Origin of the sequence: Corallococcus sp. RDP092CA (genome assembly GCF_041903675.1) — a bacterium.
Classification (GTDB): Bacteria; Myxococcota; Myxococcia; order Myxococcales; family Myxococcaceae; genus Corallococcus.
On sequence record NZ_JAYESI010000044.1, the window covers coordinates 1 to 57,671 of the forward strand.

The 57,671-nt window shown below is 70.6% G+C and carries 42 protein-coding genes and 1 pseudogene (1 of these 43 running past the window's edge); 30 read left to right on the forward strand and 13 right to left on the reverse strand.

Annotation, left to right across the window (positions count from 1 at the left end):
• Positions 1-107 (forward strand): annotated as a pseudogene (locus U8525_RS31425) (IS5/IS1182 family transposase); the annotation flags it as partial.
• A gap of 14 nt (positions 108-121) precedes the next feature.
• Here U8525_RS31425 and U8525_RS31430 read toward each other — a convergent pair.
• Positions 122-403, reverse strand: a complete 282-nt coding sequence (locus U8525_RS31430; protein WP_374270404.1) for a hypothetical protein — start codon at positions 401-403, stop codon at positions 122-124.
• 236 nt (positions 404-639) lie between these two features.
• On the opposite strand from U8525_RS31430, the gene U8525_RS31435 reads away from it, so the two are divergent.
• Complete coding sequence (locus U8525_RS31435) at positions 640-3,654, forward strand: error-prone DNA polymerase (protein ID WP_374270405.1); 3,015 nt, start codon at positions 640-642, stop codon at positions 3,652-3,654.
• Positions 3,655-3,816: 162 nt separating this feature from the next.
• Positions 3,817-4,575: a hypothetical protein gene (locus U8525_RS31440; RefSeq protein WP_374270406.1), complete on the forward strand. Its 759-nt coding sequence runs from the start codon at positions 3,817-3,819 to the stop codon at positions 4,573-4,575.
• Between the two features lie 51 nt (positions 4,576-4,626).
• Here the strand turns inward: U8525_RS31440 and U8525_RS31445 are convergent, their stop codons facing one another.
• Together U8525_RS31445 and U8525_RS31450 are read right to left on the reverse strand one after the other, a co-directional pair.
• Positions 4,627-5,370, reverse strand: coding sequence for a phytanoyl-CoA dioxygenase family protein (locus U8525_RS31445; RefSeq protein ID WP_374270407.1), 744 nt, complete (start codon positions 5,368-5,370; stop codon positions 4,627-4,629).
• Positions 5,371-5,420: 50 nt separating this feature from the next.
• Positions 5,421-7,082: an acyl-CoA dehydrogenase family protein gene (locus tag U8525_RS31450; RefSeq protein ID WP_374270408.1), complete on the reverse strand. Its 1,662-nt coding sequence runs from the start codon at positions 7,080-7,082 to the stop codon at positions 5,421-5,423.
• 67 nt (positions 7,083-7,149) lie between these two features.
• Between U8525_RS31450 and U8525_RS31455 the strand changes: the two genes are divergently transcribed.
• Positions 7,150-9,057, forward strand: a complete 1,908-nt coding sequence (locus U8525_RS31455) for an ATPase (RefSeq protein WP_374270409.1) — start codon at positions 7,150-7,152, stop codon at positions 9,055-9,057.
• On the opposite strand, the gene U8525_RS31460 is transcribed toward U8525_RS31455, so the two are convergent.
• Complete coding sequence (locus U8525_RS31460; RefSeq protein WP_374270410.1) at positions 8,997-9,845, reverse strand: WbqC family protein; 849 nt, start codon at positions 9,843-9,845, stop codon at positions 8,997-8,999. The genes U8525_RS31455 and U8525_RS31460 overlap by 61 nt on opposite strands.
• Positions 9,846-9,865: 20 nt before the next feature.
• Complete coding sequence (locus tag U8525_RS31465; RefSeq protein ID WP_374270411.1) at positions 9,866-10,663, reverse strand: phytanoyl-CoA dioxygenase family protein; 798 nt, start codon at positions 10,661-10,663, stop codon at positions 9,866-9,868.
• Positions 10,664-10,774: 111 nt separating this feature from the next.
• Here U8525_RS31465 and U8525_RS31470 point away from each other — a divergent pair, with 111 nt between their 5' ends.
• From U8525_RS31470 to U8525_RS31555, 18 genes are all read left to right on the forward strand, one after another.
• Positions 10,775-11,716, forward strand: coding sequence for an alpha/beta fold hydrolase (locus tag U8525_RS31470; RefSeq protein WP_374270412.1), 942 nt, complete (start codon positions 10,775-10,777; stop codon positions 11,714-11,716).
• 174 nt (positions 11,717-11,890) lie between these two features.
• Positions 11,891-13,648, forward strand: coding sequence for a lamin tail domain-containing protein (locus U8525_RS31475; protein ID WP_374270413.1), 1,758 nt, complete (start codon positions 11,891-11,893; stop codon positions 13,646-13,648).
• An 86-nt stretch (positions 13,649-13,734) separates the two neighbouring features.
• A complete protein-coding gene (locus U8525_RS31480) occupies positions 13,735-14,520 on the forward strand; it encodes an exodeoxyribonuclease III (protein WP_374270414.1) in 786 nt (261 codons plus the stop codon).
• A gap of 28 nt (positions 14,521-14,548) precedes the next feature.
• On the forward strand, positions 14,549-15,328 hold the full coding sequence (locus U8525_RS31485; RefSeq protein ID WP_374270415.1) for a lysophospholipid acyltransferase family protein: 780 nt from the start codon (positions 14,549-14,551) through the stop codon (positions 15,326-15,328).
• A 142-nt stretch (positions 15,329-15,470) separates the two neighbouring features.
• A complete protein-coding gene (locus U8525_RS31490) occupies positions 15,471-17,039 on the forward strand; it encodes an RAD55 family ATPase (protein ID WP_374270416.1) in 1,569 nt (522 codons plus the stop codon).
• Between the two features lie 2 nt (positions 17,040-17,041).
• Positions 17,042-17,407: a response regulator gene (locus U8525_RS31495; RefSeq protein ID WP_374270417.1), complete on the forward strand. Its 366-nt coding sequence runs from the start codon at positions 17,042-17,044 to the stop codon at positions 17,405-17,407.
• A 406-nt stretch (positions 17,408-17,813) separates the two neighbouring features.
• A complete protein-coding gene (locus U8525_RS31500; protein WP_374270418.1) occupies positions 17,814-18,623 on the forward strand; it encodes a hypothetical protein in 810 nt (269 codons plus the stop codon).
• A 46-nt stretch (positions 18,624-18,669) separates the two neighbouring features.
• Positions 18,670-19,896: an ROK family protein gene (locus tag U8525_RS31505; RefSeq protein WP_374270419.1), complete on the forward strand. Its 1,227-nt coding sequence runs from the start codon at positions 18,670-18,672 to the stop codon at positions 19,894-19,896.
• On the forward strand, positions 19,893-20,756 hold the full coding sequence (locus tag U8525_RS31510) for a family 16 glycosylhydrolase (protein WP_374270420.1): 864 nt from the start codon (positions 19,893-19,895) through the stop codon (positions 20,754-20,756). Before U8525_RS31505 ends, U8525_RS31510 begins: the two co-directional genes overlap by 4 nt.
• On the forward strand, positions 20,753-22,396 hold the full coding sequence (locus U8525_RS31515; RefSeq protein WP_374270421.1) for an ABC transporter substrate-binding protein: 1,644 nt from the start codon (positions 20,753-20,755) through the stop codon (positions 22,394-22,396). Before U8525_RS31510 ends, U8525_RS31515 begins: the two co-directional genes overlap by 4 nt.
• 2 nt (positions 22,397-22,398) lie before the next feature.
• Positions 22,399-23,382, forward strand: coding sequence for an ABC transporter permease (locus U8525_RS31520; RefSeq protein WP_374270422.1), 984 nt, complete (start codon positions 22,399-22,401; stop codon positions 23,380-23,382).
• Positions 23,375-25,147: a dipeptide/oligopeptide/nickel ABC transporter permease/ATP-binding protein gene (locus U8525_RS31525; RefSeq protein WP_374270423.1), complete on the forward strand. Its 1,773-nt coding sequence runs from the start codon at positions 23,375-23,377 to the stop codon at positions 25,145-25,147. Before U8525_RS31520 ends, U8525_RS31525 begins: the two co-directional genes overlap by 8 nt.
• A complete protein-coding gene (locus U8525_RS31530; protein WP_374270424.1) occupies positions 25,144-26,139 on the forward strand; it encodes an ABC transporter ATP-binding protein in 996 nt (331 codons plus the stop codon). The genes U8525_RS31525 and U8525_RS31530 overlap by 4 nt, the downstream gene beginning before the upstream one ends.
• Positions 26,120-27,490: a GH1 family beta-glucosidase gene (locus U8525_RS31535; RefSeq protein ID WP_374270425.1), complete on the forward strand. Its 1,371-nt coding sequence runs from the start codon at positions 26,120-26,122 to the stop codon at positions 27,488-27,490. Before U8525_RS31530 ends, U8525_RS31535 begins: the two co-directional genes overlap by 20 nt.
• A complete protein-coding gene (locus U8525_RS31540) occupies positions 27,487-30,804 on the forward strand; it encodes a glycoside hydrolase family 2 TIM barrel-domain containing protein (protein WP_374270426.1) in 3,318 nt (1,105 codons plus the stop codon). Before U8525_RS31535 ends, U8525_RS31540 begins: the two co-directional genes overlap by 4 nt.
• 13 nt (positions 30,805-30,817) lie before the next feature.
• The gene (locus tag U8525_RS31545) at positions 30,818-31,372 is read left to right on the forward strand and encodes a hypothetical protein (protein WP_374270427.1); all 555 of its coding nucleotides are present in this window, start codon (positions 30,818-30,820) and stop codon (positions 31,370-31,372) included.
• Entirely contained in the window at positions 31,369-32,040 is a 672-nt protein-coding gene (locus U8525_RS31550) for a putative glycoside hydrolase (RefSeq protein WP_374270428.1), read from the forward strand. Before U8525_RS31545 ends, U8525_RS31550 begins: the two co-directional genes overlap by 4 nt.
• 219 nt (positions 32,041-32,259) lie before the next feature.
• Entirely contained in the window at positions 32,260-36,756 is a 4,497-nt protein-coding gene (locus U8525_RS31555) for a discoidin domain-containing protein (protein ID WP_374270429.1), read from the forward strand.
• A 353-nt stretch (positions 36,757-37,109) separates the two neighbouring features.
• Here the strand turns inward: U8525_RS31555 and U8525_RS31560 are convergent, their stop codons facing one another.
• Positions 37,110-37,748, reverse strand: a complete 639-nt coding sequence (locus tag U8525_RS31560; protein ID WP_374270430.1) for an SRPBCC family protein — start codon at positions 37,746-37,748, stop codon at positions 37,110-37,112.
• A 184-nt stretch (positions 37,749-37,932) separates the two neighbouring features.
• Here U8525_RS31560 and U8525_RS31565 point away from each other — a divergent pair, with 184 nt between their 5' ends.
• From U8525_RS31565 to U8525_RS31575, 3 genes are all read left to right on the forward strand, one after another.
• Positions 37,933-38,925: a WD40 repeat domain-containing protein gene (locus tag U8525_RS31565; RefSeq protein WP_374270431.1), complete on the forward strand. Its 993-nt coding sequence runs from the start codon at positions 37,933-37,935 to the stop codon at positions 38,923-38,925.
• Positions 38,926-38,964: 39 nt separating this feature from the next.
• Positions 38,965-41,508, forward strand: a complete 2,544-nt coding sequence (locus U8525_RS31570; RefSeq protein WP_374270432.1) for a PQQ-dependent sugar dehydrogenase — start codon at positions 38,965-38,967, stop codon at positions 41,506-41,508.
• 162 nt (positions 41,509-41,670) lie between these two features.
• Entirely contained in the window at positions 41,671-42,330 is a 660-nt protein-coding gene (locus U8525_RS31575) for a cysteine hydrolase family protein (RefSeq protein WP_374270433.1), read from the forward strand.
• A gap of 30 nt (positions 42,331-42,360) precedes the next feature.
• Here U8525_RS31575 and U8525_RS31580 read toward each other — a convergent pair whose 3' ends face one another.
• The 3 genes from U8525_RS31580 to U8525_RS31590 all read right to left on the reverse strand — a co-directional run bounded on the left by U8525_RS31580 (position 42,361) and on the right by U8525_RS31590 (position 45,866).
• The gene (locus U8525_RS31580) at positions 42,361-42,906 is read right to left on the reverse strand and encodes a hypothetical protein (protein ID WP_374270434.1); all 546 of its coding nucleotides are present in this window, start codon (positions 42,904-42,906) and stop codon (positions 42,361-42,363) included.
• Positions 42,907-42,990: 84 nt separating this feature from the next.
• The gene (locus tag U8525_RS31585; RefSeq protein WP_374270435.1) at positions 42,991-45,048 is read right to left on the reverse strand and encodes a cation:proton antiporter; all 2,058 of its coding nucleotides are present in this window, start codon (positions 45,046-45,048) and stop codon (positions 42,991-42,993) included.
• A gap of 389 nt (positions 45,049-45,437) precedes the next feature.
• The gene (locus U8525_RS31590; RefSeq protein ID WP_374270436.1) at positions 45,438-45,866 is read right to left on the reverse strand and encodes a hypothetical protein; all 429 of its coding nucleotides are present in this window, start codon (positions 45,864-45,866) and stop codon (positions 45,438-45,440) included.
• A 272-nt stretch (positions 45,867-46,138) separates the two neighbouring features.
• Between U8525_RS31590 and U8525_RS31595 the strand changes: the two genes are divergently transcribed.
• From U8525_RS31595 to U8525_RS31610, 4 genes are all read left to right on the forward strand, one after another.
• Positions 46,139-47,002 carry an energy transducer TonB gene (locus tag U8525_RS31595; RefSeq protein ID WP_374270437.1) on the forward strand — a complete coding sequence of 288 codons (864 nt, stop codon included), beginning with the start codon at positions 46,139-46,141 and terminating at the stop codon, positions 47,000-47,002.
• Positions 47,003-47,029: 27 nt separating this feature from the next.
• Positions 47,030-48,478, forward strand: a complete 1,449-nt coding sequence (locus U8525_RS31600; RefSeq protein WP_374270438.1) for a PepSY-associated TM helix domain-containing protein — start codon at positions 47,030-47,032, stop codon at positions 48,476-48,478.
• Positions 48,479-48,781: 303 nt separating this feature from the next.
• Complete coding sequence (locus U8525_RS31605; RefSeq protein WP_374270439.1) at positions 48,782-51,076, forward strand: TonB-dependent receptor; 2,295 nt, start codon at positions 48,782-48,784, stop codon at positions 51,074-51,076.
• A 39-nt stretch (positions 51,077-51,115) separates the two neighbouring features.
• Positions 51,116-51,796, forward strand: a complete 681-nt coding sequence (locus U8525_RS31610; RefSeq protein WP_374270440.1) for a Fe2+-dependent dioxygenase — start codon at positions 51,116-51,118, stop codon at positions 51,794-51,796.
• A gap of 18 nt (positions 51,797-51,814) precedes the next feature.
• Here the strand turns inward: U8525_RS31610 and U8525_RS31615 are convergent, their stop codons facing one another.
• On the reverse strand, positions 51,815-52,276 hold the full coding sequence (locus U8525_RS31615) for a universal stress protein (RefSeq protein WP_374270441.1): 462 nt from the start codon (positions 52,274-52,276) through the stop codon (positions 51,815-51,817).
• A 139-nt stretch (positions 52,277-52,415) separates the two neighbouring features.
• Here U8525_RS31615 and U8525_RS31620 point away from each other — a divergent pair, with 139 nt between their 5' ends.
• Entirely contained in the window at positions 52,416-53,288 is an 873-nt protein-coding gene (locus U8525_RS31620; protein WP_374270442.1) for an SDR family NAD(P)-dependent oxidoreductase, read from the forward strand.
• 28 nt (positions 53,289-53,316) lie between these two features.
• Here the strand turns inward: U8525_RS31620 and U8525_RS31625 are convergent, their stop codons facing one another.
• From U8525_RS31625 to U8525_RS31635, 3 genes are all read right to left on the reverse strand, one after another.
• Complete coding sequence (locus U8525_RS31625; RefSeq protein WP_374270443.1) at positions 53,317-54,807, reverse strand: FAD-dependent oxidoreductase; 1,491 nt, start codon at positions 54,805-54,807, stop codon at positions 53,317-53,319.
• Positions 54,804-56,150: a 2Fe-2S iron-sulfur cluster-binding protein gene (locus tag U8525_RS31630; RefSeq protein ID WP_374270444.1), complete on the reverse strand. Its 1,347-nt coding sequence runs from the start codon at positions 56,148-56,150 to the stop codon at positions 54,804-54,806. Before U8525_RS31630 ends, U8525_RS31625 begins: the two co-directional genes overlap by 4 nt.
• 208 nt (positions 56,151-56,358) lie before the next feature.
• Positions 56,359-57,671, reverse strand: partial view of a hypothetical protein gene (locus tag U8525_RS31635; protein WP_374270445.1) — the 3' portion only. It continues 199 nt past the right edge of the window; only the last 1,313 of its 1,512 coding nucleotides appear in the window; the start codon falls outside the window, past its right edge; its stop codon occupies positions 56,359-56,361.

The following is a 57,671-nucleotide window of genomic DNA, read 5'->3' on the forward strand; positions in this document are numbered from 1 at the left end:
TCTTCAATCGCTTGAAGCAGAACCGGCGGGTGGCGACGCGCTACGAGAAGCGCGCCGCCAACTACCTCGCGATGGTCCAAATCGCCTCCATCCGCCTCTGGCTCTGATTTGCGGACACGCCCTAGCCTCGGGCCTCGGGCTCGCGGCAGACGGCCGCCGCTTCATCGTCGGTCCGCGCGGGCTGCACGGAGGCATGCGGCTCGGAGGCCGGCGCGGCCTGGAGCGCGCCACCGCAGGAGCCGTATTCGCCGCAGGTGATGACCGAGCTGCCGTCGGTGCAAAGCAGGGAACAGGGCCGGGTGGGCCTGCACTGGATGGCACAGTCCGGAGGCAGCGCGCTGGCGGTCAGCGGCGCGAGGAGGAGGACGGGGGCCAACAGGAGGGAACGGGAGAGCAGCTTCATGAGTCACCTCGGGGAGCGAGTGGCACCACTGCGGCTGAAGGCTGTCATTGCATGGGGGACAGCCAGCGCGGATGTTCGCCGGAATCAATGACAACTCAAACACGGGGTCGGCGGAAGTGCGCGTTGGCGGACGTTTGTCTTCGGCCTGCGCGTCTGGAACAACCCGCGGCGTCGCCCTCTCACGGAGCGGAGATCCAATCTATCGCCTGAATGCCTGATCAGTATCCTGGGTCGGCGTGAGCTACGCCGAGCTGGTGTGCCGGTCCCACTTCTCCTTCCTGCGCGGCGCCTCCCATCCGGAGGAGCTGGTTGCCACCGCGGCCCGGCTGGGGCTGTCCGCGCTGGCGCTGACGGATCGGGACGGGCTCTACGGCGTGGTGAAGGCGCACCTGGCGGCGAAGGCGCACGGCGTGAAGCTGCTGCTGGGCGCGGAGCTGACGCTGGAGGACGGCCCGCCGGTGGTGGTGTACGCGAGGGACGCGGCCGGGTACTCGAACCTGTGCCGGCTGGTGTCGCGCAGCCGGATGACGCACCCCAAGGGCGAGGCGGGCCTGCCCTTGCGCAAGGTGGCGGAGCACGCGGCGGGGCTGCTCGCGCTGCTGCCGGCCCCCGCGGCGCTGGAGGCGGTGGCGCCGCTGGCCGAGGCGTTTCCCGGAGGCTTCCACGTGGGCCTGAGCCGCTCGCTGTCGGCGGGGGACGCGGCCCGGGAGGCGCGAGCGGACGCCCTGGCCCGCGCGCTGGGCGTGCCCCTGGTGGTGCACAACGACGTGCACATGCACCACCGCGACCGGCAGCCCCTTCAGGACGTGCTCACGGCCATCCTCCATGGGGTGACGGTGGAGCAGTCCGGCACGCGGCTGTTCCCGAACGCGGAGCGGACGCTGAAGTCCCCCGGGGACATGGCGCGCCTGTTCGCGGACCGGCCGGAGGCGTTGGCGCGCACGGTGGAGCTGGCGTCGCGCTGCGAGGCGTCCCTGGACGCGCTGCGCCACCGCTTCCCGGAGGAGGACCTGCCCGCAGGCCGCACGGCGGACGGGCACCTGCGGGGGATCACGGAGGCAGGCCTGCGCACGCGCTATCCGGGGGGCGTGCCACCGGAGGTGGCGAAGCAGATCGACCACGAGCTGCGGCTCATCGAGGCGCTGGGCTTCGCGGGGTACTTCCTGTCGCTGTGGGACATCGTGATGTTCGCGAGGGGGCGGGGCATCCTGTGTCAGGGGCGGGGCAGCGCTGCGAACTCGGCGGTCTGCTACGCGCTGGGCATCACGGCCATTGATCCGGTGCGGATGGGGCTCTTGTTCGAGCGCTTCCTCAGCATGGAGCGCAAGGAGCCGCCGGACATCGACGTGGACTTCGAGCATGAGCGGCGCGAGGAGGTGCTCCAGTACGTCTACGAGAAGCACGGCCGCCGCCACGCGGGCATGGTGTGCGAGGTGATCTGCTATCGGGGGCGGCTCGCGCTGCGCGAGGCGGGCAAGGCGCTGGGGCTGTCGTTGGATCAGGTGGACCGGCTGTCGCGGGTCGCGTCGTCGCATGGCTTCCAGGTGACGCCGGAGGTGCTCCAGGAGGCGGGGCTGTCCCCGACGGACGGGCGGGTGCTGCGGACGCTGTCGGTGGCGAAGGAGCTGGAGGGCGTGCCCCGGCACCTGTCCATCCACGTGGGCGGCTTCGTGATGACGCGCGAGCCGCTGGTAGACCTGGTGCCGGTGGAGAACGCGGCGATGCCGGGGCGCACGGTCATCCAGTGGGAGAAGGACGACCTCAACGCGGTGGGCCTCTTGAAGGTGGATCTGCTGGGGCTGGGCATGTTGACGGCGCTGTCGCGCTGCTTCGCCCTGATCCGCGAGCACTGCGGCCGCGAGCTGTCCTTGGCCACGGTGCCGCCGGAGGACCCGAAGGTCTACGACATGCTGTGCGAGGCGGACGCGGTGGGCGTGTTCCAGATCGAGAGCCGCGCGCAGATGAACATGCTGCCCCGGCTGAGGCCCCGGGAGTTCTACGACCTGGTGGTGCAGATCGCCCTCATCCGGCCGGGGCCGATCGTGGGCGGGATGGTGCACCCGTACCTGCGGAGGCGGCACGGCCAGGAGCCGGTGACGTACGCGAGCGAGGCGGTGCGCGGCATCCTCCAGAAGACGCTGGGCGTGCCGCTCTTCCAGGAGCAGGCGATGCGGCTCGCGATGGTGGCGGCGGGCTTCAGCGCGGGGGAGGCGGACGGCCTGCGACGGGCGCTGAGCCACAAGCAGGCGGAGGCGCGCATCCTCCCGTACCGGGGCCGCTTCGTGGAGGGCTGCGAGGCGCGCGGCTATCCGCGACAGCAGGCGGAGGCGTGGTTCGAGCACTTCCGCGGGTTCGCGCACTACGGGTTCCCGGAGAGCCACTCCGCGAGCTTCGCGTTGATTGCCTATGTGTCCAGCTGGCTGAAGTGCCACTACCCGGCGGCCTTCACCGCGGCGCTGCTCAACTCCCAGCCCATGGGGTTCTACGCGCCGCACACGCTGGTGGCGGACGCGCAGCGGCACAGTGTGGAGGTACGGCCGGTGGACGTGCGCCGCTCGAACTGGGATTGCACGCTGGAGGACGGGGCGGTGCGGCTGGGGTTGAGGATGGTGCGGGGGCTGGGCGAGTCCTCGGGGCGGGCGGTGGAGGACGCCCGGCGCGGGGACTACACGAGCGTGGGAGACTTGGCGCGGCGGGCGCGCATCCCCCGGCATGAGCTGACGCGGCTGGCGCTGTCGGGGGCGCTGGCGTCGCTGTGCGGGGCGCGGCGGCAGGCGCTGTGGGAGCTCCAGGCGCTGGGGCCGCTGGACGTAGACGACCTGTTCTTCGGGATGCCCATGGACGGCACGGCGGTGGAGCTGCCGCCCATGGGCGAGCAGGAGCGCGTGGTGGCGGACTACGACACGGTGGGGTTGTCGCTGGAGAAGCACCCCCTGGAGCTCCTGCGGCCCACGTTGAAGCGGATGGGGGCGGTGACGGCGGAGGGGTTGAAGCGGGTCTCGGCGGGGCGGCGGGTGAAGGTGGGGGGGATGATGATCTGCCGGCAGATGCCGCCGACGGCGAAGGGGATCTGCTTCATCTCGCTGGAGGACGAGACGGGGATCGCCAACCTGGTGGTGCCCCCGGACGTGTACGCGCGGTGCCGACGGGAGATCCACGGCGCGTTGTTCCTGGTGGGGGAGGGGCTGCTGGAGCGCTCGGGGACGGTGACGAACGTGAAGACGCGCGGCCTGGTGCCCGTGCGGCAGTGAAGCGCGGGGGGCCCCGCGCTACATCTGCACGTCTGTTCCCGTGATCCGTGAGGAATGGAGCGGGAGGGCCCACGGGGGCATGGAACAACCCGTATTGCTAGCGATATAGGTTGCTTCCGTCTGGAGTGTAGTAGCGTGGATCAGAACGGGAGGGTTCTCCAAGTGCGCAACAGTCTTCGGTGGTTGGGGTCGCTGCTCGATCGCGTGGGCCTGTCGGAAGTGGTGGAGGAGGCAAGCGATTGGGTGCGGTACTACGCGCAGGGCAGGCCGCCCGCGAGCGAGCCCGCGCCGACCCGTGTCTCCCGCCCGGTGCACTCCGAGCCTCCGCGCGCGTCCGTGCGCGAGGTGATCGAGTCCCTGCGCAACGCGATGCCGGAGCGTCAGGTGGACGCGACGGTGGTGGAAGTGCCCTTCGAGGGCCGCATGGAGCTGGCGCCGGCGGCCCGCCGCAAGACGGCGCCGAAGGCGAAGAAGGCCGCGGCCAAGAAGGGCGCGGCGAAGAAGGCCTCGGCCGCGAAGAAGGCGCCGGCCGCGCGCAAGAAGAGCGCGGCGAAGAAGGCGCCGGCCGCGAAGAAGTCGGCCGCGTCCGGGACCCTGGGCGAGGACGCGGTGTCGGTGCTGGAGGCCGCGCTGCGGAGCCACGCGCGCCAGAAGGACCTGGTCTCCGCCGGCAAGGAGAAGGACCAGCTCCTGCGGTCGCTGATCCCGCTGTACCTGGCGAAGGCGCTGGACGTGGAGGTGACGTCCGGAACGACGTCGCGCTTCTGGAGCGGGCTGGGCGTGACCTACGCCGCGCCGAACGCGGCCAAGGCCCTGCGCCTGCATGCCGGCTACGCCCAGGACACCAAGAAGGGCAAGGCCATCACCGCCAAGGGCATCCGCTACGTGGAAGATGCCCTCTCGCAGGCCGCCAAGGCCTGAGCGTCAGGCGTTCGAGGAGGGCAATGCCTCGCATGCCCTCCTGAACCCTCATCAATCCCTCGCGGACCGTGAGCCGGGAACGGGCAGGTTGTCCGTCCGCCGGTACGTGGCGACCACGGAGTACTTCGTGTCCGCCGTGTGGTTCCGGCTCGCCGCGTGGAACAGCCGCGCGTGGAAGAGCAGCACGTCCCCGGGGGACAGCCGCACGTACCGGGCGCTCGCGATGAGCGCCGCGTTCTCCGGCAGGTCCGGCCGGAGGAACAGCTTCGCGTCGTAGCGCTCCGGCGTGAACTGCATCCGGTGCGTGCCGGGCAGCACCTTCAGGCCGCCGTTCTCTGGCGCCTCCGTGCCCAGCGCCAACCACGTGGAGAGCAGCTCTGGCCGCTCGAAGGCCCAGTAGCGCACGTCCTGGTGCCACCCCGTGTCCGATGAGAAGCGCGGCTGCTTCGTCATCACGCAGTTGTGGTGCGCCCGCGCCTGCACCACCGGCCCGTCCAGCAGCTGCCCCAGCGCCTCCAGCACCCGCGCGTCGTCGAACCACGCCGCGAACAGGGGCGAGCGCCCATGGGCCCGCAGCAGGCGCCGCACCGTCCGCCCACCTTCCGCGTCGAGGTTGGCTGGCGAGCCCGGATAGGCCACGTCGGCCTCGTACTCCACCGGCCCGTCACCGGAGGCCAGCTGCTCCAGGATGACGGCCCGTAGCCGCTCGCACGTCCCGCCGTCCACGAAGGACGGCAGGACGAGATACCCATCGGCGGCGAAGCGCTGGCACTGCATGGGACTCAGGACGGACATGGCGCCCGCTTCTTAACGGGCGCGCCGTCCACATGCACCTGTCGCGAGGCTCAGCCCAGGAGCCGCGAATCATCCAGGTCGATTTCATCCTGGATGAGGTCCACGCCGTTCTGCCGGAACCGCCGCGCCGCCGCCCGGGTGCGCGGCCCGTGTCCGTGCTCCAGGCACCACTGCGCGTGCTCGCTGAGCAGCGCCAGCTCCAGCGTGCGCCCCAGCGTCATCGAGAAGCGCCGCGCCCCGGCCTCCATCGTGGTGGGGTTCGCCATCGCGCTGGACACCCAGGCCCGCGCGTGCTCCAGCGCGTCGTGCGCCGTCTTCACGCACGGCCGCAGGCCCGCGTCCGTCACCTTCGACAGCCGGCCCTCCACCTCGTGGAAGAACGCCTCCAGCGTGCCTTCCTTCGCCAGCGCGCGCAGCGCGTCCAACGACAGCACGTTCGTCGTGCCCTCCCAGATGGACAACACCTGCGCGTCCGCCTGGATGCGAGGCAGGCCCGTGTCCTCCACGTAGCCCGCGCCGCCGAAGGACTCGGACACCTCTGACGTGATGTGCACCACCTGCCGGCCCGTCGTCAGCTTCGCCAGCGGCGTCACCAGCCGCTGCAACAGCAGCTCCTGCTCCGTCGCCGTGCGCGTCTCCAGCTTGCCCAGCAGCTCCACCGCGCGGAACGCCAGCAGGAAGCCCGCCTGGAACTCCGCCTCCAGCCCCGCCAGCGTGTCCAGGTGCAGCGGCTTCTCCGACAGCGGCGCGCCGAACTGCACCCGGCGCTTCGCGTAGTCGTGCGCCAGCGCCAGCGCGCGGCGCATGCTCCACGTCGCGCCCATCGCGTTCCAGGTGCGCGTCACGTTCAGCATCATCGCCATGTTGCGGATGCCGTCCGTCAGGCCCGCCACCGGCACCGCCAGCGTCCCGTCCAGCGTCAGCTCCGCCGTGGGCACCTTGCGCGTCCCGAGCTTGTCCTTCAGCCGGTTGATCTGGATGCCGTTGAGCCTGCCCTGCGCGTCCCGCGTCTCCACGAAGAAGAGCGCCAGCCCCTTGCCGCCGGGGCCGTTGCCCGTGGGCCGCGCCAGCGTCAGCGCCATCTGCGCCGTCGTCGCGGACGTGAACCACTTCGTGCCGTACAGCCGCCAGCCCTCGGGGGACTGCCGCGCCTCCGTCAGCGTCAGCCCCACGTCCGAGCCGCCCGTGCGCTCCGTCATCCACTGGCCCGACGTCCAGAACGTCGCCGGATCCCGCGACGTCAGGTGGGGCAGGGCGTGGTCGATGAGGGCCTGGTTTCCCAGCGACAGGAGCGATCGCGCCGCCCCGTCCGTCATCGCCAGCGGACACGAGTAGACGTCCAGCGACGGCTGCACCAGGTAGTTCAGCGCGAACTGGTGCACGCGGCTGAGCGCGCCGCTCTTCTGCTCGTAGGCCACCGCGACCAGGCCCTTCCTCGCCGTCAGCGCCTCCGCCTCCTTCCAGAGGGGCGTCACCTCGATGTGGTCGATGCGCTGGCCCCACGGGCTCCACTGCGTGAGCACGGGCTCGTTCAGCCGGTCGCGCTGCTGGAAGTCGTAGAAGTACCTGCCCCCCAGCTCACCCAGCTCGCGGAAATCATCCTGGAGCGAGCGGAACAGGTCCTCCGGCAGGGTGCGGGCGAGGTAGCCCTGCAGGAACGCGTCGTCGTCGTACTGGTTGCCAAGAACGGGGGGCGCCTGGAAGAAGCTCATGGACCGAAGTTAACACCGCCGACACGACGGTGGGATACAGTGGCCGCCTCCTCCCGCCGGAGCCCTGATGACCGACTTCTCCCGCAGGCCCCCTCCTGGCCCAGGTCCGTCTTCCCTCGACGCCGAGCAGGACCCGAATCGCAGCATCACCCCCCTGGAGACGCCCGCCGCGCCGGCGCCTTCCGTCCTGTCCGCGCCGCCCCGTCCCCGCGTGCCACCTCCGGCCGGCGTGCCCCTGGGAGGCCCGCAGCCCCCGGAGCCCACCCGCTCCAGGCAGGCGCAGCCCGCGCCGCTGCCCTCCGTCATCTTCGACCCGATGCCGCGCCCCCGCGTGCCGCCCGCGCAGGCCGCGGGCGTGGCCCCGCCGGGCGCGCCGCCGCCCTTCAACGAGGAGATGCTGGACGTGCAGACGGAGCGGCGCACCGCGCCCTCCGGTTCTCCTCCGCCGGCCCCGGAGGGCGACCGGCGGGGCGGAGCATCCTTCTCCTCCTCACAGGAGCCCGAGCGTCGCGGGGCCCCCGGCGTGGAGCGTCGCGGTTCGGACGTGGAGCGCCGGGGTCCGGCCCCGAGCCCGGGTGGCGCGGAGCGGCGTGGCGCCGGCGCGGCACCGCAGGGCTACGTGGGCCCGGAGCGGCGCGGCTTCCGGCGCGGTGAGGCGTCGGACGCGCCGGTGACGAACCGCTTCTGGCCCGCGCAGCCGAAGTCGCTCCACGAGGCCGGCCTCAACACCACGTTCGTGGAGGAGCTGGTCCTCAAGGCCATCTTCTTCGCGGGCGAGATGCGCGGCATGGACGTGGCCACGCGCCTGCAACTGCCCACCGCGCTGGTGGACGAGGTCATCGAGGGCCTGCGCCGGCAGAAGTACATCGACATCCGTGGCGGCGGCGCGTCCGGCGTGGGCCGCTCCACGATGATCTACCAGCTCACGACCTTCGTGACGGACGTGCTGCGGCAGATCCTGGACCGCAACCGCTACAACGGCCCGGCCCCCGTGCCGTTCAACGAGTGGGTCGCGGCCGTGAAGCAGCAGACCGTGCGCGGCAACCGCATCACGCGCCAGCGCATGCAGGACAAGTTCGGCGACCTGATCATCCGCGACTACATCTTCGACGGCATCGGCCCGGCGATGAACTCCGGCCGCGCCATCTTCTTCTACGGCCCCCCGGGCAACGGCAAGACGGCCATCTGCCAGGGCATGGTCAACTGCTACGACGGGGACATCTTCGTCCCGCACGCGGTGCTCATCGACGACTTCGTGGTGAAGATGTTCGACGCGAACATCCACCGCGCGGTGGAGGACGAGCCCGGCTCGCCTTCATACGACCGCCGCTGGGTGCGCTGCCGCCGGCCGCTGGTGGTGGTGGGTGGTGAGCTCACGCTGGAGATGCTCGACCTCGTCTACACCCCGGAGGTGAAGTACTACGAGGCGCCGTTCCAGATGAAGGCGTCCAACGGGATGCTCCTCATCGACGACTTCGGCCGCCAGAAGGTGTCCCCCAAGGACCTGCTCAACCGGTGGATCGTCCCGCTGGAGAGCGACGTGGACATCCTCACGCTGCACACCGGCAAGAAGATCCAGGTGCCCTTCGACGTGTTCGCCGCCTTCTCCACCAACCTGGACCCCAGCGCCCTCGTGGACGACGCCTTCCTGCGCCGCGTCCGCTACAAGCTGGAGGTGCAGCGCCCGGACGAGGAGCAGTTCCACGAGATCTTCCAGGTGATGTGCAAGAAGCGCGGCGTGCCCTACGACGCGCGCGCCGTGGACTACCTCATCGACGAGCACTACCGCCCGCTGAACCGGCCCTTCGCCGCGTGCCAGCCTCGCGACCTGTTGGATCAGGTCATCGACATGGCGCACTACCAGGGCATGTCGCCGCGCCTGGACCCCGCGCTGCTGGACGCCGCCGTGCGCAGCTACTTCGTGCGCTTCGACAAGCCCCAGACGTCCTCGCCCACCGCCGCGTCCGCCGGCTGAAGCGGCTGGGGGCCGTCCCCCGCGAACGGCCCCCACGGCGACGGCTGGAGCCACTCGCGCACCGTCTCCACGGGCACGTTGGCCAGCACGTCCACGATGGACAGCCCCGTCACGAAGCGCCCCTCGCGCCCCTGCGCGTAGTCCGGGTGGCGGAAGCGCTGCCACAGCAGGCGCACGCCCGCCGCGCGGAAGCGCTCCGGCTTCAGGTACACCGTGGAGCCCGTCCCCGAGTAGTACGTGTGCGAGCCCGTCTGGAGGCAGTACTCCACCAGCCGCTGCGTCTTGTCCTCGCCCCGGCGCTCCAGCGTGGAGGAGCACACCCGGTTCGGCGAGAGCCCCAGCGGCGCGTGGAACAGCGCCATGCTGGACAGGAGCACGCGCAGGAGCGACCCCGGCCCGGACTCGCGCGCGGCGGCGGCGTAGAAGGGCTCCAGGAGCGGCAGCACCTGCGCGCGGAAGTAGGGCCGCCCTCCGTACAGCGTCACCAGCGTCTGGAGGTGCTTGCGCGCCCAGGGCTGGCTCGCGTCCACCGCCAGGTCGCGGATGCGCGTGTCGCGGTGCGGATCCTCCAGCGGGATGGACAGCCACTGGAAGCCGGGCTCGGACGGGGGTGGCATGGGCACGCCAGGGGGCAGGGCGACGCGCGTGCGGCGCTGCCAGCCGCGCCGCAGCCACTGCACGTCGTCCAGCACCACCAGCGTGCCGGCGCGGGCGACCTGCTCGTAGAAGTCCACCCACGGCAGGTAGTGGGGCTGCTCGGCGACGAGGACTCCAGGGTGTCCGGACACGCCCCGGATGATAGGGCTTTTCAGCCGCCGCGCACCGGGTGGCGGAACACCGGAGGGAACACGCGCGGGGCCTTCTTCTTGCGCACGCAGGTGGTGTCCGCGCTCATGTAGCAGGCGGAGAACGCGCGCCGCCGCTGTCCGGGCCGGCCGCGTCCGGAGCGGTGCCAGACGTGGTTGTGCACGAGCAGCGCCTCCCCGGCTCGCACCGGCAGGGGCACCACATGGCCCTCCGCGTCCGCCGCCTCCACGCGGTCCTGCGGGATCACGCCGCCCAGCGGCGTCACCAGCCCCGCGCGGTGGCTGCCGGGGATGACCTCCAGACAGCCGCCGCCTTCGGGGGCGTCATCCAGCGCGGTCCAGATCTGGAGGTCCGGCTCGCGCGTGAGGCCCCACAGCTTTCCGCCGTCCTGGTGGAAGGGCAGGTTGCTGCCGCCCGCGGGGCCCTTGTGGAAGAGGATGGCGCGGTACAGGACGATGTCGCCGGGGATGCGCGCGCGGGCGATGCGCTCGAACAGCGGGTTCTCCAGCCACGCGAGGAAGCGCGGATCCCGCTCCAGCTTCTCCAGCTTGCGGTACTCCAGGGACGGGCCCTGCCAGCCCAGGCCCAGGGGCGCGTCCTCGTAGCGGCCGGTGGTGGCGTCCGGCTGGAAGAACATCCCCGGGTGCACCACGCGGCCGAGCATCAGGTCGTCCGCCCGCTCGCGCAGGGCCTCCACGCCCGCGTCGTCCAGGACGCGGCCCAGGCGCGCGAAGCCGTGCGCCTCGTAGTGGGCGAGCGCGGCCGCCACGTCCAACCCTTCCGCCTCCGTGCTGAGCATCGCCGCCACCATTGCCCCAAGGCCCGGGCGCGTCCAGTCCGGCTGTGAGGGGCGGGGGAGGGAGCCCTCGGGCCTTGCACGCGCGCCTGCCCGGCCGCATGGTGGGCGGGGATGCCCTACCGTCGCGCCACGCACCTCGTCTCCGCCCCGGATGGCACCCGGGTGGCGGTCCACACCCATAGCTCGGGCATGCCGGAGGAGGGACGCGACGCCGCGCTCTCGGACCGCTCCACCGTGCTGCTGACCAACGGCATCGGCACGTCGGAGAACTTCTGGCGCCACATCGTCGCCGACCTGGAGCAGGACCACCGCGTGGTGCACTGGGACTACCGCGGCCACGGTATGAGCGAGGAGTCACGCGACGGGGACTACCGCGTGAAGGTGCACGTGGACGACCTGGAGCGCGTCACCGAGGCCGCCATGGCGCGCGGCGACGGCCGGCCGCCGCACCACATCGCCTTCTCCATGGGCGTGCGCATCCTGGTGGAGCTGTACCGCCGGCGCCCGGAGCTGGTGCCGTCCATGACGCTCATCGCGGGGACGCCGGGCGTGCCGGGCTCGGCGGATCCGCGCTGGGGGTACCGCGTCGCGCTGTCCGCCGCGAAGGGCGTCCTCGCCGCCAGCACGCCGTGGGTGCCGGTGGCGGCGCCCGTGGTGAAGGCCTTCCTCGCCACCCCGCTGGCGGATCCGCTGGCGCGGGCCGTGGGCGCGCTGCGGCCCCGGGCTCCGCGCGAGGACATCGCCGAGTTCCTGGACGCGCTCCACCACATGAGCGCGCAGGCCTACTGGCGCACCCTGCGGGGCCTCACGGAGGGCCACGCCTGGGACGTCCTCCCCTCCATCCGCGTGCCCGTGCTGATCATCGCCGCGAGCAATGACGTCCTCGTGCCCCTGTCGGAGGTGCAGCGGCTGCACCGCGCGCTGCCCCAGGCCGACTGGCTCCAGGTGGATGACGCCGGCCACGCGGGCCTCCTGGAGGCTGGGGCGGAGATTGCCCAGGCTGTGCGGGGCTTCCTGGATGCGCATGGTTTGGAGCCTTCCGTCGTCGCGTAACCCCCCGTCACTCCAAGACGGGGCCGCTCCGGGGGGCCTCCTGGGCTATCGAGTCCTGAGAAACCGGTGACCCACGAGGTTGCGAAGACGTCAGCCCGAAGTCACCGGGAGGGGTTTGCGTCAGCTTGTAATTTTGTGGTTTGGAGGAGGGTCAGTACTCAACACGGAGTCTCCATGTCCTGGTCTTCCCGGCATCTGCTGGTCCCCTTGTCAGCGGTGCTGTTGGTGTTGTCGGCGTGCGGTGGCGATGACGACAACAAGAACCCTGTCTGCGGCAACGGCATCATCGAGAGTGGCGAGGCGTGTGATGACGGCAACCGCGTCGACAACGACCGCTGCACCAACAGCTGTCAGGTGAATACGCCCACGGTCGATGCGGGCACGGACGCTGGGACGGAGACGGACGCGGGCACCGAGACGGACGCTGGGTCGGAGACAGACGCGGGCACCGATACGGATGCCGGCACGGTGGATGCGGGCACCGAGACGGACGCGGGCACCGAGACGGATGCGGGCACCGAGACGGATGCGGGCACGGTGGACGCGGGCACGGTGGACGCGGGCACGGAGACGGACGCGGGCACCGAGACGGACGCCGGCACGGTGGATGCGGGCACGGAGACGGACGCCGGCACCATCGACGCAGGCACGGATGCCGGGACGGAGACGGACGCGGGTACGGACGGCGGCGCCATCGACGGTGGCGCGGCTCCGGATGCGGGGACTGGCTCGGACGCGGGCACCACGGTGACGCTGAGCGCGCTGGAGCCGGCCGCGGTCTTCGCGCGCTCGGGCACCACGGGCGAGACGATTCCGGAGCCGCTGGCGGTGACGCTGAGCGCCAACGCCACGACGGACGTCGTGGTCCAGGTCGCCTCGTCCAGCCCCTCGGTGGTCGTGGCGAACGACGGCCAGGTGACGGTGCCGGCGGGCTCGCGCTCCGTGGCGGTCATCGTGACGGCGGACGACGCGGCGGGCTCCGCCAAGGCGACGCTGACGGCCACGCTGGGGGCGGATTCGCGCACGGCGATGGTGCGCGTGCTCGGTGCGACCGAGGCGGCCTCGCTGGCGTTCCTGTCGCCGGAGTCGGTGTCGCTGTCCTCCGGTCAGACGGCCAACCTCACCGTGACGCTCGACATCCCGGCCGCGACGGACACGGCCGTGGCGCTGTCCACGACGGGCAACGTGGGCTCCGTGCCGGCCACCGTGACGGTGCCTGCCAACGAGGTCTCCGCGAAGTTCGTCTTCACCGCCGGTGAGGCTGGCTCGACGGGCACCATCGTGGCCACGCTCAACGGCCAGTCCGTGTCCGCCCAGGCGAAGGTCACCGCCGCTCCGACGACTGACCACGTCGTGATCAGCGAGGTCGCCGCCGCGGGCCCTGCCTCCGGCTCGACGGGTGACAACGACGAGTTCGTCGAGCTCTACAACCCGACGAATGAAGAGGTGAACATTGGCGGCTGGAAGGTCCAATACAAGAAGAACTCTGGTGGCTCCTACACCGGTAGTTACACGCTTCCGGCGACCGCCCGCATCGCGGCCCACGGCTTCTTCCTGATTGCCCGGGACACCTACCAGAGCTCTGTGACGCCCGACGCGAAGTGGGGCACAGGCATCACCATGGGCGCCGGTGGTGGTCATGTGCGCATTGGCCCCAACAACCTCACGGACAAGCTCGCGGATCCCAACGTCGTGGACAAGCTGGGCTGGGGCACGGGCGACAACGGGGAGGGTGAGGCCATCAAGAGCACGCCCGCCAAGGCCGGCAGCTTCGAGCGCAAGGCCAACGCTGGCTCGTCCGCCGCGACCATGGAGAGCGGCGCGGACAAGACGGCCGGCAACAGCCAGGACACGGACGTGAACAGCGCGGACTTCATCCTCCGCACCACGCGCGACCCGCAGAACAAGGCGAGCAGCACGGAGACGCCGTGACGCACTGAGCAGTGACCGGCCCCCACCGTCCGTCCAGGAGCGGTGGGGGCTGGAAATACCCGCGCGCTTTCGCCATAAGCGGGGGCGTGCGAGTCGTCTCCTGGAACGTCAACGGTCTGCGCTCCATCCACCGCAAGGGCTTCCTCCCGTGGCTGTCCAAGGCCCGGGCGGACATCGTGGGGCTCCAGGAGGTGCGCGCCCGCGTGGAGCAGCTCCCCGCGGAGGTGCGCGCCCCCCGCCGTTGGAAGACCCACTTCGTGGCCGCGGAGCGCCCCGGCTACAGCGGCGTGGGCCTGTTCAGCCGCCACGAGCCCGACGACCTCACCACCACCCTGGACGCGCCGGAGATGGACGCGGAGGGCCGCCTCCAGTTCGCCCGCTTCGGCAAGCTGACCGTGGTGAACGGCTACTTCCCCAACGGCAACGGGAAGGACCGCGACCTCTCCCGCATCCCCTTCAAGCTGGACTTCTATCGCCGCCTCTTCGCGCGCCTGGAGAAGCCGCTGCGCGACAACCAGCGCGTGCTGGTGATGGGGGACTTCAACACCGCCCACCGCGACATCGACCTGGCGCGCCCGCGTGAGAACCGCGAGACGAGCGGCTTCCGCCCGGAGGAGCGCGAGGAGTTCGACCGGTGGATCCGCTCCGGCTGGGTGGACACCTTCCGCCACTTCAACGCCGGGGGCGGCCACTACTCGTGGTGGAGCCAGCGCGCCGGCGTGCGAGAGAAGAACATCGGCTGGCGCATCGACTACGTGCTCGCCACCCCCGCGGCGCTCGCCTTCGTGAAGAAGGCCTCCGTGCACGCGGACGTCCACGGGTCGGACCATTGCCCGGTGAGCGTGGACCTGGACCCCGAGGTCCTCACCTGAACCCCCGCATTCTCAAGGGACACCCCTCATGAACGCACTGCTCTCCATCTGGACCTGGGTCGAGGTGGGCCTCGTCGCCCTGGTGGGCTTCTTCGTCCAGCTCTTCCTGCTCCTCGTCACGTTCCCGTTCGACAAGCGCCGCTACGCGGTGGGCCGCTGCTTCCGGCTGGTGGGCGTCACCGCCGCGAAGCTCACGCCCTTCTGGCGCTTCGGGGTGCACGGCAACGTGCCGGAGCACGTCGCGCCCAACACGGTGGTGGTGAGCAACCACGAGTCCAACGCCGATCCGTTCCTCATCTCCCACCTGCCGTGGGAGATGAAGTGGCTGGGCAAGAAGAGCCTCTTCCGGGTGCCCGTGGTGGGCTGGATGATGGGCATCGCCGGGGACATCCCGGTAGAGCGCGGCGACCGCGACTCGGCCACCGGCGCCATGGCGCGCTGCAAGCAGTGGATGCAGAAGGGGATGCCGGTGATGATCTTCCCGGAGGGCACCCGCTCCAAGACGGAGGAGCTCCTGCCCTTCAAGGATGGCGCCTTCCGGCTCGCCATCGAGATGCAGGCGGACGTGCTGCCCCTGGCGGTGAGCGGCACGCGGCTGTCGCTGCCCAAGCACTCGTGGCGCTTCGCCACGTCGCGCGGGCTGGTGACGGTGGGCACCCCCATCTCCACGAAGGGGATGACGCTGGACGACCTGGAGACGCTCAAGAGCCAGGCGCGCGCGCAGATTGAAGCCCTGCGCGCGTCGCTCAAGCCGCTGACGGGGAGCGGGCCCCTCGTCCCGGCGACGGACGGCAACGCCGCCCGGTGAGCAGTCGGCGAACGGGCCTTCGTCGTCCAGTCGCACACGTTTCCCGGATGGTTGATCCCTCCTGGGGTGTCTGGACTAAGGAGTCCCTGCGGTCCGGTGATATGGCCGACTCGGCGCGTGGCGCCCAGGAAGGGAACGTGTGATGACGCCGGGCGAACCACGTGAAGAGCAGCGGGTGTCCACGGGCATTCCCGGCCTGGACACCGTGCTGTGTGGAGGCCTGCGCAAGGGCCGCATGTACATGGTCCTGGGCCTGCCGGGGGCGGGCAAGACCATCCTGGCCAACCAGATCTGCTTCCATCAGGCGGCCCAGGGGCACAAGGTCCTCTATCTCACGCTCCTCGCCGAGTCGCACACGGAGCTGGTGAGCAACCTGCAGACGCTGTCGTTCTTCGACCCGTCCTGCGTGCCGGGGAAGATCAGCTACCTGAGCGCCTTCACCATCCTGGAGCAGGGCGGGCTGGACGCGCTCGCGGAGCTGGTGCGCAAGGAGATCAAGTCGCACAAGGCCTCGCTGCTCGTGCTGGATGGCCTGCTGGCGGCGGAGGAGCTGGCCCCGTCGCGGCAGGCGCTCAAGAAGTTCATCCACGGCCTCCAGGTCGTGACGGGCCTCATCGGCTGCACCACGGTGGTGCTTACCACCGGGGGCGACAAGGGCCTGCGCGCGGAGCACACCATGGTGGACGGCCTGCTGATGCTCCAGCAGCGCACCTTCGGCGTGCGCACCCTGCGCGAGCTGAGCGTGCGCAAGTTCCGCGGCAGCGCGCACAAGCTGGGGCGGCACGGCTTCGAGATCACCAGTGATGGGCTCACCGTCTATCCCCGCCTGGAGGCGATGGTGGACGGCAACCTGGTGCCGGGGGCGGGGAAGCGCGAGCGGGACGCCTTTGGCGTCACCGGCCTGGATAGGATGCTCCAGGGCGGCGTGCCGGCGGGCTCCACCACCATCCTCCTGGGGCCGCCGGGCAGCGGGAAGACGCTGCTGGGCCTGAGCTTCCTGGCGGAAGGCGCGCGCCAGGGGGAGCGCGGCCACTACTTCGCCTTCTATGACGCGCCGGAGCGGATGCTCGCGCAGGCGGCGGGCGTGGGCCTGCACCTGCAGGCGCTGATGGAGCGCGGCGACCTGGAGGTGAGCTTCCGGCCGCCCACGGAGAACATCCTCGACAAGCTGGGCACGGAGCTGCTGACGCTGGTGCGCAGCGGCCGGGTGCGGCGCATCTTCCTGGACGGCTATGAGGCGCTCCGCCGCGCCTCCACGCGCCGCGCGCGGGTGGCCCGCTTCCTGGCGGCGCTCACCAACGAGTGCCGGGTGCGCGACGTGACGCTCCTCTACACGGCCGAGTCCACCGCCGCGTTCGGGCCGGAGGTGCGGTTCCCGCTCAAGGGCATCTCCATGGTGGCGGAGAACATCCTGTTCCTGCGCATGGTGGAGCTGCACTCGGGGTTGCGCCGCTTCATCGCGGCGCTCAAGGTGCGCAACAGCGCCTATGAACCCGCCCTGCGCGAGCTGGAGATCACGAGCAAGGGGATCCAGGTGGGCGAGCCCTTCGCGGAAGGGCAGATGTTGATGACGGGGCTCGCGCGCACTCGGACGCCGGAGCCGACCCCCGTGCCGAAGCCGCGCCGCAAGCCGCGCGCGGGCACGAAGTCCTCCGCCAGGGCGACCCCCTCGAAGCCGCGCCGCAACGTCCGCAAGCGCCGAGGCATGTGAGCATGGGGCCTGTCCTCATCGTCGACGACGAGTTCGGCATCGTGGAGGCGGTCCGGGACCTCCTGTCGGACGAGGGCTACCGCACGGCCACCGCGCTCAACGGGCGTGAGGCCGTGGAGCGGATGCGCCAGGAGCGTCCGTCGATGGTGCTGCTCGACTACATGATGCCGGTGCTGAACGGGCCGGGCGTGCTGGAGGCCATGCAGAAGGACGCGGGCCTGAGAGACATCCCGGTGGTGATGATGAGCGCCAGCCCGCCGGACTTCTGGCAGCACCTGCCGTGCGCGGGCTTCCTGCCCAAGCCCTTCGACATCGAGCAATTGCTCTCCGTGGTCCAGCGCATCGCGGGCCCGCCGCTGAAGCACTGAGCTTCCGGTCATGACCGCACGTGACGCGTGGCTCGCCTCGGACCGGGGCGGGGCGGCGTCTGTCCGCGTCCGCTGCTCGTGCCTCCCGCGCTCCTCCCCATCCCTCGCGCCACGGCGCACCGCATCAACAGATTGACAGCGCTGCGCGCACGGTCACGCGCTTGCAAATGGGTCAAGGGGGCTGGTATTTCTTCGCCAATCGAACGAACTCGCATGTTCGCGGCGGGCGGGGACGCGGTGTGGCTCCAGGCGGCGGGGCCCCTGGCGACGGGAGACGGTGGAGTTCCCTCTGGCGTAGGCCAGCGTGGGTGACGCGTCGCGGCATGTGGGTTGCGGCTTACAGCAGCTTCCGATTTCTTCGCCGTAAGAACGAAGTCATCCCAGCAAGACACCCTGGAGGGGATTCATGCTTCGCAACAAGCGTTTCGCGTGGACGTTGGCGGTTGTTGGAGTTTTCGCGACGGCGGGGCTCGTGGGCGCCTGTGACCCCGAGGATGAGAACCCCACTCCCAACACCCAGGATGACGCCGGCACCAAGACGGACGCGGGCACGAACACGGACGCCGGCAGCACCACCGACGCTGGCACCAGCACCGACGCGGGCACGAGCACGGACGCCGGCAGCACCACCGACGCGGGCACGAGCACGGACGCCGGCAGCACCACCGACGCTGGCACCGAGACCGACGCGGGCACGAACACGGACGCCGGCACCCAGACGTCGCTGCCCCTGGCGGTGGACGGCACCTGGGCGGCCAGCGGCTACATGGGGGACGGCTCGGAGGAGGGCCTGGTGGACGAGCCCGTCTGTGCCACGCCCCGTCCGGGCTCCGGCCTGGGGACGTGCCACAAGTTCACCTACACCAAGCGGAGCCAGGGCTGGGCGGGCGTCTTCTGGCAGTACCCGGAAGGCAACTGGGGCAAGAGCAGCACCCCGGGCTTCCTGGTGCCGGACGGCGCGAAGGCCGTCACCTTCTACGCGTGGAGCGAGAAGGGCGGAGAGACAGTCGACTTCTTCGTCGGCTACGGCCCGGACTCCCAGGACGGCTTCGAGAAGAAGCTCAGCCCTTCCGCCGTGCTGACCACGACGCCTGTCAAGTTCACGCTCGACATCAGCAAGATCCGCTACGCCGACGTGGCGGCGGGCTTCGGCTGGTCCGCAGGGGGCCACGACGAGCCGTTCGTCTTCTATATCGACGACATCCAGTGGAATTAGCCTCCTCTGAGCGCCCCGTGCGCCAACCCAGGAACGTGAGCGGACGATGAAAGCGGGAACGGCGGTGTTGACGGTCGACGCGGCGGGCATGCGGGCGCAGAACAGCGGCCTGCTGCTGAACATGATCTGGCGCGAGCGTCAGATCTCCCGGGCGGAGATCGCCCGGCGCACGGAGCTCAGCCCGTCGACCGTCTCCGCCATCGTCGCGGACCTGGAGCTGGCGGGCCTGGTGCGCAGCATCGGCGCCGGGGTCTCCCGCGGGGGCCGCCGCCCCACCCTCATCGGCTTCTGCGACGAGGCGTTCAGCCTGGTGGGCGTCGAGCTGGGCGCCTCTCACGTCACCGTCGTCCTCACGGACCTCCGCGGCCGCGTGCGCACGCAGAGCAAGGCGAGCCACGCGGTGCGCGGCGATCCGGAGGGGTCGCTTCAGAAGGCGAGGGAGCTCGTCCAGGAGTGCCTGGACGCCGAGCGCGTCCCGCGCCGCTCCGTCGTCGGCATGGGGGTGGCCGTGCCCAGCCCCGTGCACCCGGCGGCCCCCGGCAAGATGTCTCCCCTCATCCTCCCCGCGTGGAAGCACGTGGACGTGAAGGAGTGGTTCGAGACCACCTTCGACATGCCGGTGTTCGTGGACAATGACGCGAACCTCGGCGCGCTGTCGGAGTGCTTCTGGGGCGCCGGCGCCAACGGCGAGGACCTCACGTACATCAAGCTGGCCACCGGCATCGGCGCCGGCCACATCATCCACGGCGACGTGTACCGCGGCGCCGGCGGAACGGCCGGTGAGATCGGCCACATCCCGGTGGACTCCAACGGGCCGCTCTGCGTGTGCGGCCTGAGGGGCTGCCTCGTCACCCTCATCGGCTCCACCGCGCTCACGGAGCGCGCGCGCGAACTCATGGGCACCCGCGGCCGCAAGGGCCCCACCGTGCGAGACCTGGTGGAGGGCGCCCGCACGGGCGACGCCGCCGCGAAGCAGATCATCGATGGCATGGGCGCCTACCTGGGCATCGCCGTGGGCGGCCTGCTCAACCTGCTCAACCCCGCCGTCGTCGTGCTGGGCGGGGAGATCTCCTCCGTGGGCGAGCTGCTGCTCGACCCGTTGCGCGCGTCCGTGCGGCAGCGCGCGCTGTCCGTCTCCATGGCGGAGACCCGCATCGTCACGTCCACGCTGGGAGAGCGCGCCATCGCCGTGGGCGCGGCCACCCTCGTGCTCCAGGCGGCGCTGCGCGACCGCTCCCTCTTTCCCACGCAGAACGTCGGGAGAACCGCATGACTCCGCGCCGTGTCGTCCTCGCCCTGGCCCTGTCGGGCCTGGGGATGGCTTCGTGTGATCCGGCAGCAGGTCTGGATAACAAGCAAAACGATCAACCGGCGCCCGCCCCCGAGGAGCCGGGCACGGGGTGGGAGCTCGTCTGGCAGGACGAGTTCGACGGGCCGGCGGGCTCAAAGCCCTCCAGCGAGCGCTGGACCCCGGAGGTGGGCGGGGACGGGTGGGGCAACGGCCAGTACGAGTACAACACCGCGCGGGCGGAGAACGCGTCGTTGGACGGTGAGGGCCACCTGCTCATCACCGCGCGCAAGGAGCGCTACGGCAACAACGACTACACGTCCGCGCGCCTGTCGACGAAGGACCGCTACAGCACGGCCTACGGCCGCGTCGAGGCGCGCATCCAGCTCCCCACGGGCCGCGGCATCTGGCCCGCGTTCTGGATGCTGGGCGCGGACGTGGACTCCCTCGGCTGGCCGGACTGCGGCGAGATCGACATCATGGAGCACAAGGGGCAGATCCCCTCGGTGATCCGCAGCTCGCTGCACGGACCGGGCTACTCCGGCGGCGGGAACATCGGCCGGGAGCACGCGGTCTCCGGCGCGCCGCTCGCCGCGGACTTCCACCTCTACGCGGTGGAGTGGGAGCCGGAGCGCCTGCGCTTCATCCTGGACGACACCGTCTACTTCGAGGTCACGCCCAAGAACCTGCCCGCCGGCCGCAAGTGGGTCTACGACCATCCGCACTTCATCCTCCTGAACGTCGCCGTGGGCGGCTCGTTCGTGGGGCCGCCGGACTCGAAGACGGTGTTCCCGCAGACGATGAAGGTGGACTACGTGCGCGTCTACGCGAGGGCCGCGCCGTGAGGTTCGCCCGCGCGCTCCTGCCGCTGGCCCTGCTGGTGGCGTGCTCGTCCGAGCCGCGCCCCCGGCCGCCCGGCGTGCTGTTCGTCTCCGTGGAGCAGCAGAGCGCGTGGGTGCGCAACTTCAACCCGCTGTTCGCGGGCGCCGGTGCGCGCTGGCCCACCCGGGCCGGTGTGTACGAGTGCATGGAGATCTTCAGCTCCGCGCAGGGGCAGTGGGTGCCATGGCTCGCCACCGGCCACGCGTGGTCCGAGGACCAGCGCACGCTGCGCTTCACCCTGCGCGACGGCGTCCCCTGGTCCGACGGCGAGCCGTTCACCGCGGCGGACGTCGTCTTCACCTTCGGCCTGCTCAAGCAGCACCCCGCGCTGGACGCGGGCGGCGTGTGGCGCTTCCTCGCGGACGTGAAGGCGGAGGGGAAGGGCACCGTCGCCTTCACCTTCTCCCGCGTGTACCTGCCGGGCTTCAGCGACCTGGCGCATCAGGTCATCGTGCCCCAGCACGTCTGGAAGGACGTCGCGGACCCGGTGACGTTCACCAACCCGGAGCCGGTGGCCACCGGGCCCTTCACCCAGGTGACGCTGTTCCGCAACCAGGTCTACGAGCTGGGCCGCAACCCGCGCTACTGGCAGCCCGGCAAGCCCGCGGTGTCCGCGCTGCGCTTCCTCGCGTTCCCCACCAACGACCAGGCCAACATGGCGCTCGTGGAGGGGGAGGTGGACTGGGCGGGCAACTTCGTGCCGGCGGTGGACCGCACCTTCGTGTCGCGCGACCCCGCGCACCACGCGCGCTGGTTCCCGCTCTACGGCAGCACCGTCTTCCTCTATCCCAACACCACGCGCCCGCCGCTGGACGACGTGCGCGTGCGCAAGGCGCTGAGCATGGCGCTGGACCGCGACCGGCTGGTGGAGGTGGCCATGTATGGCTACACCCGCCCCGCGGACGCCACCGCCCTCAACGACGCGTACACCGGCTGGAAGGACGCGGACGTCGCGAAGGACGCGTGGACGCGCTACGACCTGGACGCGGCGAACAAGCTCCTGGACGAGGCGGGCCTCACGCGCGGCGCGGACGGCATGCGGCGCCTGAAGGACGGGCAGCCCTTCACGATGGACCTGGAGGTTGTGAGCGGGTGGTCGGACTGGGTGCGGGCGGGGCAGGTGGTGGGCCGCGACCTGCGCAAGCTGGGCGTCGGCGTGACGCTCAAGACGTATGAGTTCGGCACCTGGTTCACGCGCCTGCAGAAGGGCGAGTTCCAGCTGGCCATCTCCTGGTCGCTGGACGGGCCCACGCCATACAACTTCTACAAGTGGCTCCTGTCGCCGCGCACGGTGCGGCCGGTGGGCGAGGTGGCCGCGGCCAACTGGCACCGCGTGGGCGACGCGCAGGCGGATGCGCTGCTCATGCGCTTCGAGCGCGCCGGCACGCCGGAGGAGCAGCACGCGCTGATGTCCCAGGTGCAGCAGCGCTTCTCCGCCGTCGCGCCCGCGATTCCGCTGTTCCCCAACCCGTCCTGGGGGGAGTCCAACTCCTCGCGCTTCACGGGCTTCCCCACCGAGCAGGACCCCTACGCGCGGCTCGCGCCGCACGCGGAGCCCGACAGCCTGCTGGTGCTGACGCGGCTGTCCCCGAGGGAGCGCTGACCATGGGCCGCTACATCCTCCGGCGACTGGGCTTCTACCTCATCGCCGCGTGGGCCTCGCTCACGCTCAACTTCGTGATCCCGCGCCTGGCCCCCGGCGACCCGGCCGCGGCCATGTTCGCGCGCTTCGAGGGCAAGGTCGCGCCGGAGGCCATGGGCGCGCTCAGGGCCGCCTTCGGCTTCACGGACGCGCCGCTGTACGCCCAGTACTTCACGTACCTGAAGCACCTGGCGCAGGGCGACCTGGGCATGTCCTACGCGTACTTCCCCTCGCGCGTGTCGGAGGTGATTGGCACGGGCCTGATGTGGACGGTGGGGCTGGCCGGCGTGGCGGTCATCATCAGCTTCGTGGTGGGGTCCTTCCTGGGCGTGCTCGCCGCGTGGAACCGGGGCGGGTGGCTGGACTCGGGGCTGGCGCCCGCGCTCGCGTTCCTGGGGGCCTTTCCGTACTTCTGGCTGGCGATGCTGGCGCTGTACCTCTTCGGCTTCGTGCTGGGGTGGTTCCCGCTGCGCCACGCCTACGGGCACGACATGGAGCCGGGGCTGTCGTTCGCGTTCGCCGCGGACGTGGCCCGCCACGCGGTGCTGCCCGCGTCCTCCATCGTGGTGGCCACGCTGGGCGGGTGGATGCTGGGCATGCGCAACACGATGGTGGCCACGCTGGGCACGGACTCCATCCGGCTGGCGCACGCGCGCGGCCTGCCGCCCCGGCAGGTGATGCTCCGCTACGCGGCCCGCAACGCGCTGCTGCCCAACGTCACCAGCTTCGGCATGGCGGTGGGCTTCGTTCTGTCCGGTTCGCTGCTCACGGAGATCGTCTTCTCCTATCCGGGCACGGGCTACCTGCTCATCCTCGCCGTGCGCAACCAGGACTACCCGCTGATGCAGGGGCTGTTCCTGGTCATCACCCTGGCGGTGCTCGCGGCGAACTTCGCCGTGGACCTCCTCTGCCTCTGGCTGGACCCGAGGACCCGCGCCCATGCGTGACTTCCTGCGAAGGCTCGCCCGCCACCGGAAGGCGGCGCTGGGGGGCGGTCTGCTCCTGTTCTTCCTCCTGCTGGCGGTGGTGGGGCCCTTCCTCGTGATGGACCCCTCGGAGCTCGTCGGCCGGCCGCACCAGCCGCCCGACGCGGCGCACTGGTTCGGCACCACCGGGCAGGGCCAGGACGTGCTCGCGCAGACGGTGGTGGGCGCGCGCCAGACGCTGGCGGTGGGCTTCGCGGTGGGCGCGCTCGTGACGCTCATCGGCGCGCTGGTGGGCATCACCGCGGGCTACCTGGGCCGCCGCGTGGACGACGTGCTGTCGCTCACCACCAACGTGTTCCTGGTGATCCCCGGCATGCCGCTGGCCATCGTGCTGGGCGCGTACCTGCCGTCCGGCCCGCTGCGCATGGTGGCGGTGCTGACCGTGGCCGGCTGGGCCTGGAACGCGCGCGTGTTCCGCGCGGAGTCGATGGCGCTGCGCGGGCGCGACTTCGTGTCCGCGGCGGTGGTGGCGGGGGAGAGCCACTCGCGCATCGTGTCGCGGGAGCTGTTGCCCAACATGGCGGCGCTGGTGGGCTCGTCCTTCATCGGCAACACGCTCTACGCCGTGGGCGCGCAGGTGGGCCTGGAGTTCCTGGGCCTGGGCGACGTGAGCGCGGTGACGTGGGGCACCAACCTCTACTGGGCCAGCAACGACGCGGCGCTGCTCACGCGCTCCTGGTGGATCTTCGTCCCCACGGGCCTGTGCATCGCGCTCGTGGGCTTCGCGCTCACGCTGCTCAGCTCCGCCATCGACGAGCTGGCCAACCCCGCGCTGCGCGTCCACAAGCCGGCGGCGCTGCCCGCGAGCACCGCGCCGCGCGCGCACCTGGAGAAGCCGGTGCCGGGTGTGCTCCTGCGCGTGCAGGACGTGTGCATCGACTACGCGACGGAGACGGGCGCCTCCCGCGTGGTGGACTCGGTGTCCTTCGACGTGGCGCCCGGCGAGGTGTTCGGCCTCGCGGGGGAGTCCGGCAGCGGCAAGTCCACCATCGGCGCCGCGCTGCTGAGGCTGCTGCCCTCCTCCGCGCGCGTCACGCAGGGGCGCATCCTCTTCAACGGGATGGACGTCACCGCGCTGGAGGGCCCGGCCCTGCGCGCGTTCCGCTGGCGCCAGGTGTCCATGGTGTTCCAGAGCGCCATGAGCGCGCTCAACCCGGTGCTCACGCTGGGCGAGCAGTTCCACGACACGCTCGCGGCGCATGGCAGCGTGTCGCGCGCCGCGTCCTACGCCCGCGCGAGGGAGCTGCTGGGCATGGTGGGGCTGTCGCCGGACCTGGTGACGGCGTGGCCGCACCAGCTGTCCGGAGGCATGCGGCAGCGCGTGGGCATCGCGCTGGCGCTGGCCCTGGAGCCCCGGCTGATCATCATGGACGAGCCCACCACGGCGCTGGACGTCGTGGTCCAGAAGGAGCTGCTCCAGCGCATGGTGGAGCTCAAGCAGCGGCTGGGCTTCGCCATGCTCTTCATCACGCATGACCTGCCGCTGTTGCTCGCGCTGTCGGACCGCGTGGGCGTGCTCCAGGCCGGCAGGCTGGTGGAGGTGGACACGTCCGCGAACCTGCGCGCCGGGGCCCACCACCCGTACACGCAGCTCTTGCTGTCCTCGTTCCCGCACCTGTCCGCGAAGGACGTGGCCTCCGGGCCCCAGCCGGCGCCGAGGGCGCCGGAGCTGTCCGTGTCGCGGCCGTCCACGCGCGTCGCCGCCGTCCCCGGAGGTCACCGATGAGCGCGCCCCTCCTGGAGGCGGAAGGGCTCACGCGCAGCTACCTGGCGGGAGGCTTCTTCTCCCGCCAGCGCAAGCCCATCCTCAAGGGCGTGTCCTTCTCCCTCCAGCCGGGGGAGATCGTCGCGCTGGTGGGCGAGTCCGGCAGCGGCAAGAGCACGCTGGCGCGGCTCCTGGCCCGGCTGGACGTGCCGGACGCGGGGCGGCTGCGGCTCGCCGGGCGCGACGTGCTCGCGGACGGCAGCGCGCAGGCGTCGCTCGACTACCGCGGCCGCGTGCAGATGGTGTTCCAGGATCCGTTCGCGTCCCTCAACCCCGTGCACACGGTGGCGTACCACCTGGAGCGGCCGCTGGTGCGCCACGGCCGGGTGCCGAGGTCCGGCCTGCGCACGCGGGTGCTGTCGCTGCTGGAGTCCGTGGGGCTGACGCCCGCCGAGGCCTTCGCGAAGCGCTACCCGCACGAGCTGTCCGGCGGTCAGCGTCAGCGCGTGGCGGTGGCGCGCGCCCTGGCGGTGGAGCCGCAGGTCATCATCGCGGACGAGCCCACGTCCATGCTGGACGTGTCCACGCGCAAGGGCGTGCTCCAACTGCTTCGCGGCCTCACGCAGGAGCGCGGCATCGGCATCCTGTTCATCACCCACGACCTGGCGAGCGCGCGCCACCTGGCCGACCGCATCCTCGTGCTCTACGCGGGCACGGTGGTGGAGGCGGGCAGGGCGGACGAGGTGCTGCGCCAGCCGCGCCACCCGTACACGAAGCTGCTGCTCTCCGCGGTGCCGGACGGAGACGACTTCCTCCAGGCCGCGCTGCCGGTGCGCCCGACCACGCAGTCGCCGCCGCTCGTGGGCTGCCCCTTCGCCCCGCGCTGCCCGGTCTCCGAGCCGCGCTGCTCCTCGCTCAGCCCTCCCGACGTCCTCCCGGCCGCGAATCACCTCGTCCGCTGCCACCTTGAAGTTCCGAAAGGAGTTACCGCCGATGCGTCAGTTTCCTCCTGACTTCCTCTGGGGCGTGGCCACCTCCGCGTATCAGATTGAAGGGGCCACCCGCGCGGATGGCCGCGGCGAGTCCATCTGGGACCGCTTCGCCGCGACCCCGGGGAAGATTCAAGACAGGTCCGACGGCTCGGTGGCCTGTGAGCACTACCGCCGCTGGCCGGAGGACATCGAGCTGATGCGCTGGATGGGGCTCAAGTCCTACCGCTTCTCCATCGCGTGGCCGCGCATCCTCCCGGAGGGCCGGGGCCGGGTGAACACCCCGGGCGTGGACTTCTACTCGCGCCTGGTGGACTCGCTGCTGGGGGCCGGCATCGAGCCCTTCGTCACGCTCTACCACTGGGACCTGCCGCAGGTGCTGGAGGACCAGGGCGGCTGGCCCGCGCGCGCCACCGGTGACGCCTTCGTGGAGTACGCGGACGTCATCAGCAGGGCCCTGGGCGACCGCGTGAAGCGGTGGATCACCCACAACGAGCCCTGGTGCATCAGCTACCTGGGCTATGGCAACGGCGAGCACGCGCCGGGCCACAAGGACTGGTCCAAGATGCTGGCCGCCGCGCACACGCTGCTCGTGTCGCATGGCCAGGCGGTGAAGGTGCTGCGCGCCAACGTGAAGCACGCGGAGGTGGGCATCACCCTCAACCTCACGCCGGGCGAGCCCGCCTCGCCCAGCCCCGAGGACGCGGACGCCACGCGCGACTTCGACGGCGGCTTCAACCGCTGGTTCCTGGAGCCGCTCCACGGCCGGGGCTACCCGAAGGATGTGATTGAGGACCACGTGAAGGCGGGCCGCATCGCGTCCCCGCACCTGGACTTCATCCAGCCGGGCGACCTGGAGACCATCGCCACGCCCACCGACTTCCTGGGCGTGAACTTCTACTCGCGCGCCGTCCTGCGCAGCACCCGCATCCCGGAGGAGCAGAACGCGCCGCGCACCGTGTTCGTGCGGCCGGACAAGACGGACATGGACTGGGAGGTGTGCCCGGCCTCCCTCACGCGCCTGCTGGTGCGCCTGGAGCAGGAGTACAAGCCGGGCCCCATCTACATCACGGAGAACGGCTGCGCGTACGCCACCGCCCCCAGCGCCGACGGCCGCGTGCACGACGCGCAGCGCGTGGAGTACCTGCGCGGGCACCTGGAGGCGTGCTGTGACGCCATCGCGCAGGGCGTGAAGCTGGCCGGGTACTTCGCGTGGTCGCTGCTGGACAACTTCGAGTGGGCCTACGGGTACACCAAGCGCTTTGGCCTGGTGTGGGTGGACTACGCCACCCAGCAGCGCATCCCGAAGGACAGCGCCCACCTCTATCGCGACGTCGTGGCCCACAACGGCCTGGACGTGGAGCAGGCCGCTTGAGAAAGCTCTTCCTGACGACGTGTCTGGCGCTGTGCGGCGGCACCCAGGCTTTCGCCCAGGTGCCCGGCGCGGGCGCACCCCTCCAGTCTCCGCCCTCGGCGCCGCCGCCCTCGGCCGGCCCCGTGGACGCCGCCGCGCCCGTGCCCGGGCAGACGCAGCCTGAACCAGAGCCGGCGCCGGTGGCCCCCGCCACGCCCGCGGCGTCAGATGCCCCGGTGGTGCAGGCCGCCGCGCCCTCGGACGCGAGGCGCACGACGGTGACGCGGGTCATCCACGACGAGCGCGGCTTCAAGCTCCAGGTGGACGGGCGGGACTTCCCCATCCACGGCGTGAACTGGGGCTACACGCCCATCGGTGAGAACTACCGGTACTCGCTCTGGATGCAGCCGGAGGACTTCATCAAGCAGGTGCTGGCGAAGGAGATGGGGATGCTCCGCGACGCGGGCATCAACGCCATCCGCCAGTTCGACGACATCCCGCCCGCCTGGGTCGAGTACATCTACCGGAACTACGGCATCTACACGATGCTCAACCCGCTGATGGGACGCTATGGCCACCCGGTGAACGGGGTCATGGTCGTCAACATCGACTACTCGAACCCGGAGCACCGCAAGGCCATCCTCGGCGCGCTCGCCGACAAGGTGGAGCTCTACCGGGACGTGCCCGGCGTGCTCATGTGGCTGCTGGGCAACGAGAACAACTACGGCCTGCACTGGACGTCGTTCGAGATCGAAGCCCTGCCGGGCCACGAGGACGCGGCGCGCGCGGAGTCGCTCTACTCGCTCTATGGCGAGGCGGCCCGCACGGTGAAGAAGCGCGACACGAACCACCCCGTGTCCATCGCCAACGGCGACCTCCAGTACATCGACCTCATCGCCCGGCACTGCCAGGACCTGGACGCGCTGGGCACGAACGTCTACCGCGGGCCCACCGCGCGCGACCTGTTCGCGGAGGTGAAGGCCAAGCTGAACAAGCCGGTGTTCTTCTCCGAGTTCGGCGCGGACGCCTACGACGCGAAGGCAGGCCGCGAGGACCACGTGGCGCAGGCGGAGTACCTGCGCACGCAGTGGGAGCAGATCTACCTGGAGGGCTACGGCCAGGGCCTGTCCGGAAACGCGCTGGGCGGCTTCGTCTTCCAGTGGGTGGACGGCTGGTGGAAGCACGGCCAGGAGTCCAACCTGTCCATCCACGACACCACCGCGACCTGGCCCAACGGGGGCTACCAGTCCGACTTCGTCCCCGGCCAGAACAACATGAACGAGGAGTGGTTCGGCATCGCGGCGCTGGGCCCGCCGGACGCCAACGGCATCAGCGCCATCCAGCCGCGCACGGCCTACTACGTCCTCCAGGCCGTGTTCCGGTTGGACCCGTACGCGCCCACCACCAACCCGGACGTCATCCGCGACTACTTCGCCAACATCCGGCCGTCCGCGCTCACCAGCAGCTACACGTCGTCGGTGGCGCTGGCGCGCGCGGAGGAGCTCAGCGCGGTGCGGGTGTCCAACCTGCGGCTGCTCCTGGACAGCTCGCTGTCGCGCGGAAGCATCGCCACGGTGCGGCCCAACCAGAGCGCCGCGGACCACACCGAGTCCATCTTCTTCGACCTGGCGGTGGAGCCGGCCAGCGGCGTCTACGGCCGCGCGTCGTTCAACGTCGTGGGCAACGTGGCGCAGAACCGGCTCAACAACCTGTTCTACGAGAACCGCGGCACGCCCTCCACGCCCACCGCGAGCGAGCTCCCCGTGGGCCCTGGCGCGCCGGCGCGCGAGCAGTCCCCGCTGGATCGCTTCGCCCTGTACCAGGCCGAGTTCAAGTTCGACCGCTCGGACTTCGCGCTGGAGGGCTACTACCGCACCGGCCACTACCACTGGGGCGAGGAGGGTGACTTCTTCAACCTCTACCGCGAGGCGAACTACGGGCCGAACCTGGACATCTACCACGGCAACGCGCCCTTCGGCGTGGTGTTCAGCGGCAAGAAGGCCATGGACGGCCTGAAGGTCGCCGTCGGTCCGGAGCTGTACTGGGGCGCCAACCCCTCCGTGGTGGCGAAGTACCGCAACAACGTGGGCCCGGTGAACATCACGCTGGTGCACCAGGAGGACCTGGCGCAGGGCTCGTCGTCCTCCACGGCCTCCGTGGTGCGCGAGCGCATCGCGCGCAGGACGGCGCTCGGCTTCCAGTACGCCACCAGCAAGCTGGTGCTGGACGTGGGCGGCCTGCTCTCCGCGCCCCAGCGCATCGGCGAGACGTTCACCTATACGCGCAGCGCCCCGGACGGCGCCCCCAGCTACCTCAACAGCGGCTACGACGTGCTCCAGGACAAGGTGCAGTTCCTGGACACGCTGGGCGCCAAGGCCCGCCTCACCTACGACATGGGGGCGGTGCGCTGGCTGGTGCAGTCCTCCATCCGCGGCCTCGTCGCGGACAGCGGGCCGGAGCAGGGCAACATCATCACCGGCTGGAGCCTGCGCGAGAGCGGCCGCGGCAACCACTACGCGGGCCAGCTGGGCGCGGCGCTGCAGTTCGGCTCCATCCAGGTGTCACCCAACGTCCTCTACCAGAAGCCCCTCATCGGGCCGAACCCCACCATCCAGGACACCTACGATCCGGGCTCCGGCATGTACTACGCGGGCGTGAAGCCGCGCAGCGTGCTGGTGGACGCGTTCAGCGTGCTGGACAACCGCGAGACGCTGGGCGGCGAGCTGCTCATCACCTTCGACCCGACGCCGGGCACCTGGTTCTGGTCGTGGGACCGCGACATGCGCGAGGACGCGCCGTTCGCGGCGGGCCTGGACATCGTCTACCGGCACCAGCCCACGTCGCGCGACGCGGGCATCGCCATCCTCGCGGACGGCAGCACCATCGCCTTCGGCACCGCGCCGGTGGCCCGCGATGAGTGGGAGACGTCCCTGCGCCTGGTGGGCAACCCCTCCCAGCGCCTGCGCCTGTACGGCACGGCCTACGTGGGCAGCCAGCAGTCCTCCGGCGAGGACAGCCGGCAGATCCACCGCTTCGGCCTGGACGGCTCCGCGCTCTACGACACGCTGCTGCTGGCGGCCCAGGTGCGCTTCAACGACTGGGGCCCCTACGACTACCACCGCGTCTTCAACCTCACGTACCCGCTCCAGCTGGGCGGCGACCTGTCCTACGGGTTGAAGAAGCCGGTGCTGGGCGCGGTGTCCACGCGCTTCGGCCTGCGAGGGCTGGTGCGCATGCTGAACGAGTACTCGGAGGGCCTCAACGACCGGGGCATCACCGAGGGCCTGAAGGGTCGCGAGTACGAGGTGGGCGCGTATGCCATCCTTTCTCTCTGAGGGAACACGCATCATGAGGACGGGTCTCCTGCTGGCCGCCGTGGCCGCGCTGTCCGGCTGCTACGACGACCCGACCATCATCTACGGCAAGCAACTGGAGGGGATGACCTTCACGGTCACCGACCCGGCCATGGGCATCTACCCGAACACCTCCGTGCTGGATGATCCGAACAACCCCTTCGCGCAAGGCGGGGTGGGCACGGAGACGAAGTGGCAGATCCAGTCCGGCGGGGACCCGGTGGCGGGCTACTACGCGTGGGCCACGGTGCTCGCGAACGGGCCCTATGGCGAGGCGCAGTACTATGTGGCCGTCAACCTGGCCGCCATCTACCAGCGGGGCCGGGCGGATCAGGCCAGCCTGGCGCAGACGCGCGAGATGGCGGTGAAGGCCTACCAGTCCGTGCTCGACAACTTCCCGGACGCGGTGACCTACGACGCGTCCGGCACGGTGGCCTACGACCTGGTGACGCCCGCGTACAAGGGCGTCGTCGAGCTGGGCGGCACCGTGACGGGCGGCTGGGTGATGGTGAAGACCTCCAGTGGCGCGGACCGGGCGGTGAAGCCATGAAGAAGCCGGTGTGGGGACTGTTGCTGCTGCTCGCCGCCTGCCGCCCGGATCCGGGCCCGGCGGACTACACCGGCCAGGAGCTGCCGGGCAACCTGGACCCCGACGGCGGGACGGAGCCGGATCCGCAGCTGCTGCCCGGGCCGTTCCCCTACGAGGCCGGCGAGGCCCGCCTGATGGTGGGCATCTTCTACGAGACGGGCCGCTCGCAGGAGATCATCCTCGACAACGTCGACTCCAACTTCTACCTCTACGAGAACACCGTCTACGTGGAGTCCGACCCGGACCACATCGAGGGCAGGTCCGCGGATCGCATCGTGCAGAACGGCAAGCCGTGGATGGGCTTCGGGGTGCACTGGAAGCAGACGCACAACTTCGACGCGTGGAAGACGCTCCACGTCAGCATGAAGTCGTCCGATGCCGCCTTCGCCAACGTGAAGATCGGCATGTCCAGCGGCACCGGCACCAGCGAGAAGGGCAACCCGCTCGCCGCCAGCGGGTACGGCTGGGTGAACGATGGTGAGTGGCACCACCTGGCCATCCCCGTCGCGGACTTCGTCGCGGCGGGCCTGAAGCTCAACGACGTCTCGTCACCGTTCACCTTCGCGGCCGAGGGTGGAACGACCGGTCAGTCCCTCCTGCTCGACAACCTGTACTTCACCGCGAACTAGGCAGGAACGCAGTGCCAGGAAGGGCGGGCCGGCTGTCGCCGTCAGGCAGCCGGAGCGCCCCAGCCTTGTCCTGAGGGCGCCGTCACGCCCCCGCGTGCGGTGTCTCTCGATGCAGGGAGGCAGTCCCCCAGCAGGGAAGTCCCTTGCGTCCGCCGCGCGTCCTGGCGGTGCGTGCGAACGCAGGTGTCTCGGTGTTCCTACCCAAGGAGTCGTCCCCCAATGTCTGAGTCCTCCTCGCTGTTGTCAAGCAGGGGCGTAAGTCCCTGTCTCGCTGAGGCACCGCGCGTCTGGTTGTTGCAGGCCTTCGCGGCGGTGCTGCTGGTGGTGTCCCTGCTGGGCGCGTCCGACGCCCGCGCGCAGACGAACCTGGCGCTGAACAAGCCCACCTCTACCTCCTCCGCCGAGGGGCCGTTCCTGGGCCAGTACGCGGTGGACGGCGACGGTGGCACGCGCTGGGCCAGCGGCTTCAGCGCGAACGAATGGATCACCGTGGACCTGGGCCAGACGCGCACCATCGGGCGCGTGGTGCTCACCTGGGAGGCGGCATACGCCACCGTCTACAAGATCCAGGTCTCCAACAACAACGCGACCTTCACCGACGCGCTGACGGTGAACACCGGCGACGGCGCGGTGGATGACCTGACGCTGCCGTCCGGCACCTCGGGGCGGTACATCCGCATGCAGGGCGTCACCCGCGCGCTGCCCGCGTATGGCTATTCGCTGTGGGAGTTCGCCGTCTATGAGACGGGCGGCACGCCCCCCCCCACCAACACGGACCTGGCGCGCAACCGGCCGGCCACCGCGTCCAGCGTGGAGGCGGACGCCGCGGGGCTCCAGCCGGGCTTCGCGTTCGACGGCGACATCAACACGCGCTGGGCCTCCGCGCAGGGCGTGGATCCGCAGTGGATCCGCGTGGACCTGGGCTCGTCCCAGGTCGTGGGCAAGGTGGTGCTGGACTGGGAGGGCGCCTACGGCAAGACGTATACGATTGATGGCTCCAACGACGACGCCAACTGGACCACGCTCAACACGGTGACCAACGGCGCCATCGGCCGCCGGGAGATCCCCGTCTCCGGCACGTACCGCTACATCCGCATGCGCGGCACGGAGCGCGGCACGGGCTACGGCTATTCGCTGTGGTCCTTCGAGGTCTATCAGAGCGGGGGCACGACGCCGCCGCCCACGCAGACGACGAACCAGACCATCAAGCTGAACTTCCCGGAGCTGGCCTACGCGAAGATCAACGTGTCGCCCGCGCCGCTGTCGGTGACGCCGGTGCCGGAGGAGGGCAACACCACGCCGTCCGTGCGCAACCCGCCGGGGCCCTTCACCTACCAGCTCACGTTCCCGCCCAACACGACGGTGACGCTGTCGAAGAACCAGTTCTCCCCCACGCAGCCCAACACGGACATCCGCCTGGCGGTGGTGGACGTGAACGGCGTGCAGCAGCGCGCGCAGTCCGTCACGGCGCTGGCGGTGCAGGGCGCGGACTGGAACGTGGAGATCTTCTCCACGGGCACTGGCCCCACGGATCCGCGCGACCCCACCATCATCCCGGACCCCTACGTGGCGCCCGCGCCGCTGCCGGTGGCCGGGGCGTTCCGCCTGACCTCACCGGCGAACAACGCGATGGTCACCAACACCCGCCGTCCCACGCTGTCGTGGGCCGCGGTGACGGGGGCGACGAACTACAAGCTCTACGTCAACCTCACGCGCAACGACTACGACTGGATGGCGGCGGGCAGCCTGTTGGACCGGTACACGCAGGTGGCGTCGCAGACGGGCACGTCCTTCACCTTCACGGAGGACCTGCCGGACCGCTGGACCTACAAGTGGTACGTCGTGGCCACGCTGTCGGGCGGCAGCACGTCGCGCTCGGACGTCGGCAACTTCAGCGTGTACCTGCCGGTGGTGGAGACGCAGGCGGACGGCGTCAACCTCATCAACGGCATGCGCGACCTGAACAAGAACGGGACGATCGAGCCGTACGAGGACTGGCACAACCCCATCTCCGTGCGCGTGAACGACCTCCTGGGCCGCATGACCCTGCACGAGAAGGCGCTCCAGATGTTCTACGACGCCAAGACGTACCCGGAGGCGGGCTTCCAGATGGGGCCCCTGTCGCCCACGGACATCCCCCTGTTCCAGAAGGCGTCCGCGGCCACGCGCCTGGGCATCCCGCACATCGACGCGGGTGACACCATCCACGGCTACAAGACGAGCTGGCCCACGCAGCCGGCGCTGGCGGCCAGCCGCGACCTGGACACCATCTACGAGATGGGCGACATCCAGCGCCGCGAGCAGCTGGCCATCGGCAGCCGCGGGACGCTGTCGCCGCTGGCGGAGGTGAACACCAAGGTCCTCTATCCGCGCATCCAGGAGGGCAACGGCGAGGACGCGGACCTGGCGGCGGGCATCACCCGCGCGCTCATCGCGGGCCTCCAGGGCGGCCCCGAGGTGAACCCGAGCTCCATCTGGGTGACGACGAAGCACTGGCCGGGGCAGGGCGCCGGCGGCGAGGCGGGCATCACCTACGACGGCACCACCATCCACTACCACATGCGTCCGTGGCACGCGGCCATCGAGGCGGGCACCAGCGGCATCATGCCGGGCTACGCGGGCAGCTGGCTGCTGGGGCCGGAGGGCTACGGTGCGGGTGACAACCCGGGCATCCTCAACTACCTGCGCAACCAGCTGAAGTACACCGGCGTCATCTGCTCGGACTGGCTGCCGTCGGGCTCGTGGGTGCGCTCCGCGACGGCGGGTTCGGACGTGATGGGCGGCGCGACGCCGCAGGCCATGGCCAACTTCGAGAACGAGGTCCCGGTCGAGCGCATCAACGACTCCGTGCGCCGCATCCTGGACCTGAAGTTCCGCCTGGGCATCTTCGAGGACCCGTACAAGCAGGGCCCGGCCGGCACGTCCCAGTGGCACACCGCGGACAGCAAGGCGGCGGTGCGCCGCGCGGCCCAGGAGGCCATGACGCTGCTGAAGAACGACGGCGCGCTGCCCATCCGCCTGCCGGCGGGCGGCAAGCTGGTCATCGCGGGCCCTCGCGCGGACGACATGTCCTGCATGGTGACCTGGCGCTCGGACTTCCACGGCAACGAGTTCGGCGACCCGACCATCTACGCGGCGGTGAAGGCGCGCGCGGAGGCCGCGGGGCTCACGGTCTACAAGGACGATGCCCCCGCCGGCGTGACACCGGACGCGGCCATCGTGGTGGTGGGGGAGAGCTACTTCACCCACGGCACGGAATGGGACAAGGAGAAGCCTTACCTGCCGGGCGACCCGATTGGCCCGGCCCACGACGCGAAGTGGGGCGACCAGTACGGCGTCATCAACAGCTTCAAGTCGCGCGGCATCCCCACGACGGTGGTGGTCATCAGCCCCCGGCCCTACGTGCTGACGAACGTGGTGCCCCTGGCCAACGCGCTGATGCTGGCGTACCGCCCGGGCGACATGGGTGGATACGCGGTGGCGGACGTGCTGTTCGGCGACGTGCTGCCGCGCGGCAAGACGCCGTGGCAGCTGCCGCGCGCCATGAGCCAGATCGGCACGGACGTGGAGAACGACCAGTTGGAGAAGTGGGACCTGCCGTTCGACCTGGGCGCGACGGACGCGGAGCGCGCGGCCATCCGCCAGAAGATCGCTGCGGGCCTGCCGGTGCCGCCCACCTACGGCAACCCGCTGTACCAGTACGGCTCCGGCATCCAGGGCTTCGGCCTGACGGACGCCACGCCGCCCGTGGCGTTCAACCTGCTCACACCCGCGAACAACCTGGTGATCACCGGCACGCGTCCGGCGTTCACCTGGTCCGCGAGCAGCGATCCGCAGACGGGCATCCAGCGCTACGAGGTGTTCCTCGATGGTGGCGCGATGCCGGTGGCCATCACGAAGACGCCGACGGCGGCGCTGGACGGGCTGAAGCTGGCGAACGGGACGCACACCTGGTTCGTGAAGGCGTTCAACTGGGCGAACGGCGTGACGCAGTCCTCGACGTTCACCTTCACGCTGAACGACACGACGCCGCCGGCGGCGTTCGCGGCGCTGTCGCCATCGGCCGGCCAGTCGGTGCCGGGGACGTCCACGCGCTTCATCTGGGAGCAGACGACGGACGTGGGCGCGGGCGTGGCGGAGTACGTCCTCATCGTGGACGGCGCGGACCGCAGCCCGTCCATCCTGCGCAGCACGCCGGTGCCGACGGGGACGAACCTGGCGCTGGGGAAGAATGCCTACGCCACGTCCGTGGAGTTCGGCAGCGCGAACGACGCGGTGGACGGCAGCCTGGCGACGCGCTGGTCCAGCGTGGGCACGGCGACGACGGGTGACACGGAGTCCATCACCGTCGACCTGGGGGCCATCTACTCGCTCAAGCGCATCGTGCTGAACTGGGAGGCCGCGTACGGCCGCCGCTACGTCCTGGAGGCGTCGCTGGACAACGCCACCTGGACGGCGCTGAAGACGGTGGACACCGGCGACGGCGGCATCGACGACTGGACGGTGGCCGGCGTGGGCCGCTACGTGCGCATGCGCGGCGTGCAGCGCGCGACGGCGTATGGCTACTCGCTGTGGGAGTTCGAGGTGTACGGCGTGGGCACGGAGCAGACGACGCTGAACGGTCTGACCGCGGGCTCGCACACGTGGCGCGTGCGCGCGGTGGACGGCGCGAACAACACCACGCTGTCCTCCGGGCCCATCACCTTCACGAAGTAGGGGGATCCCTTGAGGTGAGGGGAGGGGCGGCCGGAGCAAGGGCCGCCCCTCTTCCGCTTGACGTCATTCCGCGAAGCAGCAGCTTGACGATCGCTCGAAGCCGATGCTCCAGGTTGTCCTTGGCGGTCTGTGCGACGAGCGTCGGATGGTGGAACGCGGCCGTCGCGCGGAACAGGAGGTCCGCCTTCTCAGCAGGTCCTTCACATGCGCGACAGCGAAAGGCTTTTCGAGCGCCGACGCGACATCGAACGCACGAAAGGGCGCCGGGTCATCGAGCGCCCTCAAGCGCTTCAGCCTGTAGAGGGTCACGAACCAGTCAACGATCCGTGTGGGCGCGAGGTCGCGGCCGTGGACTACGGGGCGGGCGTGGCGACGGCGGGCGTGCCTTCCGCGGGCGCGGCTTGCTCGGCGGCCCTGGCTTCGGCGGCCTTGCGAGCGGCTTCGGCCTCGGCGCGCTGGGTGACCTCGGCCTGGGCGGCGGTCTTCATGCTGGCGAGGCCCTTCTCGAAGTCCTTGCCCACCATCTTGTCCATGTCCATGAACAGGCACATCGCCTTGCTGATGAGGTTGTGATCGCCGGTCATGGTCCAGTTGACGGTGGTTCCATCGTCGGCGGGCTTGAACGTGAAGGTGGTGGTGCTGGTGGAAGCGAAGGGCTTGATGAACTCGAGCTTGACGCGGATGGACTCGTTGGCCGAGGCCTCCTGGATGGTCATCTGGCCCTCGCCCACGTCATCGTTGCCCGTCCACGCATAGGTGGCGCCGACGCCCGACTCCGCGCCGCCAAAGGTCCGCTTCAGGTTCGGGTCGACGTTGTCCCAGGGAGACCACCGGCTCCACTGGTGGAAGTCATTGACCAGGCCGAACGCGATGTCGGGCGAGCCCGGCACGGTGGCGGAGCGCGTGACGGTGAAGGTATCGGGGCGGGTGGCGACGAAGCCTGCGAACAGCACCAGCACGGCGACGACACCAATGGCAATCTTCTTGAACATGAAGTCCTCGGAACGGGAGCCCGGGGCAGGGCGCTCGCGTCTTAGGCCGCCTGTTCGGCCCGGCTCAAGCCCCCTGGGCGCTCGACCTTGACGCAGCGTGCGGAGCGGTCATCGCTGGTTCTTCCTCCGAAACCGCTTCAAGCCCCGAGCGTGAGCGGCTAAGCGTCCTCTCTGGACACGCACCATGATCACGCCTTCCCCGCAACTGGACGCTGCTACCGCGAGACACTTGTCCCTGCTGCGGACGCTGGGGGAGCCGGAGCTGTCACCGTATTCGCGGTGGCAGTGGCTGGCGTGGGATGCGTCGTCGCGCTACCTGCTGTCGGTCCAGAAGCAGGGCGGCGTCTCGCTGCGTTGGTGGGACCTGCATGCGGAGACGGCTCAGCCGCACGCCGCGAAGGCCATCCCGGGCTGCGTCGCCGCGTGGTTCCTGCCGGACTCCCAGCGGCTGTTGTCGGTGACGGTGCGGGGCACCCTTCAGACGTGGTCCGTCGCCGACGGCCGACTGCTGTCCACGGTGGAGACAGGCGGCTCCATCTCGCATGCATCCCTGTCCGCGGATGGGACGCGTCTGCTGCTCGTGGCGAGCGTGGGCCGCGTGCTGCTCTGGGACCTGGAGCGGCGCTGGCTCGTCTGGCGGAAGGAAGACCCCTGGCAGGTCCATGGCTGCGCCCTCTCCTCCGACGGCGCGTTCGCCGCCGTGGGAGCCGCGGAGGATCTACAGGACGCCGCCACCCGTGCGTCCGTCCGCCTCTGGGACGCACGGACCGGACGGCGCATCGCGACCCGGGCTTTCGATGCGAGGCGGACCTGGGCCGTGGCCTTCACCCCGTCCGGAGATCACCTGGTCGCCGCGACGTCCTCGGGGGAGCTGCTGTTCCTGGCCTTGCCCGCGCTGGACATCGCGCGAAGCCTCAAGGCCCCTGCGTCGTTCGCCCTGCATCTGGAGTTCAATCCAGCGGGATCCCTGCTGGCGGCCAGCCCTGACACGAGCGCGTTCGCCATCATCGATGTTCGCGACGGGCAGCATGTCTTTGGCTACTCGGACCTGGATGACCAGCAGGGCAGCACCGCGAACTTCTCTCCCGACGGACGCTTCGTGAGCTGGGGCCTGGATGACGGAAAGGTAGGCATCTGGGGTGTGAAACCTCGTCCCCAGGAATTGCGTCTGGGATGAGGACGGTCCCTGGGGGGCAATGATGCTAGCGTGTCTGTCATGCGCTCATCTCCTTGCCTGTTTGTCCTGGCATGCCTTTCAGCCATCGCTGCCCAGGCACAGACCCATATCCCATCGCCACCCTCGGGCGCTTATGGCGTCGAGGTCACGAGTTTCATCGAGAAGGAGGAGCTCCAGGAGGCGTCTGGACTGATCTGGGCACCGGATGGGTCCAACCGCCTCTTCGTGGTGCTCAAGGGAGGCAAGGTCCGCGTCATCCAGAACGGGCAACTCCTGCCCACACCGTTCATTGACGAGGCAGTGGCAACGAGTGGGGAGCAGGGACTCCAGAGCCTGGTCTTCGACCCGGACTACGCGACCAACCACTACGTCTATGTCTTCGCCAGCCAGCCAAACATCGACGTGGGGGGGATTACCCGATTCATCGCGCAGATCCTCCGGTTCACGGAGGTCGGCGGTGCCGGCGTCAATCGAACCGTCATCGTCGACAACATCCCTTCGGGCACGACCCACAACGGTGGAGGACTGGACTTCGGCCCGGATGGGCTTCTGTATTTTGGAGTAGGAGACAGAGACATCCACGCGGGTGGCAACGATGATCTGAGCGAGCTGTCTTCAAAGATCCTCCGCGTCCACAAGGACGGGACCGTTCCCACCGACAACCCGTTCTACGACGGAGAGGGCGCGAACAACGACCTCATCTGGGCTCGGGGCTTCCGCAATCCCTTCCGGATCCGCTTCGAGCCTGGAACCGGAAAGCTCTGGGTCAACGTCGCCGGAGAGGCCGCCGAGCAGATCTTCCGGGTAGGGATGGGCGACCATGCGGGGTGGTGGCAGTATGAGAACAATCAGCCCGACGGCTTCCTGGCACCCCTTGTCGCGTACACGCCAGGCTTCTGGGAGCAATACGACTTCAAGGCGACCGGCGCCGTGCGCAAGGACGGGGTCGCGACCTTCACCGTGGAGGGCGCCTATCCCGTCTCCTCTCTGCGCAAGGGCAAGAAGGTTCATCTCCGAGACGTGGCAGACCCCAGCTTCAACGGTGTCGGTTACATCACCGGCTTTCCGACGCCGCTGTCTTTCACCGTGGACCAGCCCGGTCCGGATGCCATGAGCGGCGGTGGTGGGCTGAAGACAGACGCCATGGGTGACGCCGTCGTTGGCGGCGTGTTCTACGAGGGCGCGCTCTTCCCTCAGGAGTATCAGGGGAACTATTTCTTCGCGGACTTCAAGGGAAACGTCTTCCGCGTCGTCCTCGCTCCCGACGGCACCGTGGCCAGGGTGTCCCTGGTGGTGAACTACACCGACCGTGCGATGTTCACTGACGTCGCAGTGGGCCCGGATGGCGCGCTGTATGTCCTCTCCTTCAACGGCGCGGTCTACCGGGTCACCCCCTTGCCCGTCGGGCAGGGGGTGCTTGTCTCCACGCAGGACCTGGTCATCCCGGAGGGCGGATCGAAGACGTTCACGGTCTCCCTGGCCATGCCGCCCTCCACGCCGACGTATGTGGCCATCGAGCGGCGAGACGAGGACTCGGACATCCGGGTGACCGACGGGCAATCCCTCCTCTTCGACGCGACCAACTGGAGCGTCCCGCAGTTCGTCACCCTCAGCGCGCTCCAGGACGCGGACGCGGACATCGACCACGCCACGTTCTTCATCACCCTGGACCAGGGCTTTCCGGAGGGCGTGCCCGGCGTGGAGATCCACGCGCGTACCGAGGAGGATGAAATCCAGGCGCTCCAGATTTCTCCCTCCACCCCGTTCGAACTGGACGAGGGGATGGGAGGCACCTTCACCGTCGCCCTTGCGTATGTGCCGACGTCTCCCGTGACGGTCTCCGTGGCACATACGTCGGGGAGCGAGGACGTGAGCGTCACCGCCGGCGCATCCCTGACCTTCATGCCCGAGGACGGCACCGCGGCGAAGACCGTCACGTTCGCGACCGCGCGGGACACCGACAGTGAGGACGACGTGGCCGTGCTGACGGTGTCCGCGCCGGGACTCGCCGCGCGGACGGTCACTGTCATCGCGAGAGACGTGGCCGGGGTGCCAGCAATCACCTCCGTGCCCGTGACACAGGCGACCGTGGGAGCGCCCTATGCGTACACCGTCGCGGCGACCGGGCGGCCCGTGCCATCGCTCGTGCTGGTGCAGGGGCCACAAGGCATGACGTTGGACCCTGCAAGTGGGCGTCTGTCCTGGACGCCAGCGACCGAGGCGACCGTGACCGTCTCCGTGCGCGCGAGCAATGGGCAGTCACCGGATGCAGTCCAGACGTTCCAGCTCCAGGTCCAACTGCCGGAAGCCACGGACGCTGGCACTGAAGCGGATGGGGGCAACGTCGCGGATGCGGGAGCCGGAGCAGACGCCGGCACCGTCGAAGACGCGGGGACCGGGATGGACGGAGGAACCGTCGCGGACGCGGGCTCCGCGCACGACGCCGGCACGGCGCCGGACCCCAGGGAGGATGAATCCGGTGGCTGCAGTGCTGGCGCCACCGCGCTTCCGAGCGTCCTGGGGTGGTGGCTCCTGGCGGGACTCATCTGGAAGCGCCAGAGGTTCCGAACCGGCAGGCCCTGAGCCAACAGCGTGGATGTTCGCCGCCCGGGGCCCCGCTGTTCCTGGGGGACGGCGACAGAAAGGCCCGTCCGCCGCGCGCCGCACCGGGGCGATGTTGGCGGCCCGCGAACGTCTCCGTGGCGGGGCTCCGCAACCCCACCGGAGGATGATTACCGTCCATTCATGGAGGTGGACGTGGCGAAGCCGCGCCAGGCGGTCCGGAAGCATTCACGCGCGCCGCACGAGCGGCGACACGACACGGCGTTGCTCATCATCGACGTCATCAACGACCTGGAGTTCCCAGGCGGGGAGAACGTCCTGCCCTGGGCGCTGCGCATGGTGGAGCGCCTGGGCCCCTTCGCTGAGCGGATGCGCAAGGCCGGTGTCCCGGTCATCTACGCCAACGACAACTTCGACCTCTGGCGCAGCAGCTTCACGGACGTCTACAAGCACTGCACCCGGAAGGACAGCCGTGGCCAGCGGGTCGCCCGCGCGCTCAAGCCCCGGCCGGACGACTACTTCATCCTCAAGCCCAAGCACTCGGCCTTCTTCGCCACGTCACTGGTGCCCCTGCTGGAGCACCTGGGCACGAAGAAGCTGCTGCTCGCGGGCATCGCCACCAACCTGTGCGTCTTCTTCAGCGCCCACGACGCGCACATGCACGAGTTCAAGATCACCGTGCTCAGCGACTGCTGCTGCGCGGAGAGCGACAAGGACCATGACCTGGCCCTGGATCAGCTCCAGCGCTTCCTGGGCGTGCGCGTCCGCCGGGCCGACGAGGTCCACCTGCCACCCCGCTCACGCCGCCGCGCCACGCCCAGGCCCCCGCCGGAATGGAAGTGATGGCGGTGGCCTGATGCGTGGGAGGACGGCTCAGACGTCCTTGTCGTCGTCATCATCGTCATCGAGGATGTGGCACGCGCCCGCATCCTCGTCGAGCGCCTTGCCGACGAACTCCTTCACCAGGTCATCGCCATTGAAGACGAGGGAGAGGCTGACCTGTTCGCCGCCCACGTCCTCCTTCTTGTCCAGGTGCAGCTTGCCGCCGAGCGCCGCCGCGTTCCCGTCCACGTGCGCGCCCGCGGGCACCCGCACCTCACCGCCAATGGACACCACGTCGCCCTTCACCTTCGCGCCGGGCTCCAGGATGACGCGCCCCCGGATGGACACCACGTCGTTGTCCACCACCGCGCCCTTCTTCACGATGACGTCGCCGTCCACCGCGACCGCGTCGTGGATCTTCTCCCCGGGCTCGACGACCAGGTTCGTCCCCTGGACCGCCTTGCTCCCGTCCTTGACGTTGACGCAGATGGCCTTGGCGTGAGCCTTGGCCGGCGCCTGCTTCGCGGGTTCCGCCGCCAGGGCCGGCACGGCCAGCGAGCAGGCGAGGAGCATCATGGGCAGGAAGGGACGGCGCATGGCGGAGACCTCCGGGACGCGGAAGGGGAGCGGCATGCCCTTGCTACGGGCGTCCGCGTCCCCCATTGCATCCGGGGCCTCGCCTCAGCTGAGCACGCCCTTCGCCGCGTCGATGGCCTCGTGGGTGCCCGCGAGCGCCAGGATGTCGCCCGCGCGCAGCACCTCCTGGGCGGTGGGCACCAGGACGCCCGCGTCGCCCCGGCGGATGGCCAGCACCGTGGCCCCCGTCATGCCACGCAGGTTGAGCTCCGCCAGGGTCCGGCCCACCGCCGCGCTGGACTCGCCGAGCGCCACCGACTCCGGTTCTCCGATGCCGGGCAGCAGCTGGCGCACGCCATGGAGGACGTCCTTGGGAGGCTCGTCCTCGTCACCCTTGGCGTGGGACTGGGCCGCGAGCGCCTCCACGATGACCTGCGCGCCCGCGCGCATGTGCCCCTGCAGGTGCGTGGCGCTCTTCCAGAAGGCGAAGCCCATCACGCCCAGGGACACCAGCAGCAGCATCGCGCCCGGCACGCCCGGCAGGAACGGCTGGGTGATGGCCACCACCGGCACGCCCACCATGAAGACGCTGGCCAGTTGGAGCGCCACCACCAGCACCCGGCGCGGCGCCGCCGCCAGGTCCACCTTTCCGTTGGCGGCCGCCGGCAGCGCGCCCTCCGCCAGCACCACGCCCAGCCGCCGCCCCATCCGCACGATGCCCACGCAGAAGGGCAGGGCCAGCGCCACGGACAGGCCGATGACGATCCAGGGCGTCAGCGTCTTGCCCCAGCCCATGCGCTCGTCGATGAACTCCGTGACCTGGGGCAGCAGCACCGACGTGCCAATGACGATGATGGTGATGAGCGCCGCGTCCAGCAGCATCAGGAGCGCCATGCGCCGCACGCGCGCGCCCACCGTCTTCTGGCGTGGCGACGTGCGCAGGTTCTCCACCCAGCTACCGTAGAGCGAAGCGAACGTCTGCAGCGGCGCCGGCAGCTTGCGGTCCACCCAGTTGGCGATGGGCCCGGACGCGCGGATGAGCCACGGCGTCGTCAGCGTGGTGATGGCCGACACGGCCACCGCCACCGGGTAGAGGAACATGCCCGTCGCCTTCAGGGACAGGCCCAGGCCCGCGATGATGAAGGAGAACTCGCCAATCTGGGACAGGCTCAGGCCCGCCTGCACGGACGTGCGCGTGCCGTTGCCCGTGAAGAACGCGCCCACCGACACGCTGAGGATCTTCCCCAGGACGACCACGCCGGTGAGCACCGCGATGGCCAGCCAGTGCTCACGGATGAGCGCCGGGTCGATGAGCATGCCCACGGACACGAAGAACACCGCGCCGAACAGGTCGCGCACCGGCTGCACCAGGTGCTCGATCTCCTTGCCCTCGCCGGACTCGGCCACCAGCGAGCCCGCGAGGAACGCGCCCAGCGCCACCGAGTAGCCGAACGACTGCGCCAGCAGCGCGCCCGCGAAGCAGATGCCGATGCTCGTGACGAGCGTCGTCTCCGGCCGCTGGAGCTTCGTGATGGCGCGCACCACGCGGGGTACGACGAACAGGCCGATGCCCACCAGGCCCGCGAGGAACGCCGCCAGCCGGCCCACGGTGAAGGCCAGGTCCCCGGCGGACAGGCCGGTGCCGCTGGACACCGCGGTGAGCATGGCCATCAGCAGGATGCCGATGAGGTCCTCCACGATGAGGATGCCCACCACGATGCTCCGGAGCGCGCCCCGGATGTTCTGCTCGTCGAACGCCTTGGCGATGATGGTGGTGCTGGAGATGGCGATGCAGCAGCCGGTGAACAGGCTCTCCAGCATCGTCCAGCCGAAGGCGCGGCCGGTGATGAAGCCCAGCCACACCATCACGCTGCACTGGATGACGGCGGTGAGCCCCGCCGTGGGCCCCACCTGGAAGAGCCGGCGCAGGCTGAACTCCAGCCCCAGGGAGAACATCAGCAGGATGACGCCCAGCTCCGACAGCGTCTGCACGATGCCCGGGTCCGCCACCAGGGGGATGGGGACGTGCGGCCCGATGATGAAGCCCGCGAGGATGTAGCCCAGCACCACCGGCTGGCGCAGGCGCTGGAAGAGGACCGTGGTGACCGCCGCGACACAGAGGACGGTGGCGAGAGCTTGGAGGAAGGCGTGGGCGTCGTGCATGGGAGGCGCCTTGGGAGGTGATGGGCTCGCGTTGCCCGGCCCCGCCCGCGCTGCGCGGGGCCGGATCCACAGGAGGAAGTTAGGGCGGGCTCAGCCGCATCGCTCGAGGGCGATGGCTCCGCCGATGATGACCAGGCACAACAGGCCACTCCACAACAGGCGCGCGCCCTGCCACTGGTCGTGGGTGGCGCCCCCCTGCGGCTGGGGGGGAGTGGGCTCGGTGGGGGACGGGGACGAAGACATGGAAGGAGGCCTCGCGCGGCCGCGGGAAGGCGCGCCGCGGCTGGGAAGGGTTGCGTGGGAGGAGGGCCCGCCTGCCAGGTCTCTGGAGCTCACACCGGGACGCAGCGGGCATGGGCCCGTGAACGAAGAAGAGGGGAAAGGACCGCTCAGCCCTGGACGGGGGGGCCCTGCGCCGGGCAGTTCACCGTCCGGGGGCGGTCCGCCAGCGGCGTGAGCCGGCTGGGGAGCGCCCGGGCAAGCAGGCCCTGGGCCCGCGCCAGCACTCCCGCGTCATAGCGCGCGAGCAACGCGCGCAGGGTGTCCAGCCTGGGGGTGTAAGGGGGCGGGGACCGGAGCCCGGCACCGCCACCATCCACCTGATCGCGCGAGCCCGGCCGCGGCGCGCCCACGTGGGACCCGTGCAGCAGCCCCGCTTCCTCCCACTCCGGCTTCAGGCTGGAAGGCGCGCGCGATGCCTTGTGGGTCCGGGACGCCGCCGCCTCCAGGCCGGCCTTGTGGAACGGCCCCGCTGGGCGCTCCACCAGCCCCAGGAACCCGGCGACCACCGCCGCGCACACGACCGCCGCCAGGGCCATCCTGGAGGGGCGGGGGGCTTCACGCCCGGTGTGTGGAGGGGCCGGCGTCATGGGTTGGGGGGCTAAGCGTGTCGCACGGGATGCGACAGTCCGTCGCCGACAAAAGTCTGTATCGGCGGAAGGGCTTTATACGCAGCGGGGTTCTCACGCACCTCGGAAAATCGCGCCCTTGGCGATGAAACTGTCATCCGATGACGCAGGCGGGTGATTTCAGCACCACTCCACATTGACGTTGCCACCCGCCAGGGGATATCCCCTTTCAGCAACCGAAAATGCGAACCATTCTCAACTTCGACGACGGATTGGGGGCTGGCCCGACGCTGCCTCAGGCTGCGACCACCCGTGTGGATCCGGCGCGGAGTCCGGTGGGGCTGTTCCAGTCGGCGACCGCGTCGGCGGAGGCGGGGTGGGGTCGCTGGAGTGGGGCCCTGCTGACCGCTGCCGCGGCGCACGTGCTGGCGGTGGCAGTCGGGGTGATGGTGTCGAACCGCCCGCCGCCCGAGGTCAAGAAGCCGGAGCCGGAGCTGGTGCTGATGGCGTACGCGCCGCCTCCGCCGCCCCTGGGCGGTGGCTCGGTGAAGCAGGCCGCGGAGCCCGTGAAGGCGGTGGTGCAGAAGCCTCGCCCGAAGCACCGGGAGCTGGTGATGCCCGCGAAGGTGCCGGAGCCGGTGCAGGAGACGCCGGCGGAGCAGGTGGAGACCCCGCCCGCGACGGAGGTGGCCTCGGTCGTGTCGGAGGCGCCCGCGGGGCCGGGCGTGCCGGAAGGCGCGGTCGGTGGCGTCGTCGGTGGCGTGGTGGGCGGAATCGTGGGCGGCAAGGTCGGCGGGCAGGGCACCGCGCCGCCCATCTATACGCCGCGCGAGGTGATGAAGCTGCCGGTGCTGCTGTCCGGCAAGCCGGAGTATCCGCGCCGCGCCCGCGAGGACGGAATCTCCGGCGTGGTGATGGTGATGGTGGTCATCGGCACGGACGGCGAGGTGGAGCCGGGCTCGCCGCGCATCCAGCGCTCGGTGCCGGGCCTGGACGAGGCCGCGCTCGAGTCCGTCGCGGGCTGGCGCTTCTCGCCGGCCCTGGGACACGACGGCGCGCCCGTGCGCGTGAAGGTCGTGATCCCGGTGAAGTTCGCCCTGAGGTAGTCCCTTCGCAGCCCCGTAGAAGCCTTCATGAATCCCAAGCTCCGCTCGGTTCTCTTCTGGATCCACCTCGTCTGCGGCCTCATCGTCGGGCTCGTGGTGGGAGTGATGTCGTTCACGGGCGCGGCGATCGCGTTCGAGTCACAGATCGTCGACCTGGCGGACCGGGATGCGCGCCACGCGGCGCCTCCCGCGCCGGGGACACCGCGCCTGACGGTGGAGGAGATGATCGCCAGGGTGAAGGAGGCGAAGCCCGCCGTGCCGCCCTCCGGAGTGACGGTGTCCTCCGAGGCGGACAGCATGGTGACGGTGGCCCTGGGCCGCGGCGCCGCGGTCTATGTTCACCCGTACACCGGGGAGGTGCGCGAGCAGGGTGCGCAGGGCTGGCGTTCGTTCTTCCACACGATGGAGGAGCTGCACCGCTGGCTCGCGGCGTCCGGCGACAACCGCGCCGTGGGCAAGGGCATCACCGGCGTGGCCAACCTGGCCTTCTTCTTCCTGGGCATCACCGGCCTGTTCTTGTGGTGGCCGCGCAAGTGGACGCTGCGCTCCATGCGGCCCATCCTGTGGTTCCGCCGCGGGCTGAAGGGCAAGGCGCGCGACTTCAACTGGCACAACGTCATCGGCTTCTGGTCGCTGCCGGTGCTGGTGGTGCTGACGGCGTCCGGCGCGGTCATCTCCTATAAGTGGGCCTCCAACCTGGTCTTCACCCTCACGGGCAACGAGCCGCCCTCGGCGCAGGGGCCCATCGCCTCCGCGCCCGTCGTCGTGTCCACGCCCGCGCCGGGGACGAAGCCCCAGGCGCTGGATGCGCAGTTCGACGCGGTGATGAAGCAGTCCAAGGCCTGGGAGACCATCACGCTGCGGCTGGCTGCGCCTCCGGGCGCCGGCGGCCCCGGCGGCCGTCCCGAGGGCGCTCCTCGCGGCGAGGGCGCTCCGCGGGGTGAGGGTGGTCCTCGTGGCGACGGCGGTCCTCGGGGCGAACGCATGGCGCGCGGCGAGGGCGCTCCGCAGGGCGAGGGCGCGTCCCGGCCCGAAGGTGGTCCTCGGGGCGAAGGTGGCCCGCGCGGTGAGGGCGCTCCTCGCGGCGAAGGTGGTCCTCGCGGCGAAGGTCGTGGCAGTCCAAAGGGCCCGCAGGCGAGCACCTTCATCGTCCGCGAGCAGGAGCGCTGGCCGCTCTTCGCCACCAACACGGTGTCGGTGGATCCCTTCACCGCGCAGCCCCTGAAGACGGAGACCTACGCGGACTTCAACAGCGGCCGGAAGGTGCGCACGTGGCTGCGCTTCCTGCACACCGGCGAGGCGCTGGGGTGGATGGGCCAGCTCATCGCGGCGCTCGCGTCCTTCGGCGCCGTGTTCCTCGTCTACACCGGCTATGCGCTGTCCTGGCGCCGCTTCGTCCCGCGCCGCCGGACCCAGCCCGCGGCCTCCTCGGCGCCGGTGGTCCCGCCCGCGGAGTCGAAGACACACGCCGCCTGACGTCACAGCTCAGTAAACCCAGACATCCCAGAAGCCCGGACCGCGAGCGCGGATCCGGGCTTTTTTTGTTTTCACTCGCGGGCGTGTGGCATTCGTGTCGCTGATGCAAAGCAGTGCCTTGGCGAGCGCGGCGCATCCAGCTTCGAAGTGTTGACGGGAAGAAATTTCTTGTAACGCCAATCGGGAACCTGCATATGAGAATCATTCTCATTTTTGGCAGTCATTCCTTTCCCGAGGGGATTTGTGTCTACATCCAAGCCCGGTCGTACTGGTGTCCGCTCTTCGAATGGCAACCCTGGAGGCGTGCGCGGCGCGCTCTGGCCCTGGGGGCCGGCGGCGGTAGGCCTCGCCTCCGCCCTGGCGGCGGGTGGCGCCATGGCGCAGGAGACGCCGGCGACGACGGGCGAGACGTCCGCGCCCGTGCAGGAGTCCCGCCCGGCGGAGTCCGCCCCCGTGGGCCAGGAGGCCCCGGCCCCCGAGCGCACGCCGGAGTCCGCGGCGCCCACGCAGGCTGCCCCGACGGCGACGGCGGAGCAGGCCGCCCAGGACGACGCCTACGTCCTCCCGGAGGTGTCCGTCGAGGGTGAGACGGAGAAGTACAACGCGACCGAGCCCAGCCTGGCGCGCCTGCCCCGGCCGCTGGTGGACACGCCGCAGACCATCACGGTGGTCCCCGAGCGCGTCATGGAGGAGCAGCAGGCGACGACGCTGCGCGATGCCCTGCGCAACGTGTCCGGCATCACGGTGACGGCGGGCGAGGGTGGCCGTCAGGGTGACACCTTCTCGCTGCGCGGCTTCTCCGCCCAGACGGACACGCTGCGCGACGGCGTGCGCGACCTGGGCTGGTTCACGCGCGACACGTTCAACCTGGAGGGCGTGGAGGTCTACTTCGGCCCGTCGTCGGTGCTGTTCGGCCGCGGCTCCACGGGCGGCGCCATCAACCTGGTGACGAAGAAGGCGCGCAAGGGCTCCTTCACGGACCTGCGCCTGTCGGGCGGCACGTCGCCCACCGGCCGCATCGAGGCGGACGTCAACCAGGAGCTGTCCGACAGCGTCCAGTTCCGCGTGAGCGCCGTGGGGCAGCTGGCCGGCGTCGCGGGCCGTGACGTCGTGAAGGAGAACCGGGCGGGCATCGCGCCGTCCGCGCGCTTCCAACTGGCGGAGAAGGTCGCCCTGGAGGTGGACTACTTCTACCAGCACGAGGACAGCGTGCCGGACTACGGCCAGCCGTACTTCAACGGCTACCCCGTGGGCGTCACCCTGGACGTGCCCCGTGAGAACTTCTACGGCGTGAAGGACAGCGACCAGGAGCTGGTGAACGTGCACATCGGCACGGCGCGCCTGCTCGCGGACCTGGGCGACACGTTCCGCCTGACGAACACGCTGCGCTACGGCGGCGTGGACCGCTTCTCCCGGCCCACCGCGCCGCGCGGCCTGACGCCGGCCGGAGCCCCCACCACCATCGGGCGCCAGCGCTTCGAGACCACCGCGGACAACACCTACTTCGCGGACCAGCTGGACGTGCGCGGCGTGTTCAACACGGGCTTCCTCAAGCACACCGCCAACATCGGCCTGGACATCTCCCGCGAGCAGCGTGAGCAGGGCCGCGCCAACCTCGCCGCGGCGGGCGGCGGCAACCTGCCGGCGGACCTGTTCGACCCGGACAACAGCCCGGACCTGTCCGGCGTGACGCGCACCGTGGGCGCCACCAACTACAGCCGCCAGTGGAACCTGGGCGCGTACGCGTCGGATCAGATCCAGCTGGGCAAGTACGTGGAGGTCCTCGGCACCCTGCGCCTGGACAACCTGCACAGCGACTACGAGACCATCGCCGCGAACGGCACCGTGGCCGCCTTCGAGCAGGAGAACAGCCTGTTCAACTGGCGCGTGGGCCTGGTGCTCCACCCGGCGGAGAACACCAGCGTCTACGGCATGTACGGCACGTCCTCGAACCCGAGCGCCGAGCTGGCCACGCTGTCCAACGACACCGTCACGCTGGATCCGGAGAAGAACGAGACCTTCGAGATCGGCGCCAAGTCCGACCTCATCAAGGAGCGCCTGAGCGTCAACGCCGCTGTGTTCCGCACCAACAAGCTGAACGCGCGCGTGCCGAACTCGGATCCGGACGGCCCGCCCGTCGTGCTGGAGGGCAAGCAGCGGGTGCAGGGCTACGCCCTCGGCGTCGCGGGCTCGCCGGTGCGCCGCTGGAACGTGTTCGCCAACTACACGTTCCTGGACGCGAGCATCCGCGAGCACACCAATGAGTTCCTGGTGGGGCAGCGCCTGGTGAACACGCCCAAGCGCAGCTTCTCGCTGTGGACCACGTACGCCATCCTGGACAACCTGTCCGTGGGCGGCGGCGCCACCTACCAGGACGTGGCCACGGTGAACAACCCGGCCAACGCGACGGCGGCGCTCAGCAAGGTGCCCAACTTCTGGCGCTTCGACGCGTTCGCGTCGTACTCCATCCAGAAGGTGGACCTGCAGCTCAACGTCTACAACCTGACCGACAAGCTCTACTACGACGCGTACTACGGCGGCCAGGCCGTGCCGGCGGACGGCGTCTCGGCGCTGCTCTCCGCGCACGTGCGGTTCTAGTCGCGCGGTGTCCCTGCCGGGCGTAGGAGGACGTCCATCATGATGGTGCACATCCCGCAGGTCCTCACGCCCGAGCAGGTGGCCCACTGCCGCGCCGTCTTCCAGAAGGCGGCGTGGGAGGATGGCCGGACCACCGCCGGCAAGCAGTCCGCGCAGGTGAAGAAGAACCTCCAGCTGCCGGAAGGCAGCCCCGCTGCCCGGGAGCTGGGGGACCTGGTGCTCGCCGGCCTGGAGCGGAGCCCGCTGTTCATCTCCGCCGTGCTGCCCCAGCGCGTGTTCCCGCCGCTGTTCAACCGCTACGAGGCGGGCATGGACTTCGGCTCGCACGTGGACAACGCCATCCGGCCCATCCTGGGCACGAACCAGCGCATCCGCACGGACGTCTCCGCCACGCTCTTCCTCTCCGACCCGGACAGCTACGACGGCGGCGAGCTGGTGGTGGAGGACACCTACGGCAACCACTCGGCGAAGCTGCCCGCGGGTGACCTCATCGTCTATCCGTCCACCAGCCTGCACCACGTCACGCCGGTGACGCGCGGCGTGCGGCTGGCGTCGTTCTTCTGGGTGCAGAGCATGATCCGCGATGCGGGGAAGCGGTCGCTGCTCTTCGACATGGACACGTCCATCATGCAGCTCACGCGCGAGGTGCCCAAGAGCCCCGCGCTGGTGATGCTCACGGGCGTGTACCACAACCTCCTGCGCCAGTGGGCGGAGCCCTAGCCAGGGGCCCCGGGGCCGCTAGTCGGGGCTGACGTGCAGGGTGAGCACCGGGCACGCCGCGCGGCCCACCACCTTCTGCGCCACGCTGCCCAGCAGCATGCGGGTGAGCCCCTTGCGCTGGTGCGTGCCCATCACGATGAGGTCGTACTTCCCGCGCTCGGCCTCCTCCAGCACCACGTTGCCCGCCTCGCCGATCACCACGCGGTGGGACAGGGCGACCGGCGCGGTGCCGTCCACGGAGCGCAGCAGCGCCTCCAGCTCCTTGCCCGCGGTGTCGCGCGCCGTCGCCTCCAGCGAGGTGGCGTCCCAGCCGGGCGAGGCCACCAGCAGGTCCGGCGCCACGTACTGTGGCGGCTCCCAGGCGTGCAGCACGTCCACCGTCGCGCCGAAGGGCCGGGCGAGCTGTAGCGCGTAGTTCACGACGGACCGGGACCCGTCCTTCAGGTCCACCGGCACGAGGATGCGTGAAGGTCCAGCCATGGGTGTGCTCCTCCTGTGGGAACGCATAACGCCCGCTCGCCACCGGGGCAAGGGGGCGTCCGGGGAGCGCCGAGCGGCGGGGCGGGCCCGCAGGGCCACCCGCGCGTGGACACCTTCCTGTCCGAGGTCCTGCCCCCTTATGCGCCCTCCTATCGACAACGGTACCGTGCTCATCATCGGCGCTGCTGGCGGCATCGGCCGCGAGCTTGCCCGGCTGCTCTCCCCGCGGGTCAGGACCCTGGTGCTGGTCGCGGGCGACGTGGACGACCTGGGGAGCCTCCGCGAGGAGCTGCTCGCCCGCTACCCCACCCTGGGGGTGATGGTGAGGGCCTGCCGCATGGATGACCCTCGCGCCGTGGACGCGCTCTTCGAGCACCTGGAGCGCCACTTCGTCCGCGTGGACGTCCTCATCAACAACGCGGACTACGCCTTCAGCGGGCTGTACGCGGAGGAGCGCTGGAAGCGCATCGAGGAGCTGGTGCAGGCCAACGTGCTGGCCCCGGCCATGATCACGCACCGCCTGCTCCGCCCCATGCTGGAGCGCGGGCGGGGTGGCATCCTCACCGTGGGCTCGGGCGCGGCGCGGCTGTTCCTCCCGGGCGCGGTGACGTTCGCCGCCACGCAGCGCTTCCTGGACGGCTTCAGCGAGTCCCTGCGCCTGGAATTGAAGGACGCGGGCATCCCCGTCACCTTCGTGGCCGCCGGCCCGCTGGCGGTGGAGCCGCACCTGGACGGAGAGGTGACGCCGTTCTTCGAGCTGTCCCTGCGCCAGTGCGCCCGCGAGGCGCTGGAGGGCTTCGAGCGGGGCGAGGCGCTGGTGTACCCCGGCCTGGGGCACCGCTGGGTGATGCGGCTCCTGCGCTTCCTGCCGCGCTCCTTCAAGCGGGGCCTGGGGCGGCTGGCGCTGGGCGGCCTCAAGCGGACGCTGCTCTTGAACCCCTCCGGGCCCGGGACGGACGCGGCCCACCGGCCGGTGCTGCTGGCCGGTGGGGAGCCCTCGTCCTCGACGTGACGGCTCCGGCCCGGGAGGGCGGAGCGCTTCAGCCGATGATCATGTCCTCGCGCTCGAGGGTGCCTTCCTCGAAGCGGCGGAGGTTGAAGCGGGTGAAGAGCTCGTCGGCGTCGCCGGAGGTCATCCACCGGGCCATCCGCTCCGCGACGGCGGGGGCCATCATGAAGCCGTGGCCCACGAAGCCCGACAGCTGGAGCAGGTTGTCCAGGCCCGGGGTGCGCCCGAGGATGGGGTTGTTGTCCGGGGTGACGTCGTAGAGGCCGCCCCACTGGCGCAGCACCTTCACCTGGCCCACGTGGGGCAGCTGCTCCGTGAGGGCCTGGGCGAAGCGCGCCACGAAGCGCAGCGTGCTGCCCATGTTGGGGCCGGCGGGCTCCTTCGGGTCGCCCATGCCGCCCACGATCTCGCCGCGCATGGACTGGCTGAAGTACAGGCCCGTGTCGAGCACCGACACCAGCGGCGACAGGAAGGGCTTGAGCGGCTCGGTGCTGAGGATCTCGTGGCGGTGCGGCTCGTTGGGCAGCGTCACGTCCGCGAGCTTCGCCACCTGGGGGCTCCACGCGCCGGAGGCGAGCACGACGGTGTCGCAGGCGATGTCGCCCCGGTCCGTCTTCACCTTGCGCACCTGGCCGTTGCTCGTCTCGAAGCCGGTGACGTTCGTGTACGTCTCCACCTTCACGCCGCGCTTCGCGCAGCCCTGCGCGTAGCCCCACAGGAAGGCCCAGGGGAAGATGACGCCGTCCTCCGGGTTGTAGGCCGCCGTCACGCAGTCCTTCATCGTGAGGCCCGGGACGATGTCGCGCGCCTCGTCCGCGGTGATGATGCGCGTGGGCACGCCGTACTGGTTGTGCAGGGCGGCGTTGCGATCCAGCCGGTACGCGGTGTCCTTGCGCTTGGCCAGGAAGAGGTAGCCGCCCTGGCGCAGCCACACGTTGACGCCCAATTCGCGCGCGAAGCCCTTCATCAGGTCGATGGAGCGCTTGGCCAGTTCGATCAGCGCCGGGGTGCCCCACTGCATGCGCACGCCGCCGCCGTTGCGGCCGGACGCGCCCGCGCACAGGTAGCCGCGCTCCAGCACGACGACGTCCGTCTCCCCGCGCAGCGCCAGGTTGTACGCCAGCGACAGGCCCATGATGCCGCCGCCGATGATGACCACCCTGGCCTTCTGCGGCACCGGGCCCTCCGGCCGCAGCGCGGACGGGAAGTGCTCCAGCTCCTGGGGCACGCCGCCCACGGGCGGGATGGCCTCGTCCACGGGGGCGCTGGCCAGGACGCGCAGCTCCGTGGGGTAGAGCGGCGGGCGCGGCGTGAAGGGCACCACGGCCTCCGCCTTCAGGGCCGGGGCCTTCTGCTTGAGCAGCGCGGCCACCGCGGCGTGGCAGCTCTTGCCCTGGCAGATGCCGGTGCCGAAGCCCGTGTAGCGCTTCACCGACTCCACGTCGTGGTAGCCGCGCTCGATGGCGTGCTCCACGTCCGTGACGGTGACGTCCTCGCAGGTGCAGACGAGCGCCTTGCTCATGACAGCCCTCCCAGCAGCGCCCCGGCGGCCCTCGCGCCCATGGCCGCGGCGTCCTTCGCCGTGCCGACCCTCGCGACGTCCCCGGCGACGAAGACGTCCGCCGCCTGCGTGCGCCCGTCCGCGTCCGCCTCCACGCGGAAGTGGCCCGCGTCCGCGTCGAACTCCACCTTCGCGCCGCCCTGGCGCGCCAGCTCGAAGCCCGGCGCCACCGGCACGGACACCACCACCGCGTCGCACGCCACCTTCTGCTTGCGGCCGCCCTGGGGCGTGAAGCTCAGGCCCGTCACGGCGCGCAGGCCGTGGGCCTTGAGCGCGTCTCCGACGACGGCCCTCGGGTGCGCGTTCGCGGGCAGCGGCCCCTTCAGGTCCACCACCGCCGCCACCTCCACGCCGCGCTGGGTGAACAGGTGCGCCAGCGCGTGCAGCTCCGGGCCGTGGCCCACCAGCGCCGCCACCTGGGGCGCCACGTCGTGGCGGCGCAGGAGCAGGCTCGCCGCGCGGCCCGCGATGACGCCGGGCAGGTCGTTGTTCTCGAAGGGGAGGGTGGGGGGATGGCCGCCCGCCGTGAGCAGGAAGCGCCGGGCGTAGACCTTGAGCAGCCGCAGGTTCCCCGCCTCCCGCGCGGCCACGGCCAGGTAGCGGCCGTGCTCGTCGTCATACAGGCCGATGACGGTGGCCTCGCGCACCACGCTGCCCTGGGGGAACGCGGTGGCCTCCGGCACGAAGGGCGCGTTCTCCTCCGGAGCGCCGTGGGCCAGCCGCCCGCCCAGGCTCGCGTCGCGCTCGAAGAGGAGGAAGGGCACGCCCTTGCCGGCGAGCACCCGCGCCGCCTCCAGGCCCGCCGCGCCGCCGCCCACCACCGCGACGGAGGTGTGGAAGGTGCGAGGCGGCAGGGGCTCCGGGCCCGCTTCCTTGGGGAGCAGGCCCAGGCCGGCCAGCTGCCGGGCCACGCGCGCCATCACGTCCTCCGCCACCGGCACGCCCGCGAACATCTCGTGGTGATCCAGGCGCTTCGGGAAGAACCAGTCGATGGTCTCGAAGATGTCCACCTTCGCGGACGGGTACGCGTTCTGCCGCTCCAGCCGCATGCCCTCCTTCGCGGGCGTGCGGCAGGTGTAGACGTTGGGCAGCCCGTCCACGCGCATCAGGCAGTGCGAGCACGCCGCGGCGAAGCAGTACGGCCCGCGGGGGCGGTGGTACTTCACGGAGCGGGAGAGGACGTTCTCGCCCGCGGCGATGAGGGAGCACGCCACCGGCTCGCCTTCGATGGCGGGGATGCTCTCCCCCTCGAGGTCCACGGTGATGGCCCTGCCGCGCGGGGTTGCGTCTGGGAGGCGTCGCATGGGTGCCGCGCAAAATGGCGCACCCGACGGAGGCGGTCAAAGCCTGTCAACGGCCGCCCGCCCTCCACCAACCCCCCGCGGCCCACAGCGCAGGTGATGGCGCGCGCGCCTGGGGCTTGTTTGAGAAGGAAGAAGCCCCACTCCCGGTGCGCGGGAGCGGGGCCTCATGATGCGGTGTGGCAATCCCGGGGCCGTGAGGCCGGGTGCGTCAAACCGGGTCCTCGCTCCGGGGGAAGATGGGCTCCGGCATGCCCCGGCCGCGGTAGCCGAACCGGGTGCGGATGACCGCGCCGAAGGCCAGCGGGTTGAGGATGAGGTTGAGCAGCACGCCCACCACCGGGATGTGGCTGATGAGCAGGATGATGCCCAGGCCCAGGGCGAGCACCACCGCCTGTGTCTTGCGGCCGCGCATCACCGGCAGCCGCGTGCCCACTTCACTGGCGATGGCCGCGTAGCCCAGCGCCGTGCCCAGCATGGAGGCGACCAGGAGGGCGAACGCCACCGGGATGCCGATGAGCGTGATGCACAGGACGATGGTCAGCGGGATGAGGGCCGCCGCGCCCACCAGGCCCACCCAGAAGTTGCGGGCGGGGTTGGCGCGGATCTCATCCCCCAGCTCCTTCATGCGCGCCGGGAAGAACATCTGCCCCAGGAAGCCCAGGCCGAAGAGGAGCGCGAACTGGAGGATGAAGGACGCCAGGCCCCCGCCGCTGTCGCCGCGGCCGTGGTCGTCATCGTCGTCGGAGTCCACCGACGCGTCGTGGTTCTGCACGTCCTGCATGCCGCGCTTGATCTCTCCGGCCACCATGCGGCCCAGGCCCGCGCCGCCGAAGGACTCCAGGCTGCCCTCCACGACGGCGCCGTCCGCCTTCTGCACCTGGCCGCCAAAGGCGGACACGTCGCCCTCCACCTTCGCGTTGGGCCCCAGGATGATGTTGCCGCCGAAGGCGTGCGCGTCTCCCTCCACGTGGCCCTGGATCTCCAGGTTGCCGCCGAAGGCGACCGCGTCGTCCTCCACGGTGCCCTTCACGATGAGGTTGCCGCCGTAGACGACGGCGCTCTCCACGGACTCGCCCTCCTTCACCTCCAGGTTCTGTCCGCGCGCCACCACGTCCCGGGCGCCGCGCTTGCCCTTCTTGTGCTTGAAGCTGTCGCGGAAGCTGCGGATCTCCTCGCGGATGCGCTGCTTGGCGGCCTCGGCCTCTTCCTTCGCGGCCTGCTTGGCCTCGTCGCGGGCGCGCCGCGCCTCCTCACGCGCCTGGGCGAGGTCCTCCGCCGCGTCCTCGTCCAGCTCCGGCGGCGCGGGAGGCGCCGGGGGCGCGGCGGCCACGACGGGCGGAGCCACGGGCGGGGTGGGGGCGTTGGCGGTGGGGCCCGCGCCGGGCTCCTTCTCCTTCGCGGTCAGCGGGCGCAGGGTGAAGATGGAGCCGTCCTGCTCCAGGTGGAGCGAGTAGGCGCGGGCCACGGTGCGCAGGGCCTGCTCGGCGGTGATGCCGCGCAGCCGCACCTCCGCCGGGGTGT

Excerpts from the sequence above, each read along its gene's own strand:
- U8525_RS31430 (WP_374270404.1), bottom strand. The coding sequence starts at position 403 with ATGAAGCTGCTCTCCCGTTCCCTCCTGTTGGCCCCCGTCCTCCTCCTC.
- U8525_RS31445 (WP_374270407.1), bottom strand. The coding sequence starts at position 5,370 with ATGTCCGTCCTGAGTCCCATGCAGTGCCAGCGCTTCGCCGCCGATGGG.
- U8525_RS31450 (WP_374270408.1), bottom strand. The coding sequence starts at position 7,082 with ATGAGCTTCTTCCAGGCGCCCCCCGTTCTTGGCAACCAGTACGACGAC.
- U8525_RS31455 (WP_374270409.1), top strand. The coding sequence starts at position 7,150 with ATGACCGACTTCTCCCGCAGGCCCCCTCCTGGCCCAGGTCCGTCTTCC.
- U8525_RS31465 (WP_374270411.1), bottom strand. The coding sequence starts at position 10,663 with ATGCTCAGCACGGAGGCGGAAGGGTTGGACGTGGCGGCCGCGCTCGCC.
- U8525_RS31470 (WP_374270412.1), top strand. The coding sequence starts at position 10,775 with ATGCCCTACCGTCGCGCCACGCACCTCGTCTCCGCCCCGGATGGCACC.
- U8525_RS31475 (WP_374270413.1), top strand. The coding sequence starts at position 11,891 with ATGTCCTGGTCTTCCCGGCATCTGCTGGTCCCCTTGTCAGCGGTGCTG.
- U8525_RS31485 (WP_374270415.1), top strand. The coding sequence starts at position 14,549 with ATGAACGCACTGCTCTCCATCTGGACCTGGGTCGAGGTGGGCCTCGTC.
- U8525_RS31490 (WP_374270416.1), top strand. The coding sequence starts at position 15,471 with ATGACGCCGGGCGAACCACGTGAAGAGCAGCGGGTGTCCACGGGCATT.
- U8525_RS31495 (WP_374270417.1), top strand. The coding sequence starts at position 17,042 with ATGGGGCCTGTCCTCATCGTCGACGACGAGTTCGGCATCGTGGAGGCG.
- U8525_RS31500 (WP_374270418.1), top strand. The coding sequence starts at position 17,814 with ATGCTTCGCAACAAGCGTTTCGCGTGGACGTTGGCGGTTGTTGGAGTT.
- U8525_RS31505 (WP_374270419.1), top strand. The coding sequence starts at position 18,670 with ATGAAAGCGGGAACGGCGGTGTTGACGGTCGACGCGGCGGGCATGCGG.
- U8525_RS31510 (WP_374270420.1), top strand. The coding sequence starts at position 19,893 with ATGACTCCGCGCCGTGTCGTCCTCGCCCTGGCCCTGTCGGGCCTGGGG.
- U8525_RS31520 (WP_374270422.1), top strand. The coding sequence starts at position 22,399 with ATGGGCCGCTACATCCTCCGGCGACTGGGCTTCTACCTCATCGCCGCG.
- U8525_RS31525 (WP_374270423.1), top strand. The coding sequence starts at position 23,375 with ATGCGTGACTTCCTGCGAAGGCTCGCCCGCCACCGGAAGGCGGCGCTG.
- U8525_RS31530 (WP_374270424.1), top strand. The coding sequence starts at position 25,144 with ATGAGCGCGCCCCTCCTGGAGGCGGAAGGGCTCACGCGCAGCTACCTG.
- U8525_RS31535 (WP_374270425.1), top strand. The coding sequence starts at position 26,120 with ATGCGTCAGTTTCCTCCTGACTTCCTCTGGGGCGTGGCCACCTCCGCG.
- U8525_RS31545 (WP_374270427.1), top strand. The coding sequence starts at position 30,818 with ATGAGGACGGGTCTCCTGCTGGCCGCCGTGGCCGCGCTGTCCGGCTGC.
- U8525_RS31550 (WP_374270428.1), top strand. The coding sequence starts at position 31,369 with ATGAAGAAGCCGGTGTGGGGACTGTTGCTGCTGCTCGCCGCCTGCCGC.
- U8525_RS31555 (WP_374270429.1), top strand. The coding sequence starts at position 32,260 with ATGTCTGAGTCCTCCTCGCTGTTGTCAAGCAGGGGCGTAAGTCCCTGT.
- U8525_RS31560 (WP_374270430.1), bottom strand. The coding sequence starts at position 37,748 with ATGTTCAAGAAGATTGCCATTGGTGTCGTCGCCGTGCTGGTGCTGTTC.
- U8525_RS31565 (WP_374270431.1), top strand. The coding sequence starts at position 37,933 with ATGATCACGCCTTCCCCGCAACTGGACGCTGCTACCGCGAGACACTTG.
- U8525_RS31570 (WP_374270432.1), top strand. The coding sequence starts at position 38,965 with ATGCGCTCATCTCCTTGCCTGTTTGTCCTGGCATGCCTTTCAGCCATC.
- U8525_RS31575 (WP_374270433.1), top strand. The coding sequence starts at position 41,671 with ATGGAGGTGGACGTGGCGAAGCCGCGCCAGGCGGTCCGGAAGCATTCA.
- U8525_RS31580 (WP_374270434.1), bottom strand. The coding sequence starts at position 42,906 with ATGCGCCGTCCCTTCCTGCCCATGATGCTCCTCGCCTGCTCGCTGGCC.
- U8525_RS31585 (WP_374270435.1), bottom strand. The coding sequence starts at position 45,048 with ATGCACGACGCCCACGCCTTCCTCCAAGCTCTCGCCACCGTCCTCTGT.
- U8525_RS31590 (WP_374270436.1), bottom strand. The coding sequence starts at position 45,866 with ATGGCCCTGGCGGCGGTCGTGTGCGCGGCGGTGGTCGCCGGGTTCCTG.
- U8525_RS31595 (WP_374270437.1), top strand. The coding sequence starts at position 46,139 with ATGCGAACCATTCTCAACTTCGACGACGGATTGGGGGCTGGCCCGACG.
- U8525_RS31600 (WP_374270438.1), top strand. The coding sequence starts at position 47,030 with ATGAATCCCAAGCTCCGCTCGGTTCTCTTCTGGATCCACCTCGTCTGC.
- U8525_RS31610 (WP_374270440.1), top strand. The coding sequence starts at position 51,116 with ATGATGGTGCACATCCCGCAGGTCCTCACGCCCGAGCAGGTGGCCCAC.
- U8525_RS31615 (WP_374270441.1), bottom strand. The coding sequence starts at position 52,276 with ATGGCTGGACCTTCACGCATCCTCGTGCCGGTGGACCTGAAGGACGGG.
- U8525_RS31620 (WP_374270442.1), top strand. The coding sequence starts at position 52,416 with ATGCGCCCTCCTATCGACAACGGTACCGTGCTCATCATCGGCGCTGCT.
- U8525_RS31625 (WP_374270443.1), bottom strand. The coding sequence starts at position 54,807 with ATGAGCAAGGCGCTCGTCTGCACCTGCGAGGACGTCACCGTCACGGAC.
- U8525_RS31630 (WP_374270444.1), bottom strand. The coding sequence starts at position 56,150 with ATGCGACGCCTCCCAGACGCAACCCCGCGCGGCAGGGCCATCACCGTG.